The sequence below is a fragment of the Pseudomonas sp. NPDC089408 genome, from assembly GCF_044749445.1.
Classification (GTDB): domain Bacteria; phylum Pseudomonadota; class Gammaproteobacteria; order Pseudomonadales; family Pseudomonadaceae; genus Aquipseudomonas.
In genome coordinates this window covers 57,672-112,405 of record NZ_JBIVHY010000005.1, presented here as the reverse complement: position 1 = coordinate 112,405, position 54,734 = coordinate 57,672, and the positions used below count along the sequence as shown (strand labels likewise).

The following is a 54,734-nucleotide window of genomic DNA, read 5'->3' as shown; positions in this document are numbered from 1 at the left end:
GGCCCGCGGCGATGGCTTGGTGGGGCCTTACCTGAATGACGGCAAGGTGGGTGTAATCGGCTATTCAGCGGGGGGGGAAACCGCGTTGATCCTGTCCGGCGCGCGCCCCGACCTCGACCGCCTGCGCCAGTACTGCCTGGAGCGCCCGAACGACGCCGACGCCTGCAAGACCCACGGCATACTGATTGCCGACCGCAGCGAACTGGCGCCCGAAGCCGACCCGCGCGTGGGTGCAACCATGTTGATGGCACCGCTGAGCCTGCTGTTCGGCCGCCATGCCCTGGCCGGGGTGCGAGTGCCAGTACTGATCTACAGCGGCGACAGCGACCAACTGGTGGCTGTTGACCGCAATGCCGAAGCCTTGGCCCGCAAGCTGCCGGTCACACCAGACTATCGACTGTTGGCAGGTGCCGGGCATTTCGTGTTCATGGCTCACTGCGATGCCGAGCAGTACGTGCGGATGCCGGCGCTGTGCAAGGACGCCGACGGTGTCGACCGCCGGCATATCCACCACTCCCTGCAGCGTGAAACCGCCGCGTTTTTCAGTGAGGCGCTGGGCGCGCCGGAACTGGCCGCACGTTTATCTGCGACGGGCGCGTCGCGCCAGTAGCAGCGTCAGGCCGACACCGGCCAGCGCGAGCAGGGCGGCCACGCAGAAGATCGAGGCATAGCCCAGGTGCACGGCAACAGCCCCCATCACTGGCCCGGCAATGGCCAGCGCCAAGTCGAAGAACACCGCGTAAGCGCCCAGCCCCGCACCGCGGCTGCTGCTAGGCACCTGCTTGATCGCCTCGACACCCAATGCCGGGTACACCAGCGACAATCCGAAACCGGTCAGCCCCGCACCCACCAGTGCCCACGGCGGCGAGGGTGCCAGCCACAGCAGGCCCAGGCCGAGCACTTCGGTGGCCATGCAGGCAACCGCCACGTTGTAGCCACCAAAGCGGTTGACCGCATTGACGAACAACAGCCGCGAAATGATGAAGCACACGCCAAAGGCACTGAGGCACCAGGCCGCGCCGGCCCAGCCGCGCTCAAGGTAATACAGTGTGACAAACGTGGTCAGGGTGCCGTAGCCGATCGAGGCCAGGGTCAAGCCCAGGCCGCACGGCGCCACCCGGCCAAACGCCGACCAGAACGGTAGGCGCTCGCCGCGCACCACCACCACATCGGGGCGTTTGCGCAGCACCAGCAGGGCAACGGTTGCCAGCACCAGCAGCGCCGGCCCCAGCACGCTGAAGCCCAGCCCGTCCACGGCCAGCACACCCAGTGGCGCGCCGATGGCAATTGCGCCGTATGAGGCGATACCGTTCCATGAAATCACCCGGGCGGTGTGCTCAGGGCCGACCTGGCTGATACCCCAGCTGAGGGTTGCCACACCAATCAGCCCTTGAGCGATACCCAGCAGCAAACGGCCGCCGAGCAGCAGTGCAAGGCTGAGCAGCGGTAGGTTCAGGGTCCACGCCGACAGTAGCGTCAACACCCCGCAGCCGGCAATGCCCAGCAGGCCAAAGCGGATGGCCTGCTTGCCTCCCAAAGTGTCTGCCACCTTGCCGGCAAACGGGCGGCTGAGCAGCGTGGCCAAGTACTGCAGGCCAATCGTCACCCCAGCGATCACTGCGCCAAAGCCGAGCTGGTCGTGCACATAGCTGGGCAGCACCGCAATCGGCAGGCCGATGCAGAGGAAGGCAATGAAGGTGTAGAAGACGATCGACAGAATCTGCAGGGTGATGTGCAGGGTGTTGCTGGTGGGGGCGGGTTGTTGCGCGGTCATGGGCTCGTTCGCGGGCAGGCGGTTGGGCGTGGCCCCATCATGGCTGTTGCGCGCAGGAAATGAAAGCAGGCTAACGAATTATTCGTTGGGTAGTGCCAGCCTGTGGGATTGGTGGTGGGTTCTTCGCGGGTGAACCCGCTCCCACAGGAACTGCACAGGCCTTCGAATGTTGTGCAGTCCTTGTAGGAGCGGGTTTACCCGCGAAGAGGCCGGCCCAGCCATACCAGATGGCCAGGCCTTACCTTTCAATCAGACCAACACACCCTGGCTACGCAGGTAGTCATCGTAAGTACCGCTGAAGTCCACCACGCCGTCTGGCGACAGCTCGATGATGCGCGTGGCCAGCGACGACACGAACTCGCGGTCGTGGCTGACGAACAGCAGGGTACCTGGGTAGTTTTCCAGCGCCAGGTTCAGCGCTTCGATCGATTCCATGTCCAGGTGGTTGGTCGGCTCGTCCATCACCAGCACGTTCGGCTTCTGCAGGATCAGCTTGCCGAACAGCATGCGGCCTTGCTCACCACCGGAAATCACCTTCACCGACTTGAGGATCTCGTCGTTGGAGAACAGCATGCGCCCGAGGGTGCCGCGGATCACCTGCTCGCCGGAGGTCCACTGGCCCATCCAGTCGAACAGGCTCACGTCGTCTTCAAAGTCGTGGGCGTGGTCCTGGGCGTAGTAGCCCACCTCAGCGCTGTCGGTCCACTTCACCGAGCCGGCATCCGGGGTCATTTCGCCGACCAGGGTGCGCAGCAGGGTAGTCTTGCCGATACCGTTGGGGCCGATGATCGCCACGCGCTCGCCCGCTTCGACGGTAAGGTCGAAGTTCTTGAACAGCACTTTGTCGTCGAAGGCTTTTGCCATTTTCTCGACGACCACGGCCTGGCGGTGCAGCTTCTTGGTCTGCTCGAAGCGAATGAACGGGCTGACACGGCTGGACGGCTTGACCTCGGCCAGCTGGATCTTGTCGATCTGCTTGGCGCGCGAGGTGGCCTGCTTGGCTTTCGAGGCGTTGGCCGAGAAGCGGCTGACAAAGGTCTGCAGCTCGGCGATCTGGGCTTTCTTCTTGGCGTTGTCCGACAGCAGTTGCTCGCGCGACTGGGTGGCGGCAGTCATGTACTCGTCGTAGTTGCCCGGGAACAGGCGCAGTTCGCCGTAGTCCAGGTCAGCCATGTGGGTGCAGACGCTGTTGAGGAAGTGGCGGTCGTGGGAAATGATGATCATGGTGCTGTTACGCGCCGTGAGGATCGATTCCAGCCAGCGGATGGTGTTGATGTCCAGGTGGTTGGTTGGTTCGTCGAGCAGTAGCACGTCCGGGTCCGAGAACAGCGCCTGGGCCAGCAGCACACGCAGCTTCCAGCCTGGCGCCACTTCGCTCATCGGGCCGAAGTGCTGTTCCAGCGGAATACCCAGGCCCAGCAGCAGTTCGCCAGCGCGGGATTCGGCAGTGTAGCCGTCCATTTCGGCGAATTCGGTTTCCAGCTCGGCGACGGCCATGCCGTCTTCCTCGGTCATTTCCGGCAGCGAGTAGATACGGTCACGCTCGGCCTTGACCTTCCACAGCTGGCCGTGGCCCATGATCACCGTGTCGATCACGGTGAATTCCTCGTAGGCGAACTGGTCCTGGCGCAGTTTACCCAGGCGGGTGTTCGGCTCGAGCATGACCTGGCCGCCAGACGGCTCAAGGTCACCGCCGAGGATTTTCATGAAGGTCGACTTGCCGCAGCCATTGGCGCCGATCAGGCCGTAGCGGTTGCCGTTGTTGAATTTGACGGAAACGTTTTCGAACAGCGGCTTGGAGCCGAACTGCATGGTGATGTTAGCGGTGGAGATCAAAGGGCTTACCTATCAATAACTTACGATGTGCTTTTTCAGCCTGGGACCAATTTGGGACCAATCTGGAGCTTTTCGAGCTCCTGCCAATCCGAGGCCGAGTTGACCCAACGTGCATACGTCGACAGAAGCATCTGCACGCTATGCCCGAGCTGTTGGGCTATAAATGCGGGGTTGAGGCCAGACATTAAGCATATTGTCGCATAGGTGTGACGGCAGTTATATGGGGGGCGGTACCGGATCCCCAGCGCCTTGAGGATCGGACGCCACTGGTGATGCAGGTCCGAGGTCTGTTTGACGTGCTCCCCATTCTTTCCTGGCGGGAGACGAACGGCGTTGGGTTTCGTGCGGGACTCCTCCGTGCTTTGAGCCGATTGCAGTAGATGGCGTCTGGGTGCGTAGCTCGGAAGATGTGCCGGCCCACGTCGTCGCCGTATCGGCCCTCCAAGGCTCGCGGAGCAGAATCGGGCGTTCCTTTGCTTGAGACATAGCTTCGCCTCGCCGCCATTCGGCGGACAATTTGTGATTAAGGGGATAGGAGGGAGCTTAGGCAGGTCCACAGGGCAGAGGCCACCTCGACGTGGCCCCCACCTTGCTGTGCGAAGTTGGAAGGTAGAACGATGCCGGAAAGTGAAAAAAGATACCGCGCGTACAAGTTACTGCGAGAACTCGACACGCTGACCTCGGACACCATGAATCAAGTTGCCTATGGCCGACTTGGCGGGCCTGACTGGAAGGCGACCTGCGATGCACACCGTGCAGCGTTTGAGCAGTGGATCGAATTCGCCGAGTCACTTTCGAATCGAAGCGAGGCGAATGAAGGAAAATAGAGCGCTATCGGCGAAAACTTATACATGGCGTCGATTTCTGTATAAGGCTCAAATGGCCAGTTGTCGCTTCGGTTAGGTTTTTTGATCTACGGCACTTGAAAGTTAATTTGCGGGTCGTACATTCCACCCTCTATGGATAAAGAATCTTGGAGGAGGGGTCATGCGAGTTCGTGGAAATGTGTTCTGGGATTGGGCAGACCCACAACTTCACCACCGCGCCCATGACGAAACACTGGACGACGGCACGCACATTGATGTTCAGGTCAGGCTTTCTCGGACAGGCCAAACGCAGCTGTTCATAGGGGTGTACGCCCCTCAGGGCATGGCGCTGCACGAAGAAGCATTCGATTCACGACCCGGCGAATCGATGACCCGGGCCCTGGCCTGGGGTGTTGGCCGGGCGCGCCGGATAGCCACTGAAGGCGTGCCCGCCGCCATACCCACAGCGTCTGTAGGGTAGACTTGCCGTTCACTCTGGCTGGCTCAGGGTCGGAGACTGAGCCAGCCCCTGTCCGCCGCTATATCGCGGCAGTAAATAGACGGAAGAGGGGTTACCGCTGGATCGAGTAGTTTTGTACTTCAATGCACATGCCTGCCTCAGATTGAGCGCTGATTTACTCCAGCGGCCCAATACCCACAGCTGGTTGGGACAAGTTTCCTGCTGCTCAGAGAGCGCCGATGCGATCCAGCTCGCGTTTGAGTTCGTCGCGGCCAAGGGTGTCGAAGGGAAGAGCGAAGAACGCCCGGCAGCGTAACTCGATGTGGGCCAGCGTGGCGCAGAATGCAGCGTCGACCGGCGCCTGGCCAGCCACGACATCGGACGGATCCTCTAGCCCCCAGTGCGATTTCAATGCCGGGCCGAAATACACCGGGCACGCTTCCCCGGCAGCCTTGTTGCAAACGGTAATGACGATATCCGGAGGGCACCCCTCGAACGCGTCATTGCCCTTGCTGCTCAACCCATCGGTCGAGATGCCAGCATGCGCCAAGGTGGTCAGGCTGCGAGGCAACACTTGGCCCTTCGGAAAACTGCCGGAACTGACGGCTTCAAATCCGTGAGGCGCAAGGTGATTGAACATGGCCTCGGAAAGGATGCTGCGGCAGCTGTTGGCCGTGCACATGAACAGGACTCGCATGGAGGCTCCTCCGCTTCGTAGCGGATCTCAGAGGCTCAGGCGCAATGCCAGGGCCGAAAGGGTGATCAACAGAACTGGCAACGTCAGTAGGATGCCGACCCTGAAGTAGTACCCCCAGGTGATGCGCATGCCTTTGCGCTCGAGCACGTGCAGCCAGAGCAGCGTGGCGAGGCTGCCGATGGGGGTGATTTTCGGGCCGAGGTCGCAGCCGATGACGTTGGCGTAGATCATCGCCTCACGCACTAGCCCTTGCGCCTCGCTGGCCTGGATCGACAAGGCGCCGACCAGCACACTGGGCATGTTGTTCATTACCGAGGACAGCAATGCAGCAATCAACCCGGTGCCGATGGCGGCACTCCACAGCCCTTGTTGAGCAAGGCGATCCAGCAGGTGGGTCAGCATGTCGGTAAGGCCGGCATTCTTTAGTCCGTAGACCACCAGGTACATGCCAACAGAGAAGATCACTACCTGCCAGGGCGCTTCGCGCAGTACCCGGCGGGTCGAGATGCGATGCCCGCGAGCGGCGACGGCAAGGAGGATCGCCGCACAGGCTGCGGCTACCGCACTGATCGGGATACCCAGTGGTTCCAGGGCAAACAGGCCGATCAACAGCACCAGCAGCACCCCGCCACCGACATTGAAGGTCGCGCGGTCGTGAATCGCCTCGCTTGGCACTCTCAAGGCCGTGACCGTGTACCGCCTCGGGATGTCACGGCGGAAGAACAGGAATAGCACCACCAGGGTTGCGGCCACGCTGGCGAAATTGACCGGCACCATCACCGAGGCATACTCGCTGAAACCCAACCTGAAGTAGTCGGCCGAGACGATGTTCACCAGGTTGGAGACTACCAGCGGCAGGCTCGCCGTGTCAGCGATGAAGCCGGCAGCCATGACGAAGGCCAACGTCGCGGCAGGAGAGAAACGCAGCGCGAGAAGCATCGACATGACGATGGGTGTGAGGATCAGTGCCGCACCATCGTTGGCGAACAGCGCCGACACGGCAGCACCGAGCAGCACGCAGAAGGCGAACAGGCGGTAGCCGCTGCCGTTTGCACAGCGCGCCACATGCAACGCGGCCCATTCGAAGAAACCGGCCTCGTCCAGCAGCAGACTGATGATGATGACGGCGATGAAAGTGGCGGTGGCATTCCAGACGATGGCCCACACGGTCGGGATGTCGTGCAGCGAAACGGCACCCGCCGCCAAGGCGATGAAGGCACCGAGCGTGGCACTCCATCCAACGCCGAGCCCCTTCGGCTGCCAGATGACCAGGGTGAGGGTTACAACAAAGACGGCAATTGCGACCAGCACGAAGACCTCGCTTGATAGTGGTCAGCAGCAGGCAGCGTCACGGACGGGGCGGCCGTCCATGTTTTGCAGCCGAAGCGAGTTATCTGCCAACCACTGCGAGCTAGCGTTCAAGGTCACCTGCAGCATTTCGTGCACCCAGGCGGGAAGCTCCGGGTTAAGGCGGTAGTACACCCACTGACCCTGTCGACGGTCCAACAGCACGCCATTGCTGCGCAACTGCGCGAGGTGGCGGCTTATCTTGGGTTGGCTGTCGTTCAGCGCGCACATCAGTTCGCAGACACATAGTTCACCGAGGCTTGCGATCAGCAGGGTGGCGCGAGCACGGGTCTCGTCGGATAGGCTCTTGAACACATCGGGCGGGGTAATCATGGCTGCACCAATACATATGGAAAGTCGAATATACGGATTTCCATATGTTTAATGCAAGCACACAGTGGTTGGGTGCTTTTATCCCACGGTCTTGAAAACCGTTAAGCCCACCTCGTTAGCTTTCGTTTGAAGGGGCGTCGTCAACCTCATGTCGGTCATAGTGGCAATGTGATGCCATTTGAGCTATTGGTTGTAATCCCATCCCAACGAGTTGAGTCCCGATGGACCGCGAGCCAACGAACCACGAAGTCGCAGCCGTTATCGGAATTGGTGAGGACGAGGTCGATAAGTATCGCCAGGAAGCAGTGCTCCTCGGCGACGGATCCTGGCTTGTCCACTTTTCCTACGACATGCCGAGGGAGCTTCGGCACAGCTTCACCGGCAGCTTCACGGCGATCGTCGCGGAGCCAGTCGATGCCGGTGACCTGAGGACTACAGACCACCACTGAACTTCTGATCAACCTGATAGCTCTGATCGATTCCCGCAAAGCAAAGGGCTAGGCGGCTTCTCAGAGATCGGGTCATGTTTTCGGATGAGTTCTATGTGGCATACGTGGTAGCGGAGGTTGTCCTGGTCGTTGTTGCCTTTGCCGTCGGCGTTCATCTGACAGAGCGGTAGCACCCTATCGCGGTGCTGCGAAGGTTCAGGCTGGAGCCTTATCGCCTTGTCCGCCCGCTCGTCGAGCCTTTGGCACTTCATACCAAGCCGGATTTCCCAATCGTATGCGCAGATATCCTGCGCCTCACATGGGAAAACTGTCATGGCGATCGACCACAATGGCCCAGACGCTGCGTACCCAGGACCCGATGAAGGAGCACCGGATAAAGGACACGCTCATGGGGCTGGTTTGGAAGAAACGGCTTCGGAGCCTAAGCAGGGCGTCGGCGAGGCATGGTCAGAAAAGCGGCCTGAGGATTGGAATCCTCCTCCTGGCAACCCAGGCTCCGACCAAGACTCACAAGTTCCACGGGATAACGGCTCTGCTCGTACCGAGGAGGCTGGAGCACCTGATCCTACAGAGACCGGTGGTGAGGTCCCGCTGGAATCGGACGACGATGCTCCGATCGAGGAAGAGATGAAAGATGTGGATGCCAACAACTCGGTGTCCAGTGAGCATCCCGAACCTCGGTGACTTTTCTTTCTTGCCGACCGGCCGGGCGGTCCTGGCTCCGATGAGGATCTACTAATGAACGCAGAGGGCGGAGGTGGCCGCCCTCTGCCATTGTTCTAGACCTTGTATTGAATGGTGTAGGACGCATCGGTTCTTGGTTCAATGGAGATAGGAATGCCGAAAAGCTTCCCTCGACAATCACTGACAATGCAGCGATATATCGTTCCCTGCCGGAGCTGGGCCCACAAGCCTTCGTCATGTATCGCTATGCGCAACACATGGTTGTTCGGATCGTCTCTTACCTGAGCCACGTGGTGGTCCAGGTCGCACCCGAATTCAGCATTGGTTAGCTCTGGATCGTAGCCGATCAGCACGCCGTGCCTTTTCAGGTCATCTCTAATACGCTCAATCACGTCGTCCGCTTCTTGTTTTAGCATGATCGTCATCTCGCGGTGCTTGTACTCATCTGAATACTAGCCGACCTTGATGATTTCCGTTGTGTATCGACGTAAACGTCCGGCAGGCGGTCATCGTTTCGCTGCGGTGGTATCCTGCACTGCTTACCAGGCAAGGAAAGCGGTAATGAGATTGCGGGAAAGGCATAGGGCATTACAGGTGTGGTTAACGCCAAGGCGGCGGCGCCGCACGGGGCTAACGCTGATCGTCGCCTGGATCACTGCGACGTTAATCTGGCCAGGCTCCAACTGGGCCTGGCTAGGTGGGCCTGGCATGTACATGCTGTTCAGCGCTTGGCCGGCCGAGCTTCACGACAAGCGCTGACGCGCTGGCAGCAGAATTTCGTAAATAGGATGCCCCCAAAGCCCGACGCGCTGTTGGTTTTTTATTATTGTTCGGCAGGGCCATTATTCAAGATGTACCGATTGTTGCGAATCACCAAAAAGAAACGCTCCAGAATTATACGGAAGTGGTTTGTCTACTTCGCTATTGCCGGGTTTGCGGGCAATTACAACCGGCTGCTCGAACAGGTGTCTCTCGGTAAGCCCTGGCACTTGATCAAGGGGGTGGCGGCTTACCTTTTGGCTTCCTGATACTCGCCAGGCGGAAGGCGCAAGACTGCACAGTGGCTAACCTGTCGACAACCACGCCAAGGTAAAACTGGAACAGTAATTGCTGTGATCCGGAGACATTGACCCTGCGGAGTACGCAAAAATGACTCAGGATGACCGCTACTACATGATTTTCAGCGTGGTTGCCGTGCTGACACTGGATTTGGCAGCCACCTTCGTGTTCCTCAATTTCATCGGCTGACCCCGGTTGTGGGGCAAGGCCTACGCGGCATCGGGGCAACTGCCAGTGCGTCAGAAATACGGCATTAACGGCATATAGCAAACTAAACTAATGTCCGTTTGTCATTGGGCAGTAACATAGGCCAATGACAACCAGAAAGGGCATGTTACCTGGCACTATTTAACCTGTTTTCCAGGGGGCAGCAGGAGCGTGTCGCGTGAAAAGCTCAAGGTCGCTAGCAGGCGCAATACTGGTGTCAGGGTTTGCCTCTTTGTTCTTGGCAGGTTGTGCACATGACCCCGACGTGCGTGACAGCCATGACGCTACCTCCGGTACTACCGCGAAAAGCCCACCCGCCTATCTGGGGTGTGTCAAAGGCGAACTGCAAGGCACTGTTAAAACCTACGAAGTCGCGGGTGACAACTCGGTCAAGCTGTTCATCGAAAGTACCGACCCCGACAAGGCAGATGGGCTTGTCGAATTACGGGGCACGGGTACCCAGCATCAGTTCACGGCCTATCAACGGGATGCCTGGTATGACCATGGCAGGCTGCTGGATGCCGCACTGATGTGCTCAAAAGCATGATTATCTAACCCCGGACCACAAAAGGCCCGCCGTCGAGAGCGGGCTTTGTGTTCGGGCGGCGAACCGAATTTTGCATTTGCCGGCCTCGCCCGCAATAATCCGCGCATTTGGATGGAGAACAGCGGGTGGAAGCAAGAAGCGTTGTCGCCGAAATGTTTATCGGGATCCCGACGCATTTCTGGGTATTGCCGGTTGCCGGGTTGGTGGCCTATTACGGCCTGAAGTGGTCTGCCAGGCTCAGTCACCGCGCAACGTTGCTGCAAGCCTCGACGAACCTGTTGCTGCTGGCATTGGCTGTGTTGCCCAACGGTATTCATGCCTTGTTCCCGCCGGCGCCCGACCCGGACGTGTTACTGAATCACGCGCCGCTGCCCAACTATGTCGGTCGCTTTTATCTGGATGCGTTTTACGTTTTCACTGGCTGGGCGTTGAGCAAAGTGGTGAAGCTCAAGTTCCGCTGAACCCGCGCGATGGAACGGTAATATCGTCAATTCGCGCAGCGACAATACGCAACTCGTCCGCTACCCCATCAATGGATTTGATGTGCGCCGCCACATCGATATCGCCCTGCGAGCTGCCGCGCGCTTCCATGAACCTGGCGTGGCCGCTCATAGCCTCGCTGAGCTGATCCAGGTGGTCGGCCGTTCTGACCAGGTCTGACTTTATGGTGTGGAGCGTTTCCATGGCGGTGGGGCCTTCCTTGTCTGTTGCTGCTGCGAGCTTGTGAGCATCGCTGCTTGGGCGGCTGGAACGCAACAGATTTGTGGAGGGCGAATTATTGCCCAGGCTCCGAAGAGCCAGGGTGATCACCGTTGAGGGCGAAGATTTCAGTCTTTCTCGTGCACCCGCAGAACGGAACCCATGGCATCCGTTTCCAGCAACTTGTAACCGTCTGCATGCAGTTCGGCTAGCGCCACATCGGCGGTGCGACAGATCCTTGTGGCTTTTTCGTTATCCGTGAGTGTAACGAGCTTACCATTGCAATAGAACATCCGCTGAGTGACAGCTGTCTTTTTCATGTTGTGTATCCCCTTGACGAGTAGTGGTGTAAGGCCATAGGCATTTACACTTTCCCAGTCTCGAGCCGTTCGGGCTACTGGCAGAAATATCAGGTGCGTCTCTCCAATGCCGCTCAGGCCTCATCCAGCAACCGTTCGGGGTTGAAAAAGAACGAAGCCACCATCACAGCCGTGATCACGCCGCATGCATCGGCAATGAACAACAGCAGCGCGCTGGTATCACCAGGCGCCAGGTGCTTGCCCAAGGCGAAGTCCACACCATGAGGCAACGCGGCGATAAACAGCAGCGCGGCGGCCAGCATGCCCGAAAGCAGCTTCAGGTAGGCCCTGCCGAACGCCAGGCTGAAGGCCCAGAACACGAAAATGCAGAGCACGGCCAAGCCGGTTGCGGTTGCGTATTGGGCGAGTAGTTCCAACCACCAGAGCATGGGATCCTCCTGAGCAAAGCGTGCACTGATCGGTGTAAGTGAGTGGGGCAAGCCGCCTGTTGTCACGGCCTGTTGCTCATCAGAAGCAGGGCAGATTGGATTCGTTCCCTGAGTGCTAGCAAATAATTAACGTCGAACTGCTGTAGTAAATTTGTCGGCTTGTCATTTGGCTGTCGGGGGGATGTCGGCGGTGTGTCAATCGCGCCAGGCACCTCCATCAAGACCTTGGTTGATTAGTCACTCGGAATGCGCTTCGCTAGAATGCAGCGTATCCCTACTGGCCAATTGAAAATGCCTACTTTTCGTATTTTGATCGTTTCTGCGTTAGTCACCAGCCTTGCCGGTTGCGCAACCCCCGGCAACCCCACAGCCAGCAAGCTGACCCAAAAAACGCCACAGGAGTACGCGGCCTGCGTCCTGCCCAAATGGCAGGCGGTGGCACCACAGGCTACGCAAAAATCGATTGCTCACGGTTACCGGCTGACAGCGTCCAGTGCCGTGGCCAGTGATGATGTGCTGGACGTGGTCGATTCCCGCGAGGGCAGCCGCGCGACGTTCTACAAGGGCAGCTTCCTGTCTGGCGACAAGCTGCGCCAGGCTGCCAAGGAATGCCTGTAGCGGCTTTAGCCGCGCACACCGGCGCAGCCGGTGCCCTTTGCACCGCGTCGGATTTTCGCGGGCGCGCCCGTTCCCACAGAGGGCACGGAGCGCCTGTCTGCATTAGCCCGCCCGGCTTTTCATCATGCGCCTGTACTGCCTGACCCGCAGTAACGTGCAGCCTTGCTCCAGCAACAATGCGCGCAACGGCGACGCATGCGCCTTGGGTTGGTTGCCCGCCGCCAGCCGACGCATCTGCAGCTTGACCAGCGCCATGTAGGCCAGTGCCGCAAAGGACTTGCGCTTCCAGCGTATTGGTTGCAGCTCGGCTGTGGCAGCCGCCTCGCCGTTGCGCCACCGCTGGGGCAGGGCAGGTTCCACAGCCAGTGCCGTGGCGATCCCTGCCATGGCCACGCCACTGGCGAGTACCTGCTCGACCACCGGTAGGCGACGAATGCCGCCGGTGACCATCACCGGCATTTTCGCGATGGCCGCAATGTCCTGAGCAAACTCCAGGAAGTAGGCCTCACGGGCAAGGGTGCGACCATCGCGGGCATCGCCCTGCATGGCCGGCGCCTCATAGCTGCCACCCGACAGTTCCACCAGGTCTACTGGCAATTCGTTCAGCCACAGCACCACTTGGCGGGCCTGCTCAGGCTCGAAGCCGCCGCGCTGGAAGTCCGCCGAGTTCAGCTTCACTGCCACGGCAAAACCTGGCGAAACCACCTCGCGTACGGCCTTGACCACCTCCAGTAGTAGCCGGGCGCGGTTAGCCAGGCTGCCACCCCAGCGGTCCTGGCGCTGATTGCTCAACGGCGACAGGAACTGGCTCAGCAGGTAGCCGTGCGCGGCGTGGATCTGCACGCCACTGAAGCCCGCTTCTTCGGCGAGCGCCGCCGTGCGCGCGAAGCGCTGGATCAAGGCCGTGATCTCGGCTTCGGTTAGCGCCTTGGGTAGCGCAAACAGCCTGGACAAGCCGCCCATGTCCAGGGCGACGGCCGAAGGGGCGACGGTGGGTTGGCCCAGGTTGGCCTGCATCTGCCGCCCAGGGTGGTTGATCTGCATCCAGAACTGCGCGCCGTGGGCACGGCCGACACGCGCCCAGTCGCGAAAGCGTTGCAGCGGCTGGCTGGCGTCGAGCATTACGCCGCCCGGGCCGGTCATGGCACTGGGGTCGATCATCACATTGCCGGTCAACAACAAGCCGGCGCCACCCTTGGCCCAGGCCTGGTACAGGCGCAGCAACTGGTCGGACGGGGTCTGGTCCGGGTTGGCCAGGTTCTCTTCCATCGCCGCCTTGGCGATGCGGTTGGGAATGACACTGCCATTGGGCAGGGGCAGAGGCTGAAACGGCGTCATGGCGATCTCCGAATAAGGGCTACCACGCATCGGTTGCTGCACGCGTGGGCTAGGTTCGCGAGAAGGCTAAGGTTAAAGTCAACTTGAAGGTCAATAGGGGAATGGCACCGGAATGAAAATTGGTGAACTGGCACAACGTACAGGGCTTAGCGCATCGCGAATCCGCTTTTACGAAGCCAGCGGGCTGATTGCCGCCCGTCGCCTGGGCAATGGTTACCGGGATTACCCGGAGCACGTGGTGCGCGCGCTGGAGATCATTACCTGTGGCCAGCAGGCGGGGTTCAGCCTGGAGGAAATGCGCAACCTTACGGATGCCGCCGGGGCGGCGAAGGGAGGGCACGGTTTGTTGCTGGCGAGCCTCAAGCGCAAGGTCGCGGAGATTGAGGCGATGCAGCAGCGGCTGGCACAGAACCGGGCCCAGTTGCTGGCAGTGATTGCCGGTATTGAAGGCAAACCGCAGGGGATGAATTGCGAGGAAAACGCGCGACGGTTAGTTGCCGGTTGGCAGGAGGGCGAGGTCAACGCCACGAACACATGACGTTGTGGGCGCCTTTGTTGCTCAACTTCAAAGGCGCACGCCGTCCCTGTGGGAGCGGCTTCAGCCGCGAACACCGGCAAAGCCGGTGCCATAAACCACGTCAGCTTCTTCGCGGGTGAACCCGCTCCCACAGCGTGAGCAGCTATTCACCTCGCCTGTTCATCTGCTCACACTGCACCTGCGCATCCGTCCGGCTGGGATAGCTCGGCTTGAGCCGCTCCTTGGCCTGATTGTCGTAAATGTCAAAGCCTCCACAAACCGTAGCGGCGTAATAGCGGCTACCGACGCGGAAGGACTCCTTTTCTATGGGCACTGCGGGAACGATAACGAATCTTGGTTGCATGTTTCGTGCCTCCCCAGGCAGAGACCTAAGTATTAGTCCTGCCTTTGATAGGCATCAAGCAGGCTCATGAATAATTGATGGCTTTTCGCCCTTTGTTGCGACGAATGACGTTGCATATCCAGCGCTTGCCGCAACGATAGGGCGTGCGAATGAAAGTCAGATCTGCAACGCGTTGTGCGCCTTGCGCCCGCAGTGCTTGGGCCAGTTGAGCAAGCGTCTCAGCTACGATGGTCATGATTCACCTCATCAAAATGGCTGCGTTCATAATTCTCGACCCAACCCACAAGGACGGGATTCAGTTCTATTCCGACTAGTCGGAAGGTCATAAGCGCAGTTGTCATCAAATGAAAACCTGCTGTCGTCCGATGCGAAGCACCCCGCAAGGCAAGGGCATACAGTCCAATCACCCAGAACTGACGCCTGGCGTCCAGATCGATGATTGGAGAGACAAGCATGTCCAAAGTCGTACGTTTCCATCAGGCCGGTGGCCCCGAAGTATTGCGCTACGAGGATGCCGAGGTCGGCGAGCCCGGCCCGGGGCAGGTGCGGTTGCGCCAGGTGGCGGTCGGCCTCAACTACGCCGACACCTACTTCCGCAACGGCACCTATGCGATCCCGCTGCCCAATGGCATCGGTGTGGAAGCGGCCGGGGTGGTCGAGGCGGTGGGTGAGGGCGTGACCCAGGTGGTGGTCGGGGACCGGGTGACCTACACCGGCTTTCTCAACACCCTGGGTGCCTATTGCACCGAGCGCCTGATCCCCGCTGCGGCGCTGATCAAACTGCCGGAAACCATTGCCTTCGAGACCGCTGCCGCCATGACCATGCGCGGCCTGACCTCTGCCTACCTGCTGCGCCGCCTGTACGACTTCAAGCCGGGCGACAGCGTGCTGCTGCATGCCGCTGCAGGCGGGGTCGGCCTGATTGTCGCGCAATGGGCGCGGCTGCTGGGGCTGAACGTGATCGGCACCGTGTCCACCGAGGCCAAGGCTGAAGTGGCACGTGCCCATGGCTGCAACCACATCATCAACTACAGCGTCGAGGACGTGGCCACGCGTGTACGTGAGCTGACCGACGGGGTGGGCGTGAACGTGGTGTTCGACAGCGTCGGCAAGACCACCTTCAACGGCTCGCTGGATTCGCTCAAGCGCCGCGGCCTGATGGTTTGCGTTGGCACGGCGTCCGGCACCATCCCGCCGTTCGACCCGCAATTGCTGGCGATAAAGGGCTCGCTGCAGCTGACCCGCCCGGCATTGGCCGACTTTATCGCCGACCCGGCAGAAAAAGCCGACCTGGCCGGGGAACTGTTCGAGCACGTCAGCAGCGGGCGTATCCGTATCGAGATCAACCAGCACTATGCCCTGCAGGATGCCGTCCAGGCCCACCGTGACCTGGAAGCCCGCAGGACCACTGGCTCGTCGATCTTCGTCATCTGAGCAGGGCACCCGCATGCACATCGAACAACTGACCTGCGCGATCGGTGCCGAAGTAAGTGGTATCAACCTGGCCGACGCGATCCATGACGACGAGCTGTTCGCCCAGCTGCGCCAGCAGTTGCTTCAGCACCGTGTGCTGTTCCTGCGCGACCAGCACTTCAGCCGTGCCGAGCACGTAGCGTTTGCCCGGCGCTTCGGCGAACTGGAGGACCACCCGGTGGCCGGTAGCGACCCGGAGCACCCAGGCCTGGTGCAGATCTACAAGCGCCCGGACCAGCCCAACGACCGCTATGAAAATGCCTGGCACACCGATGCCACCTGGCGCGAGGCGCCCCCCATGGGGTGCGTGCTGCGCTGCGTGGAGTGCCCGCCGGTGGGCGGTGACACGATGTGGGCGAACATGGTGCTGGCCTATGAAAACCTGCCAAGTGATGTGAAGGCCAAGATCGAAGGCCTGCGCGCCCGCCACAGCATCGAGGCCAGCTTCGGCGCCGCCATGCCGCTGGAAAAGCGCCTGGCACTGAAAGCGCAATTCCCTGATGCCGAGCACCCGGTGGTGCGCACCCACCCGGAAACGGGCGAGCAGGTTCTGTTCGTCAACGCCTTCACCACCCATTTCAGCAATTACCACACGCCGCAGCGGGTGCGCTTTGGCCAGGACGCCAACCCCGGCGCCAGCGACTTGCTGCGTTACCTGATCAGCCAGGCCTACCTGCCCGAGTACCAGGTGCGCTGGCGCTGGAAGCCCAACAGCGTGGCCATCTGGGACAACCGCAGCACCCAGCACTACGCGGTCATGGACTACCCACCATGCCACCGCAAGATGGAGCGCGCCGGCATCAAGGGCAGCCGCACCTTCTAAGGCCGCCGCCCGTACCGGCGGCAACCGCACAATAACAATAGCGAGGACTACAGCATGCAATTCTTCGACGATTCGTTGCACCCGGAAAACATGGAAAAAGTGGTGATTACTGTGGCCCCCTATGGCCCGGAGTGGATGCCCGAAGACTTCCCGGAAGACATTCCGCTGACCATGGACGAGCAGGTGCAGAAGGCCGTCGACTGCTACGAGGCAGGCGCCACCGTGCTGCACCTGCATGTGCGTGAGCTGGACGGCAAAGGTTCCAAGCGCCTGTCCAAGTTCAACGAGCTGATCGCCGGTGTGCGTGAAGCGGTGCCAGACATGATCATTCAGGTAGGCGGTTCGATTTCCTTCGCCCCGGAAGGCGAAGGCGAGGCAGCCAAATGGCTGTCGGACGACACCCGGCACATGCTTGCCGAGCTGACCCCGCGCCCCGACCAGGTGACGGTGGCAATCAACACCACGCAGATGAACATCATGGAGTTGCTGTACCCCGAGTACCTTGAAGGTACCTCGCTGGCCAGCCCGGCCATCCATGCCGCCTACAGCGAGATGACAGTACCGGCCGGCCCGGCCTGGGTCCGCGAGCACCTGCGCCGCCTGCAGGCCAGCAATATCCAGCCACACTTCCAGCTGACCGGCATGCACGCCCTGGAAACCCTTGAGCGCATCGTCCGCCGTGGTGACTACATGGGCCCGTTGAACCTGACCTGGATCGGCATCGGTGGTGGTTTCGATGGCCCCAACCCGTTCAACTTCTTCAACTTCATCCACCGTGCGCCGGACGGCTGCACGCTGACCGCCGAATCGTTGCTGAAGAATGTGCTGCCGTTCAACACCATGGCCCTGGCCATGGGCCTGCACCCGCGCTGCGGCAACGAGGACACCATCATCGACCAGCACGGCAAGCGCTTTACCTCGGTGCAGCAGATCCAGCAGACCGTGCGCGTGGCCCACGAGCTGGGCCGCGAGATTGCCACTGGCAAAGAGGCCCGCGCCATTTACCGCATCGGCCAGCAGTACGAAAGCATCGAGCAGACCCTTAAGGCCAACGGCATGGCGCCGAACCGCCTGCCGGGTGTGAAGGGTGTGCCGCAGCGCTGATTGAACGGTCCGGCGATGCTCTTTGTAGGAGCGGCCTTGTGTCGCGATCGGGCTGCAAAGCAGCCCCAGCAATATCTGACCTGACGCTACGTACGGGGGCCGCTCTGCGGCCCGATCGCGACACAAGGCCGCTCCTACATCGGTGCGCGCCATTACATAACAACAAGAAAAACCCAAACCACACCCAAGGAGGCAACATGGCCACCTACCTCGCCAGTGCCGCAGATTCCGGCACCGACACCGCCCCCAGCGTCCCCCGGCGCTATGCCTGGGTGGTCTTTGCCCTGACCTTTGGCCTGTTGATTTCCGACTACATGTCGCGCCAGGTCCTCAACGCGGTATTCCCGCTTCTGAAGGGCGAGTGGGCACTCACCGACAGCCAGCTCGGCCTGCTCAGCAGCATTGTCGCGCTGATGGTCGGCCTGCTGACGTTTCCGCTGTCGCTGCTGGCCGACCGCTTCGGCCGGGTACGTAGCCTGGTGCTGATGGCGGTGCTGTGGAGCCTGGCCACACTCGGCTGCGCCCTGGCAGAAAACTACCCGCAAATGTTCATTGCGCGTTTTCTGGTCGGGGTGGGTGAAGCGGCTTATGGCAGCGTCGGCATTGCCGTAGTGGTCGCCGTGTTCCCGCGCGACATGCGCTCGACCCTGGCCGGTGCGTTCATGGCCGGTGGCATGTTCGGCTCGGTGCTGGGCATGGCCCTGGGTGGCGTGTTGGCCCAGCACCTGGGCTGGCGCTGGGCGTTCGCCGGCATGGCATTGTTCGGCTTGGTGCTGGCCATGCTGTACCCGCTGATTGTCAAGGAGGCGCGCATTACGCCGAAGTGCGCGCACCAGGCATTGGGTAAGGGCACCCGCCCGCTGCGCAGCCTGTACAGCAGCCGTTCGGTGATCGCCGCCTATGTCGGCAGCGGCCTGCAGCTGTTCGTCGGCGGCACCCTGATCGTGTGGATGCCCAGCTACCTGAACCGCTACTACGCCATGGGCACCGACCGCGCCGGGGCGATTGCTGCGGTCATCGTGCTGTGCAGTGGTATTGGCATGATCCTCTGCGCCATGCTCTGCGACCGCCTGGGGCGGCAACGCCCGGACCGCAAGATCAGCCTGGCCATCGGCTATTGCCTGGGCAGTTGCGTGTTGCTGAGCCTTGCCTTTGCCTTGCCCGTCGGCACCGCACAACTGGTGCTGATTTGCCTGGGCATGATGATCGCCGCCGGCACCAATGGCCCATCCAGCGCCATGGTCGCCAACCTGACCCATGCCTCGGTACACGGTACGGCATTCGCTACCCTGACCCTGGCCAACAACCTGCTGGGCCTGGCTACCGGGCCGCTGATCACCGGCCGGGTATCCGACCTTGTCGGGCTGCAGGCCGCGCTGCAGTTGGTACCGCTGATAAGCATCGCGGCGGCCGCTGTGTTCTTCCTTGCCAAACGTCATTACCACCGCGACATGGACAGTCTGCATTCAAGGAGTTGAAACCGTGAAACAGCTGTTGTCCGTTGAGGTGTTCTTTGATTTCGTCTGCCCTTGGTGCCTGATCGGCCAGCGGCATCTGCAGGCGGCCCTGTTGCTGTTACAGCGTGAGCAGCCGCACGTGCAGGTGCACGTGCAATGGCGGGGCGTGCAGTTGTTGCCTGGCTTGCCCGTCCACGGTGTACCTTTCAATACCTTTTACCTGCAACGCCTGGGCAGCGAGCAAGCGGTGCGCGAGCGCCAGGCCCAGGTGCGCGCTGCTGCCAGCGTGGTCGGCGAGGATATCGACTTCTCGCGCATTCGCCGCATGCCCAACACCGGCAATGCCCACCGCTTGATGCAACGGGCCGGCAGCCTGCTTGATGCAGCGCAACAGGAAGCGTTGCTGGCGCGGTTGTTCATTGCCTATTTCCACCAGGGCCGTGACCTGGGTGACAGCCGCACCTTGCTTGGCATCGTCCAGGGTTGCGGGCTGGAGGCCGCCCAGGTGATCGACTGCTTGCGTGACGACGGCAGCCCGTTCCTCGACGGAGCCGGGCGTGCAGGCAGTGCCGTGCCACGTTACCGCTTCAACCAAGGCCCGCTGCTTGCCGGGGTACGCCCAGCCGAAGAACTGTTTGCAGCCATGACCGACGCCTTGCACACGGTGGAACAGGCATGAGCCGACGGTTTGCATTAAGCCCCGGCCAGGTGCCGGAACGCGATGGCCGAGTATTGCTGGCCTTTGAGGGCCGTAGCGTGGCCTTATTCAATGTGGCGGACGCGCTGTATGCCATTGACGACAGCTGCCCGCACCAGGGTGCGTCGCTGTGTGGCGGGCGCCTGGAAGGCAGGGTGATCCAATGCTGCGCCCACGGCCTGCGCTTCGATCTGGCCAGCGGTTACCTGCTTAATTCGAAAGCCCTCAAGGTGGCCAGCTACCCGGTCGAGCAGCAAGGCGGGCAGGTCTACATCGTGCTGGACAGCGAAGAGGCAGGGCAGTGAACAGTTCCTTGTGCTGCTGGTGCTGGCGCTGATGCACTCGGGCCTTTGACACGGTCAGTTGTAGGAGCGGCCTTGTGTCGCGATAGGGCTGCGAAGCAGCCCCAGGATTTCAGCGCAAACGCACAGATCGCCGGGGCTGCTTCGCAGCCCTATCGCGACACAAGGCCGCTCCTACAAAGAAAATGCACGGGGGTTGAGGTTGAGGTAATTACTCGCCGTGCTTCGCCCGCCAACTGGCCGGTGGCATGCCGAACTGGGCGATGAACCAGCGGGTGAACGAACTGGGCATCGAATAACCGAGCATGTCGGCAATGCGCCCCAGCGAATAGCTGGGGTTTTCCAGGTAGCGCATCACCAGGTCGCGGCGCACGCTGTTGATCAGGTCCTTGAACGTGAGCCCGTTTTCTTCCAGCCGCCGCTGCAATGTACGCACGTTCATGCCCTGGGTCTGCGCTACCTGCTCAATGGTTGCGCGGCCCATGGGCAGCAGCAGGTAGATGGTCTTGCGCAGCTCCAGCTCCAGTGACGGCACGCCGCTGGCCGGCAAGGTGTCCAGGTAGCGCCGGGCCAGGCGGGCCATGGCTTCGTTGGCCTGCGGGCTGGCGCTGTCGAGGTCGGCAGCCGGGCAGACGATACCGTTGAATTCACTGCCGAACACCAGTGTACAGCCGAAGATTCGCCGGTGAATGGCCGGGTCGGCGGGGGCCGCGTGGGTGAAGTTGGCGCTGATCGGGTGCCAGTGCGCGCCCAGCAGCGCCGCGCACAGGCGCATCATCACACCGATGGCCAGCTCGGTGGCCTGGCGGCTGCAAGGCGCGCGCTCGTTGATCACTTCTTCGCGAATGACCACGGTCTTGCCGGCTTCCTCGATGTGAATGGCCAGCGCGTCGTTGAGCAGGTGGCGGTATTGCACGATCACCTGCAGGGCGTCGCGCAGGTTGCGCTGGTGGCTGAGCAGCAGGCTGATTTCGCCAAAGTCCGACAACTGGCGCAGCTCGGCCATGCGCAAGCCAAAGCTCTCGCACTGGCTGGCACTGGCGGACGCTTCGAGCAAGGTGATCACGCTGGCCACCGGGATACGCCGGTTAGGGTCGTCGAGCAAGGCGGCGCTAAGGCCAACCTGTGCCAGCAGCGCATGCGGGTTGAGGCCCAGGTGGCGGGACACTTCCAGGTAATTGGTCAAACTGGCGGCACGGACGAGAGCAGGCATTTTTTATTGTTATCCCTAAAACACGCGGTTTGCAGGTGCACCGTTTTTATAACCTGCGTGTCATCAATTGAAAAGCAAAGCGCTGTTTGTGTCCTTGTCATCAAATGAAAAGCGACTGACGCCCAATGTGAAGCACCCTGGGGGACGGCTGTTTACTGTGAACCTCAAGCGCTACACCGCACACGAGGTTCACCGTGGAAAAACTGCAAACCACCGCCACCGTACTGATCGTTCCCGGCCTGCGCGACCACGTTGCCGAGCACTGGCAAACCCTGCTTGCCGGCCGTTTGGCCAAGGTGCGCAGCGTACCGCCGCTGCACGAGGACGGCCTGTGCTGCAGCGCCCGGGTCGAGGCGATCCAGCGTGAACTGGAGCAGATCGAGGGTGACGTGATCCTGGTGGCGCACAGCGCTGGCGTGCTGATGGTTGCCCACTGGGCTGCACGCTACCGGCGGCCGATCAAGGGCGCCTTGCTGGCCGCACCGCCAGACCTCAACGCCCGCTGGCCGGCGCATTACCCAAGCCCGGCCAGCCTGGCCGAAAAGGGCTGGTCGCCGCTGCCACACACGCCACTGCCATTCCCGAGCGTGGTGGCAGCCAGCAGCAACGATCACCTGGCCAGCTACGCCGCTGCCGCCGAACTGGCCCGCCGTTGGGGCAGTGAACTGGTCAGCCTGGGCGCCGTCGGTCACCTCAATCCGGCATCCGGCTTTGGCCCCTGGCCATTGGCCGAGGCGCTGATCCGCCGACTGGACAGCCCGACCCTGTAACAGCGCATGGACGCCCCTAGCCACGCCCGCACAAGACGGGCGGCGTAGAAAACAATAACAATACGTGGAGCCATCGTAATGCCAGAACACCGCATTCACCGTGCTGTGAAACCACAGCGCTGCCTGCTCGCCTGCGCCATCGGCCTGCTCACGCTGCCCGGCGCACAGGCCTTCGAAGTCGATACCGGCAACGAAGACTGGGCCGTACGCTTCGACAACACCGTCAAGTACAACTATGGCGTACGCACCGAAAGCGCCGACAAGCGTTTGCTGGGCACGCCCAACAGCAACGATGGCGACTACAACTTCCGCAAGGCCGGCACCAATATCACCAACCGTGTCGACCTGCTGACCGAGCTGGATGTGGTGTACCAAGGCAATACCGGTTTCCGCGTCAGCACCGCCAGCTGGTACGACAAGGCGTACGACAACACCGGCTCGAACAGCAACCCGTTCGTCAATGGCAACGGTGACCAGTCCGGCATCAACCCCAGCCTCAATGGCCTGCCGGGCACCGGCATTGCGCTGGGCAGCCCACACCTGAGCAACTACGCCCAGCGCTATTACAGCGGCCCCTCGGGTGAAGTGCTGGATGCCTTCGTGTTCATGAGCCGTGACGTAGGCGAAGAATCGCAGGTCAGCGCCAAGCTGGGCCAGCACAACCTGTTCTGGGGTGAAACCCTGCTCAACCCGGTGCACTCGCTGAGCTACGGGCAGTCCGGCCTGGACCTGGCCAAGCTGGCTGCATCGCCAGGTACCGAGGCCAAGGAACTGTTCGTGCCGCGTAACCAACTGTCGACCTCGTTCCTGGTCAACTCCGAGCTGACCCTTGGCGCGCAGTACTTCTTCGACTGGGATGCCGCCCGCCTGCCCGAGGCTGGTACCTACTACGGTGGCGCGGATGTGGTAGGCGAGGGCGCGCAAAGCTTCCTGCTCGGCCACACCGGCACCCCGGGGCTGATCCCGGTGCGCGGTGCGCTGACCAGCATCCGCCGTGGCCATGACCTGACCCCGGGCAAAAGCGGCGACTGGGGCATCATGGCCAAGTGGTCGCCGCAATGGCTGGGCGGTACCCTCGGCTTCTACTACCGCAAAACCTCCGAGATCCTGCCCCAGGCCTGGCTCGACGCGCGCGGCATGACCGTGGCCAACGGCCCGTTCGGCAACCCGCCGGGCAGCCGCCAGGGCGCGGTCGGCAACCTGTACAACTCGCTGCAGAGCACCACCTACCAGTTTGCCTACGCCGACAACATCGACATCTATGGCCTGAGCCTGTCCAAGGATGTCGGCGGCATCAGCGTCGGTAGCGACCTGAACATCCGCCACAACATGCCGCTGGCGAGCATCCCGGCCATCGTCAGCGCTCCCGGCCAGGGCGGCCTGGGTGGCGGCTTTGGTCTGCTGCCGGCGCGCCTGCCCAGCAGCGGGGTGATCTACGACGTGCCCAAGGATGGCGACAGCCTGAGTGCCACCGGCGACACCCTGCACTTCACCGTCAACGGCTTGATGACCATAGGCGACACCCCGCTGTTCGACGCCGCAACCCTGCTCGGCGAACTGTTCTACAGCAACCTGCTCAAGCTCGATGGCCACAACGAGGCCTTGTACAAGGGCAAGAGCAGCTACCGCGGCATCGACAAGGCCACCCGCGATAACTGGGGCATCGCCGTCAACTTCACCCCCACCTGGTACCAGGTGCTGCCAGGCATGGACCTGAGCATGCCGCTGTCGGTCAACGTCGGCATCGACGGCGTTTCGCCGGTGCAGGGGGGCGGTGCCGAGAACACCGGCAACTACGCGGTGGGCTTCAGCGCCGCGATCTACAACCAGTATTTCGTCGACCTCAAGTACGTCGACAGCTTCGGTGAGACCAAGGCCTGCCGGGATGGCCAGACCGACGGCAGCACCCCCAATGCCCTGGACGGCGAACAGGATTACACCTGCTACGGCGGCGGTTACGCCTCCTTCTCTGGTGGCGGAGCCACCACCGAGGACCGTGGCGCCCTGTACCTGACCGTCAAGACGACCTTCTGAGTCATGTTTCCTACCGCCTACACAGGAAGACAACCATCATGAATTTCGTACGTACCCTGCTGGCCTCGTGCCTGTCACTGGCCGCGCTCAACGCCGCCCAGGCTGCCGTTTCCCCTGATCAGGCTGCCCGCTTGGGCAACAACCTGACCGCCATCGGCGCGGAAAAAGCCGGCAATGCCGACGGCTCGATCCCGGCTTACCAGGGCGGCCTGCAAACGCCGCCGGCCAGCTACCAGAGCGGCGCCAGCATGCGCCCCGACCCGTTCGCCAGCGAAAAGCCGCTGCTGGTCATCGATGGCAAGAACGCTGACCAGTACAAGGGCCAGCTGACCGCCACCACCCTGGAACTGCTCAAGCGTTACCCCAGCTACCGTGTCGAGGTGTACCCGACCCACCGCAGCGTGGCGCTGCCGCAAGCCGTGCTCGACAACACCCGCAAGAACGCGACCGGTGCCAAAAGCCAGGAGGGCGGCACGGCGGTAGAGAACGTGCTGCCGGGCATCCCGTTCCCGATTCCGCAGAACGGCGCCGAGGCCATGTGGAACTTCCTGCTGCGCTACCAGGGCGTCAGCATGACCGCCAAGTACGATTCGTGGAACGTCGATGCGGCCGGCAAACCGTCGCTGTCCACTACCGGCCAGGCCAACATCAGCTACCCGATCTACGAGGACATGGCCAAGCCGATCGGCGCCAAGGACACCTACTACCAGATGAAGCTGGTGTACACCGGGCCGGCACGCCGTGCCGGTGAAGCGATGATGCTGCGCGATGCCGCCAACCCGCTGGTGCAGCCGCGCAATGCCTGGCAGTACCTGCCGGGCCAGCGCCGGGTCAAGCTGGCGCCGAACCTGGCCTATGACACGCCAAACCCCGGCACCTCCGGCTCGGGCACCTACGATGATGTGTTCGTCTTCAACGGTGCGCTGGACCGCTACGACTGGACCCTGGTCGGTAAACAGGAAATGTACGTGCCGTACAACACCTACCAGCTCACCTACAACACCGACGTCAAGCAGGTGATCACCCCCAACCACCTGGCCCCGCAGTTCGTGCGCTGGGAAAAACACCGTGTCTGGGTCGTGGAAGGCAAGCTCAAGGAGGGCGCACGGCACATCTACCATAAGCGCCGCTTCTACCTCGACGAAGACAGCTGGATCGCTCTGGCCTCGGACCAGTACGACGCCCGTGGCCAGCTGTACCGCGGCTCGTTCGCCTTCCTCACCCAGAGCTACGACAAACAGACCCCGGACGCCACGCCGTTCATGATCTACGACCTGATCGGTGGCACCTACAACCTCAACGGCGTGGTCGGCGCTTACGGCGGCATTCGCTACATCGACCCGCTGTCGAAAACCCAGTGGTCGCCTGAGTCCCTGGCCGGCAATGGTATTCGCTGAACCCATGGAGCCGAGGTTGCCAATGTCTGTCTTCAAACGCTACGGCAGGGTGATGCTGGCCCTGGCCGCGCTGCAGGGCGCGGCCCAGGCGGCGCCCTTCACCGATGTGCTGGAAATGCCCGCCATGCCCAGCGCCCTGGCCAGCAGCAGCGCCCTGCGCGATGTGGCCTTGGCCGGGCAGCGCCTGGTCGCGGTCGGCCCACGGGGGCACATCCTGTACTCCGATGACCATGGCGTGCACTGGCAACAAGCCCAGGTGCCGGTCAGCGCCGACTTGAACGCGGTGAGCTTCGCCACGCCCGAGCTGGGCTGGGCGGTTGGCCATGATGGCGTGGTGCTGCACAGCCGCGATGGCGGCGTGCACTGGCAGAAGCAGCTGGATGGCCGCGCACTGGCCGAGCAGTTGCCCGCGGCCACCACCGACAACGCCTTGCTCGACGTGTGGTTCAACGATGCCCACACTGGCTATGCGGTGGGCGTGTTCAACCTGCTGTTACGTACCACCGATGGTGGCGAGCATTGGCAGCCCTGGCTTGACCACAGCGACAACCCGCAGGGCCTGCACCTGACCAGCTTGGCGGCAGTGGCGGGCGACCTGTACATCACCGGTGAGCAAGGCTTGCTGCTGAAGTGGGATGGCGCGCGCTTCAGCCGCATCGATACCCCCTACGCCGGCACCCTGTTCGGCGCTGCCGGGAAGCCCGGCGTGTTGCTGATCTACGGCTTGCGCGGCCACGCCTACCGCAGCAGCGATGGCGGCCAGCAGTGGCAAGCCGTCGACACCGGCATCAACACCAGCCTGACCGCTGCCGGTTTCGACCGTGACGGCCAACTGTGGTTGGCCAGCCAGGCCGGTGACCTGCTGCTCAGCCGCGATGACGGTGCCAGCTTCAGCCCGGTGCCCCAGCGCGCGCGCGGCCCGGTCACCGCGCTTGCCAACGATGCCGGCAGTGGCCTGGTGCTGGTGGGCGAGCGGGGCGTACGCAACCAGGCCGGCAACCCCAGCCTGCACCCATAACAAGAGAAGACCCTGATGGCCGCTACCCGCCAAGATACCCTTCCGGTAATCGGCAATCTTGCCGATTTCGACCCGCGCTCGGGCAACTGCCTGGAACGCCTGGTGTTCAACCACCGCCTGCCATTTCTGCTGTGCATGTTGCTGGCGAGCCTGGTGCTGGGCTTCATGGCGCTGACCCGCCTGGAGCTGCGCCCCAGTTTCGACAAGATGCTGCCGCAGAGCCACCCCTACATCCAGAACTACCAGGAAAACCGCGCTTCGTTACGTGGCCTGGGTAATGCGGTGCGGGTGGTGGTGGAGAACACCCAGGGCGATATCTTCGACCCCGGCTACCTGCAGACCCTACGCCACATCAACGACGAGCTGTTCCTTAGCCAGGGCGTGGACCGTGCCTGGGTCAAATCGCTGTGGAGCCCGGCAGTGCGCTGGACCGAAGTGACCGAAGAAGGTTTCCAGGGTGGCCCGGTGATGCCGGACGGCTACCAGGGGGCGCCGGGTGACATCGAACAGCTACGGCAGAACATCGAGCGCGCCAACATCGTCGGCAGCCTGGTGGCACGCGACTTCAAGTCGAGCATGCTGGTGGTGCCGTTGCTCGACCAGGATTCGGCCACCGGTAAAGGCCTGGACTATCACGCCTTTTCGCAAAAGCTCGAACAATTGCGCAGCCAGTACCAGGCCAGCGGCCAGTACCGCATCCATGTAATAGGCTTTGCCAAACTGATGGGCGACCTGATCGACGGGCTGATCCAGGTAATGGCGTTCTTTGCCCTGGCAGTGCTGACCAGCCTGGTGATCATCTACTGCTACACCCGCTGCGTGCGCAGTACCTTGCTGGTGGTGCTGTGTTCGCTGACAGCGGTGGTGTGGCAGCTGGGCATCGTCGCCTGGCTGGGCTATGCCATCGACCCGTATTCGATCCTGGTGCCGTTCCTGATCTTTGCCATCGGCGTGTCGCACGCGGCGCAGAAGATGAACGGCATCCTCCAGGACATCGGCCGAGGTACCCACCGGCTGGTTGCCGCGCGTTATACCTTCCGCCGCCTGTTCGTCGCCGGGGTCACCGCACTGCTGGCCGATGCCGTCGGTTTTGCCGTACTGATGCTCATCGACATTCCGGTGATCCAAGACTTGGCCATTACTGCCAGCATTGGCGTGGCGGTGCTGATCTTCACCTCGCTGCTGCTGATGCCGGTGGCACTGTCCTATGTCGGCGTAGGCCGCAAGGCTGCCGAGCGGGCCCTGCATATCGATGCCCGCGCCGCTCAGCATCGTGGCTTCGGTCGGCTGTGGGACCTGCTCGACCGCTTCACCGAGCGCAAATGGGCCAGCGCCGCACTGCTGGCAGCTCTGGCCCTGGCCGCCCTCGGCATCTGGGGCAGCCTGCAGCTGAAAATCGGCGACCTCGACAGCGGCGCCCCCGAGCTACGCGCCGACTCGCGCTACAACCTCGACAACGCCTACATCACCCAGCACTACGCCCTGTCCAGCGACACCTTCGCAGTGATGGTCAAGACTGCCCCGGAAGGCTGCCTGCAATACCAGACGCTGATTCTCGCCGATCGCCTGGCCTGGCAACTGCAACAGCTACCGGGTGTGCAGACCACCGTGTCACTGGCCAACGCCGTGCGCCAGATCACCGCCGGCACCTACGAAGGCAACCCGCGCCTGAACAGCCTGCAACGCAACCAGGACGTGCTCAACTACGCCGCCCAGCAGGCCTCGGTCAACGCCCCGGAGCTGTTCAACAACGACTGCTCGCTGATGCCGGTGATCGCCTACCTGAAGGACCACCGCGCCGATACCCTGGCCCAGGTGGCCGCGGCAGCCGAGCGTTTCGCCGCAGACAACAGCAGCGCCAAACACCAATTCTTGCTGGCCGCCGGCAGCGCCGGCATCGAAGCGGCTACCAACGAGGTGGTACGCGAGGCCAACCACCGCATGCTGTTGCTGGTGTACCTGGCGGTGACGTTGTTCTGTCTGGTCACCTTCCGCAGCTGGCGGGCAACGCTGGTGGCGATCCTGCCGCTGATGCTCACCTCGGTACTGTGCGAAGCGCTGATGGTGGCCATGGGCATTGGCGTCAAAGTGGCCACGTTGCCGGTCATCGCCCTGGGCGTGGGCATTGGCGTGGACTACGCGCTGTACCTGCTCAGCGTGCAGCTGCATTACCAGCGCGCCGGGTTGAGTCTGGCCCAGGCTTACCAGAAGGCCGTGGCCTTCACCGGCCGGGTAGTGGGGCTGGTCGGCATAACCCTGGCGGCCGGCGTGGTCGGCTGGGCCTGGTCACCGATCAAGTTCCAGGCCGACATGGGCCTGCTGCTGACCTTCATGTTCCTGTGGAACATGCTCGGCGCGCTGGTGCTGATACCGGCGTTGTCGCACTTCCTCCTGCGTGGCCAGGGCACCTCGGCAGCCGCCGACACCCAGGCCGCCGCGCGTTCGCAAACCCAAGAAACCGAGTGCTCGCCTCATGTCTGATTACCTTCCGCCACTGCGCGACATGGATTTTCTGTTCAACGAAGTGTTCGACATTCCGGCCTGGTGGGCGCAAACCCCCGCCCTGGCCGACGTGGTCGACGGCGACACCGCCCGGGCCGTGCTCGAGCAGGCCGGCAAGCTGATTGCCGAGGTGGTGGCGCCGCTCAACCGCAGTGGCGACGAACAGGGCTGCCGATGGCACGCTGGCCAGGTACAAACCCCCGATGGCTTCGTTGACGCCTACCGGGCATTCGCCGCTGACGGTTGGGTGGGCGTGGCCGGCGCCTCGGAGTACGGTGGCATGGGCATGCCGAAGGTGATCAGTGCCCAGCTCGAAGAAATGCTCAACGCTGCCAACCTGTCGTTCGGCTTGTACCCGATGCTGACCGCAGGTGCCTGCCTGTCGCTGCTCAACCATGCCAGCGAAGCCTTGAAAGCACTGTACCTGCCGCCGATGTACCAAGGCCGCTGGGCCGGTTCGATGTGCCTGACCGAGCCGCATGCCGGCACCGACCTGGGGCTGATCCGCACCCGCGCCGAACCACACGCCAATGGCGGCTACCGCATCAGCGGCACCAAGATTTTCATTACCGGTGGCGAGCAGGACCTGACCGAAAACATTATTCACCTGGTGCTGGCGCGGCTACCGGATGCGCCGGCCGGGCCCAAGGGCATCTCGCTGTTCCTGGTGCCCAAGGTGCTGGTCGACACCGACGGCAGGCTGGGCGCGGTCAATGCGATGAGCTGCGGCTCGATCGAACACAAGATGGGCATCAAGGGTTCGGCCACTTGCGTGATGAACTTCGACGGCGCCACCGGTTACCTGATCGGTGAGCCGAACAAGGGCCTCAATGCCATGTTCACCATGATGAACTACGAGCGCCTGGGTGTCGGCATTCAAGGCCTGGCGCTGGGCGAGCGCTCCTACCAGGGCGCCATTGCCTATGCCCGTGACCGCCTGCAAGGCCGCGCTGCAACCGGCGCCGAAGCCCCGGAGCAAAGTGCCGACCCGATCATTGTCCACCCGGACGTACGCCGCATGCTGCTGACCATGAAAGCGCTCAACGAAGGCGGGCGGGCGTTTTCTACCTATGTGGCGTTGCAACTGGACTTGGCCAAGTACAGCGACGACCCGGTCATGCGTGCCCAGGCCGAGGCCAAGGTGGCGCTGCTCACGCCGGTCGCCAAGGCGTTTCTCACCGACATGGGCCTGGAGACCACCGTGCACGGCCAACAGGTGTTGGGCGGCCATGGCTATATCCGTGAGTGGGGCCAGGAGCAGCTGATTCGTGACTGCCGCATTACCCAGATCTACGAGGGCACCAACGGTATTCAGGCCCTCGACCTGGTCGGGCGCAAGCTGTTGGGTGATGGTGGCAAGGCCTACCTTGCCGTGTCTGACGAAATCACCGCCTTTGCCGAGGCGCTGCCGGCGGAGCAGGCCGAGTTCGCTGCGCCGCTGCTGGCGGCGGTGCGTCACCTTGACGAACTGAGTGCCTGGTTGCTCGACCGTGGCCAAGGCAACCCGCGTGAGCTTGGCGCCGCGGCAGTCGAATACCTGCACGTATTCGGCTACACCTTTTACGCCTACCTGTGGGCGCGCATGGCCGCGGTCTGCCAGGGCCATGCCGCACCTGAGCCGTTGCACCTCGCCAAGCTGGGCACCGCGCGCTTCTACTTCGCGCGCCTGCTGCCCCGCATCCATTCGCTTGGCGCCAGTGTCAGGGCCGGCAGCGACAGCCTGTACCTGCTGGAGGCCGGGCTACTGTGAGTGCCAATATGACCAACACCCGCATCATGCCTGCGGCCGCGCAGGCCTACGGCTACCCGCTGCTGATCAAGCGCCTGCTGCTGTCGGGCGTGCGCTACCAGCCCAACCAGGAAATCGTCTACGCCGACAAGCTGCGCTACAGCTACACCACCTTGCTCGAACGTATCCAGCGCTTGGCCAACGTGCTGACCGCCGCCGGGGTCGGGCCGGGCGACACCGTGGCTTTGCTCGACTGGGACAGCCACCGGGCGCTGGAGTGTTTCTTTGCCGTGCCGATGCTGGGCGCGGTGCTGCACACGGTAAACGTGCGGCTGTCCAGCGAGCAGGTGCGCTACACCATGAACCATGCCGAGGACCGGTTAGTACTGGTGCATGACGACTTCCTGCCATTGCTGCAGCAGCTGCGCGAAGACTTGCCGAGCGTCGAGGGTTTCATCCGCCTGAGTGATGGCGCGCCCGCCGTGCTGGGGGTGCCGTTGCTGGGTGAATACGAAGCCATGCTGGCGGCCGCCGAGCCGCAGTTCGAGTTCGCCGACTTCGACGAAAACTCGCTGGCCACGCTGTTCTACACCAGCGGTACCACCGGCAACCCCAAGGGCGTGTATTTCAGCCATCGGCAACTGGTGCTGCATACCCTGGTCGAGCAGGGCACGCTGGCGGCATGTGGCGAGCTACCGTTGCTGCGCACCGGCGATGTGTACATGCCGATCACGCCGATGTTTCACGTGCACGCCTGGGGTGTGCCCTATGTGGCCACGGCGCTCGGTATCAAGCAGGTTTACCCGGGGCGCTACGAGCCCAATCGGCTGGTTGGCCTTTATCGCGATGAGGGGGTGACCTTTTCCCATTGCGTGCCTACGGTGCTGCAGATGATCCTTGACAGCGAGCAAGGGCGCAGCACCGACCTGAGTGGCTGGAAGATGCTGCTGGGCGGCAGCGCATTGACGCTGGGCCTGGCCCAGCGTGCCAGCGAGCGTGGCATCAGCGTGCATTGTGGCTACGGCATGTCGGAAAGCTGCCCGCTGCTGAGCATCACCCACCTGAGTGCCGACCTGCTGGCGCAGCCCATGGCGCAACAGCTGCCGCTGCGGATCGATGCCGGCGTGCCGATTGCCCTGGTGGACTTGCGCATCGTCGACGACGCGGGCCGGGAGGTCGCACACGACGGCGAAAGCCTGGGGGAAGTCGTGGTGCGTGCGCCATGGCTGACTCAGGGCTACCTGCACGAACCGGAGCAGGGCGCCGCCTTGTGGTTGGGCGGCTGGATGCACACCGGTGACCTGGCCTGCATTGATCGCTCGGGCGTGGTGCGCATCCGTGACCGGATCAAGGATGTGATCAAGACCGGTGGCGAGTGGGTCAGCTCGGTGGCGCTGGAAAACCTGATCAGCCAGCACCCGTCCGTCGCCTCGGTGGCAGTGATCGGTATACCGGACCCCCAGTGGGGGGAACAACCTCTCGCCCTGGTGGTCTGCTGTGAGGGCATGCTACTGGACCAGCCGGCCTTGGCCAGGCACCTGCAGCCGTATGTCGACAGCGGGCACTTGAACAAATGGGCGATACCACGGCAGCTGCGCTGCGTGGACGAGATCCCCAGGACCAGTGTCGGCAAGCTCGACAAGAAGCGCATTCGCCAGGCACAGCCCTAGGTGTTAAGCCCTGCGCTGAACCTTCTAGGAGCGGCCTTGCCGGGGCGCCGGACCGGTCGGATGGGCTGCGAAGCAGCCCCGGCAATTTGTGTAGCGGTGCCGAAACCTGGAGCTGCTCTGCAGCTCATCGCGACACAAGGCCGCTCCTACACGTCAGGTGTATGTTTTGAGGCTGTGACCAAACCCGCCAAACAAAGGACTGGCGATTGACTAAAGTTCAGATGAGTAAAGTTAGGTAAAAGCGGCCGCGAGGTATACACGGATCAGTATTGTGGCTTGAACTGTCCAGTCCAAAGAAGCCATTGATGAACACACTTTCGTCGCAGCCGAGTGCTGAACGCGGGGCGTTCTCCAGTTTCGAGGCGTGTCGCAACACCCAGCAGGGCCCGGTGGTGATTCTTGCCTCCGGCGCCTCTGCCAGGCATTTCCCCTTGGCAGAGTTTGCCCATCTGCCCGTCATCGCCATGAACGGCTCGGTCGCCATGACCGCCGAACACGGCATCAAACCGTTCTTCTACGTGTGTACCGACAAAAGCTTCCGCCAGCAACAGCCGGGCTTTTTCGCCACCGCCGTGCGCGACAGCGAACGCCTGGCATTGTGGCCCGAGCAGTATGCCGGTGCCGATGTGCCGGCCGGCACCGAGCGTTATGCCTTGCACAAGGCCGACACACCGGGCCTGCTCGACGGTTTGCGCGGCCATAGTGACAGTTGCGTGTGCAACCGCGCGTTGTGGAGCAAGCGCAGCCGCTCGATTGCCTTCAGCAAAGACCTGGCCCACGGCTTTTTCGATGCCCGCACGGTCGCGTATGTGGCGTTGCAGCTGGCCTATCACCTGGGTTTTGAAGAAGTGCTGCTGGTCGGGGTAGACCTCGACCAGAGCGTCGGGCGGTTCTATGAGAATGGTCAGGGCCAGTGCTCGCCTTGCGGGCTCGACCAGCACTGGGACAGCCGCATCCTGCCGTCGCTGACGCTGATGGCCCGCGAAGTGGTCAATGAGCATTTCCATGTCTACAACCTGTCGGCGACCTCGCGCATCCCGGTCGAGCTGATTCCCAAGGTCAACCTCAACCAGGCACGACGCATTGCTGGCTGCGCAATTAACTGAGCAAGAAAGCGGATGCAGGCAAGACTGTGGATGCGTACAGTGGCTTTATCGCAAACTGCAGGAGCCCGCTGATGTCCAGCGCATTCACTTTCATGCAATCACCCGTCGGCACGCTGACCCTGGTGGCCCGTGGCGATTGCCTGGCCGCCGTGCTGTGGGAAGAGGAACGAGAGAACCGTGTACGCCTGGGCGCGCTGCACCGCGACGACCAGTGCCCGGTATTGTTGGAAACCGCTCGCCAATTGGGTGAGTACTTCGTCGGCAAGCGCCAGCGTTTCGAGTTGGCGCTGGACTTTGTCGGCACTGGGTTCCAGCGCCAGGTGTGGGCCGCGCTGCTGGCGATACCGTTTGGCGAAACCCGCAGCTACGGCGACATCGCCCGGCAGATCGGCAACCCCAGTGCGGTGCGTGCGGTGGGCGCCGCCAATGGCCGCAACCCGATCTCGATCATCGCCCCCTGCCACCGGGTCATCGGCGCTTCGGGCAGCCTGACCGGGTTCGCCGGCGGGCTGGCGGCCAAACAGTATCTGCTGGCGCTGGAAGGCCGGCAGAGTCTGGCGCTGGACTTGTAAGGCGTCAGCCGAACCCGCTGACGACCAGGCAAGCCACAACCGCCAACACAGAGCCGGCCATCAGGGTGTAGTGCCGCTGAGCCCGTCGTGCAGCCTGGCTGACCTCGCGCAGGTACTCGCCGGGCGTCGGCGCATCGGGTCGGTGACGCAGGCCTTCGGCCACCTCTGCCAACTGGCCACGGATGAGCAGGCCAACCACGTAGTAGGTGCAGGCATAACTGAGCAGCGCGAGGAACAGATAAGTCATGCCGTGGCCAGGGGGAGGGCCTTGGCGCTGGCATTGCCAGTGTCCAGCAAGATCAGCCCCTCGCTGTGGTCATCCAGGCTGGCCAGCAAGTGGCCCTGGCTGTCCCAGGCAGCAGAGCCACCAGCGCCGATGAACGTGTCGGCCGGCCCCACACAGTTGGCCAGCAGTACCGGCATGCCCAGCTCGCGGGCTACCTCGGGGTAGTGCGTGTAGCCTTCACGAATGCCTTTGGCGGTTTTCGCTACGCTGACCAGGTACAGGTCGGCGCCATGCTCACGGGCTGCAGCGGCATGCGCCATGAACATCGACTCAAAGCAGATGGCGGGTGCTATGCGGTGCTCGCCCAGCGGCAAAAGCAAGGCGTGGTCACCGGGGGTGAACCATGGCAGCTCATCTACGTGCAGGCGCCGCTTGGCATAGGCCTGGCGCGGTGCCCCAGGGCTGAAGATCGGCATGCCGATGCGTATGCCGTCAGGCGTTGGCAGTGGCAGGCCTGCGGCCACGGTAATACCCAGCCGGTCACAGGCAGCCTGCAGCGGGTCCAGCCGTATGGAGGTGACGGGCAGGGCCGCCTGGCGTGCCACGCTGGGTTCATAACCGGTCAGCGACAACTCGGGGAATACCACCAGTTCGGCGCCAAGGGCAGCCGCCTGTTCGATACAGGCCAAGTGGCGCTGCAGGTTGCCTGGCACATCGCCCTTGAGCGACGCCAGTTGTACGGCGCAAAGCTTCATGTGGACCATTCCCTGGTACAGGTTGAAGGGCCGAGCATACTATCGGCACCAACACCCGTACCAGTGAAGGTTTTTTCAGGATGCGGGCTGGGTGGCGAAGCGTTGGCGGAACCAGTCGTCGAGCATGGCTTTTTCTGCATGCAGGCGGTCACTGCTGCTGGCGACCCGGCCCGGGCGGCTCAGGTACATCTTGTCGCTAACCCGTTCCTGTGCCTGTTGCTCGGGCTTGCCGGGTTGGTTGAGGGTATAGCTGAGGTCAATCGTTGGCCAGGTAATCTCACGCATGAAGCGCACATCGTAGGCCTGGCTATGCCACGGCTCGAAGCGCCCGGCCAGGTCGATGTCGCGAATGACGATGATCAGTTGCTCGTCGGCTGGCAAGTAGCGCTGGCCGAGTTTCTGCAAGTACTGGGTGAGGGTTTTCATCACATAGGCGTCTGCGCCGCGTTCATAGCCGTGGTTGTCGAGGCTGGCATCGCGGAATTTTTCCGGGTGGTCGAAACGCACCTCGACCTGCGCGGGTGGGGTAGCTTGTGCCATGCTGTCCATTGACAGCGCCATAAGCACGGCACACACGAGGGCGGTACGCATGATGCACCTCCGGGGCGGATTGCGGGTGCCTTCATTTTACCCCTGGCAAGGCGCTACCAGCAGAGGAAGATTGTAATGGGACGGTTTCGGCGGCTGATGGCCAACCTGCGGGGGCGGGACCTGGCCGTTGGCGATATCCATGGGCACTTCCAGCGCCTGCAGCAATGCCTGGATGCGGTGGGGTTCGACCCGGCCGTGGACCGCCTGTTCAGCGTGGGTGACCTGGTCGACCGTGGGCCGGACAACGAGGCGGCGCTGCAATGGCTGGCGCAGCCTTGGTTCCATGCCGTGCAAGGCAATCATGAAGCGCTGGCAATTACTCGCGTACGTGGCGGGCGGCTTGATCTGGAGATGTACCGCGCCGCCGGTGGCAGCTGGTTTCTCGACCTGCCACGGGCCGAGCAATTGCGCTATGTGGAGCGCTTCGAGCAGTTGCCGATTGCGATAGAAGTTGAAAGTGCAGCGGGGCTGGTTGGCCTGCTGCATGCCGACAGCCCGTTTGCCGATTGGGCGGTACTGCGGGACTGGCTGGAGCTGGAACTGGACCACGACCCCAAGGTACGGGAAGTGTGCCAGTGGTCGCGGCGACGGCTGAAAGTGGGCGATACCGAGCCGGTGCAAGGCCTGCGTGCCTTGCTGGTGGGCCACACCCCCGTGCTGGAGGCCAAGCTGCTGGGCAATGTCTGGCACCTGGACACCGGGGGCTGGGCCAGCGGCCACTTTACCTTGATGGACATGCGCAGCCTGACGCTACTCAGCCCCGGGCCAGGTGAAACAGCAATGCCGCGGCCAGCAGCACCAGCATGAGCCCGGAGGCCCGTTCCAGCCAGGGCAGGCTGCGGGCGAAACGCCGCAATACCCGTTGGTTGCCGATGGCCATGGCCACCAGCAGGTCCCACAACAGCACGGCACTGAACATCCACAGCGCGTAGGTGGCTTTCCAGCCGACGCTGGCACTGGCGACCATGCTGGCCAGGCTGGCGTAGAACAGCGCGTTCTTGGGGTTCAGGATGCCGGACAAAAAGCCCATGGCCAAGCATCGCCACCAGCCGTCAACGGCCTGCTCGCCAGCGACGACCCCCAGGCGGGTTTGCCCGGCATGGCGCAGGAACAGCGTGCCGATGTACAGCAGGTAGCCGGCGCCGGCCAGTTGCAGGCCAGTGAACAGCGGGCTGCCTTCCTGCAGCACTGAAAGCCCGGTGAAGGCCATGGCGATGAACGCACCATTGGCCAGCGCAATGCCCAGGCACGCGCCGCTGGCGATGCGCCAGCCGCTGTTGACCGAAGTGCGCGCGACCAGAAAAAAGTCCGGGCCGGGCGAGAGCAGGGCAAGAAAGTGGGCGAGGGCGATGATCAGGAATTGTTGCATGGTGCGGGCGGCTCTGGGGGGGAAAACCGCAGTCTGCTGGCGGGCGGGTTGGGCGTATTGAACAATATTGCAAATGCCAGAAGCTGACGTGGTCCCGTGTAGGAGCGGCCTTGCGTCGCGATGGGCTGCGAAGCAGCCCCGACGATCTCCGCTGCGAAGCTGAGAATTTGGGGCTGCTTCGCAGCCCATCGCGACGCAAGGCCGCTCCTACAAGGGACCGCGCAAATCTTCAATCGCCCCGATACTGCCCCGGCGTCACCCCCACATGCGCCTTGAACACCCGCTGAAAATGGCTCTGGTCGGCAAACCCGAGCCGGTACGCCACCTCTGCCAGCGCCTGCCCTTCACTCAGCAACTGTCGCCCTCGGTTGACCCGCGCGTTCAGCAGGTAAGCATGCGGGGTAAACCCGGTAGCCGCGCGAAACGCCCGGATCAACTGATAGCGGCCAAGCCCGGCTTCCCGCGCCAGTACCTCAAGGCTCAACTGCGCCGGGTCCTGGCCTTCGACCTGTGCGATCAGCCCGCTCAGGGCTGTCGCCGGCAAACCCGGTGCTGGCGCAAGCGGCGGCTGCGCGCAAACGTCCAGGTCGCCGAGAAAGGTAATCAGCGCTGCATCTTTTTCACGGGTGCTGGCGCTGGAAAACAACACGCGGTTCAGCTCGCAGAATTGCGCATACACCTGCGGCGCCCGGCAGATACGCGCCGGCTCCCCAGCCCCCGCACCGCCCAGCCCCGACTCCTGCCGCACGTGCATCAGCCAGTCGGCATCCACATGCAGCATCTGGTAGCTCCAGGCTTGCCCGGGGGCGGGGTTGCAGGCATGCAGGCGATGGGCCGGGACCATCACCAGCGTGCCGGGTGTCAACCGCGCCTGACCGTCGGCAGCACCGCTGAAAAGGCTGAAGCCGGCATCCACTGCACCAATGGAAAACGTCGGGTGGCTGTGGGCCTTGTAGCAAGCGCGGCTGTGGCAGGCGCGGCGGCTTTCGACATGCGGCAGCGCCGGGTCGCGCCACAGCACGGCATGAGAAGAAGGCATCAGGGTGGTCCTCGGTATCCTCGGCAGGGTAACAGTTGTCACGCACCCGTACAGTTTTTATCGTTGGCTGTAACTTGACCGCAAGGCCCTGCACGCGCCGAAATAGACGCTTGTTGCCCGAGGAAAACAATAATGGACCTTACCAGCCTGCTGCTCTTTATCCCTGCCTGCTTCGCCCTGAACATGGCACCGGGGCCAAACAACCTGCTGTCGCTGCACAACGCCAGCCGCTACGGCCTGCGCACCGCCTGTGTGGCCGGCGGCGGGCGCATCCTGGCCTTCAGCGGCATGATCGCCCTGGCCGCCATGGGCCTGGCTGTGGTGCTGCACACCAGCGAATACCTGTTCCTGGCGATCAAGGTGGTGGGCGCCGCGTACCTGTTCTACATCGCCTGGCAACTGTGGCGTGCCCCAGTGGGCGAGGCCGTGGTGGCCAGCGACCACCCGCGCGGCACCTGGCGGCTGGCACGCCAGGAGTTTTGGGTGGCAGCCGGCAACCCCAAGGCCATCCTTATCTTCACCGCCTTCCTGCCGCAGTTCGTCTCGGTGGGCAGCGCTACGCCGGTGAGCGAGCAGTTCCTTTGGCTGGGCGGGTTGTTCCTGCTGCTGGAGTGGGCGGCCATTGCCATCTATTCGGGCCTGGGTGCCTACATGCAGCGCTGGTTCAGCCAGCCCGGCCCGCGGCGCCTGTTCAACCGGGCCAGCGCCTCCCTGCTGGGCTGCGCTGGCCTTGGTCTGCTGGCTGCGCGCCGCTAGAACTGCCAGCGCACGCCCAGGTTCACGCCGCTGGCTTCCTGCTGGCGGCTGTCCAGGTTGGTGGTGTACTGCACGCCGCCATGCAGGCTTAAAGCTTCGCTGACCTGCGCCACCAGGCCGCTTTCCAGTTGCACCGAGGTGTAGCGGTAGTCGGCCTTGATCTTGTCGACGCCGTCGAAGGTCAAGGTGTCGCGGCCACCGTCGCCGTGCCACAGGTTGACCTGCGCATAGGGCTGTAACAGGCGGTTGCTGCTGCCTTTGAACGCACCCTCCAAGCGTACCCCCAAGCGGCCGGTCAGTTCGACCTGAGCGTCGTAGCTGACGTGCGAGACACTGTCGCTGGCGCTGTCCAGCGAGACTTTCTGCGCGATCAGTTGAGCTTGTGGCTCCAGGGTCCAGCGCTCGGACAGGGCGATCAGGTAACCGGACTCCAGCGAAGCGGTCCAGGCGTGGCCGTCGATGTTCAGTTTGTCGCCACGGTCGGAGCGCGCCCGGCCATCGAGGCTGGTGTACTGCAGTACGGCATCCAGGTAGGCGCCTTGAGGGCCGACCAGCGTCCAGTAGGTACCGACGCTGTCGCCATCAAGTTTCAGGTCACCGACGCTGCGGTTTTGCACGGCCAGGGCGAAGCCTTTGACGTCGGCGTCCAGGCGGCTATGGCTGACGTAGAAGCCGACATGCTGGCGATAACCGTTGTCGCCAACCTCGGCGTACAGGTCCTGGCCGACCTTGAAGCCATACAGGTCGCCATCCAGGCTCGGGCTGACCGTGCCGCTCCATTGCTGGCGCAGCGCGCCGCCGTAGGCCTGGCCCCAACTGGCAGGCAGGCCACCTTCACCCTGGAGCAATTGCTGGTCGCCATGGCGCTGGTGGAACGTGCCCAGTGCCTGGCGGGCGATGATTGCGGCGCCCCGCGGTGCTGCGGCATAAACCGGCACTTCTGGGCGATACAGCGGCAGGCTTTTGCCTTGCACCGGTGCTGGTAGGTCAACCTGGCCGGGTGCAGGGGCGGCGACCGGTGGGGTGACGGCTGGTGCGACCACGACTGGCTCGCCCGGTTGAGTTGGCTGAGTTGGCTCACCCGGTTCCGGTAGAGGGGCTGGGGCAGGTGGCGCGACCAAGGTCGAGCGCAGATACCAGCTGTTCTCACTGCCTGCCGTCACGCCACCTTTGAACAGCCGGTAGTCGTAGGCCCCGGCCGAAAGCGTCTGGGTCTGGACGAAGGCCGTGGCTGTGCTGGTGGCGCCGTCACGCGCTTCGACCACTTGAATGCCGTTGCGTGACGTTACTGCACCTGCGCCCCCCAGGTTATTGACTTGCAAGCGAGTACTGCCGTTGATCGAACCCCGGCTGACGACAAGTCGGTCAGACGCTGCATCGTCACCGGCGAGCACGCTGTTCACACGTAGCAGGCCGTTATCGCCCTCGTAATTGCCGTTTATAGCCAGTCGGCCTTGGGCGTCATTGCCCGTACTGAGGTCGATTGACCCAGCATTGAACACTGAGGCGCTTTGCCCGTTGTCTTTGGCGGTGATCGTTCCTTGCCGGGATAGCAGTGCGCTGCTGTCATCGATGAGCAGGTCACCGGTGCCGGTGTCGTCATCGCCGAGGGTTAATGTGTCGTCGAGCGTGAGGCGGCTGTTATCGAAGACGCCTATGGCCTCCCAGTTCACATACCGCGCACCACCGTCGATCTGGCTTTTTTCGAACAACAGGCTATCGCTGCCAGCGCCCCCATCCAGGACAGTGACCAATGTCTTCGAGTCGAGCCCCGTGATATTGGCCTGGTCGTCACCTGGCCCCATTGTGATTGGGCCGCCGATGCGCCCGCCTGACCAGTTAAAAATGTCGTTATCGTTGCCGGCACGTATCTCACCTTTGAGCGTACCGCCACTGATGGTGATCTTGTCCACGCCGCTACTGGTGCTGATATTACCGCCGATGGTGCCGCCGGTGAGGATGATCGTGTCATTGCCAAGGCCGCTGACCACGTTACCAATAACGGTTGTTTGGGTACCCGTTGTCTTGGTGTCCTCGGACATTTCAAAGAAGTTATCGGCAAGCTTGAGGTCTACCCGGCCAATGCTGCCACCTTTGAACCACGCTGTATCACCATCTTCGAAGGCGCCCGTGATGGTACCCCCTGTCATAGTGAATGTGTCCATGTGGCCGCCTTGGTTCAATGACCCTAGCGTGCCGCCAGACATGGTGAACGTGTCCTCACCATCGCCTTGTTGTAATGACTGCACCGCACCCCCGTTGAGAGTGAAGGTGTCAGCAGCCGACGTTTGCACGAGGGCACCCAGGTTCTCACCCGTTGAAACGGTCAGGGATTGGCCATGGGTTAGCAAAGGCAGGGTCAGCAGGGGGAGTGCAACAGGCAGCAGCAAGCGGGGGCAACGCATAGGCAGGTCTCCGTGTCCATTGAAAGGACCACTACCTGAAGCAACGCCGTCTGGCGGCTACGGCCCTGCCTGATTTGTATGCATTGTGCGGTGAAGGGACAACTGGCAAAAATGCTAGGTGGCCCGGGGCTATCAGTCGCGATAGAAGGTTTGCACCAGGTGGTAACCGAACTTGCTCTTGATCGGCCCATGCACCACGCGCAGGGGCTTCTTGAAGATCACCTGGTCAATGGCGCCAACCATCTGCCCGGGGCGGATTTCGCCCAGGTCGCCGCCGCGCTTGCCCGAAGGGCAGGTGGAGAACTTTTTCGCCAGTACGTCGAAAGCCTCGCCGTTGGCGATGCGCTGCTTGAGCTTTTCGGCTTCGTCAGCGGTTTTTACCAGGATGTGGCGGGCTTGGGCTTTCATGGGGCGTACCTGTGCTTCGTGGGCAAAAAGGCGCGCATTATGCCTGAATTCATTGGCTCAAGGCGATGGTGCGGTCCCTGTAGGAGCGGCCTTGCGTCGCGATGGGCCGCAAAGCGGCCCCAAATTTTCAGCTTCGCAGCCGAGATTGCCGGGGCCGCTGCACGGCCCATCGCGACGCAAGGCCGCTCCTACAGGGACCGCGCCAAGCTTCAGGCAGCAGGGGGGCGCACGTTACTCTACTTTAGCCTTTTGCACGTCCTGCGATGCCGACCACACGCGGTAGCGCACCTCGACATCCTTGGGCACATACACCACCACAGGCAGCTTGCTGTTGTAACGCAGCATGAAGCCTTCACCCACCACCGGCACGAAGGCCTTGGTCTTCTTGCCGTCCGGGCAGGCCATCAGGGTGCTCGCCGGGCCGCTGACCTTGTCCAGGCGGTAGTAGTTATAACCCCAGCCTTCCAAGGTACGTTCCTCGAGTTTGCCGCCCAGGCGTTGGCGGTTGCAGTCCACTTGCAGGGTCTTGCCGGCGAGTATTTCCAGTTGATAGGCCGATTCGTCAGCCTGGGCCGGCAGGTGAATAACCTGCCGGGTGAAGCCTTTTTCGGCCTCGGGGTAGGGCGCGACGTCCTTCAGGCTGGCAGCTGATGCCTGCGCAGCGGCAGCCAGGGTCAGGGCCAGAATCGCGGTCATCGGGGTAGGGCGCATAAGGCCTCCTTGCAGATAAACGAATGCGAGACCACCACCAGGCCCAGGCCGCCCGTCACTGGGCCAACCATCCACCATCAACGTTCCAGGCGGCGCCACGAACCTGGCTACCGGCCTCGCTACACAGGAATAGTACCAGCTCACCGAGGTGCTCGGGGGTAACGAAGGCCAGCGAGGGTTGTTTCTCTGCCAGCAGATCGTGCTGCGCTTGCAGCGGGTCGCCACCGTTGGCCGCACGATCGTCGATCTGTTTCTGCACCAGCGGGGTCAGCACCCAGCCCGGGCAGATGGCATTGCAGGTGACTTGGCTGGTGGCCGTTTCCAGGCCAACCACCTTGGTCAGGCCGACCACGCCATGCTTGGCTGCCACATAGGCCGCCTTGCCGGTAGAGCCGACCAGGCCATGCACCGAAGCGATGTTGATGATCCGCCCCCAGTTGCGCGCACGCATGCCCGGCAGCGCCAAGCGCGTGCCATGGAACACCGCCGACAGGTTGAGGGCGATGATCTTGTCCCAGCTCTCGACCGGGAACTGCTCGACCGGCGCCACATGCTGGATACCGGCGTTGTTGACCAGAATGTCGACGCCATCGAACTCGCGATCAGCCAGGGCGAACAGCGCTTCGATCTGGGCTACGTCCGACAGGTCGGCCGGGTGATGGACTACCTTCACCCCGTGCCGGGCAATCTCGACCAGCGCTGGTGCGGGGTCGCCAAAGCCGTTGAGCACGATGTTAGCGCCCGCGCGGGCCAGTACCTGGGCAATGCCCAGGCCGATGCCGCTGGTGGAGCCGGTGACGAGTGCAGTCTTACCGTTGAGGGTCATGTAATGCTCCTAAGGATTCACTTAACCTAGCCTCTGGGGTCAAACGCCTCGCGCAAGGCATCCCCGATAAACACCAGCAACGACAGGATCACCGCCAGTGCAAAAAACGCGGTAAAGCCCAGCCACGGCGCCTCCAGGTGCTGCTTGCCCTGGGTCACCAATTCACCCAGCGAGGCGCTGCCGGCCGGCATGCCGAAACCCAGGAAATCCAGCGCCGTAAGCGTGGTAATTGCCCCGGTCAGCATGAACGGCACATAGGTCAGGGTGGCATTCATGGCATTGGGCAGGATATGCCGCAGCATCACCTGGCTGTCTGGCAAGCCCAGCGCCCGGGCGGCTTTCACATATTCCAGGTTACGCCCACGCAGGAACTCGGCGCGCACCACGTCGACCAGGGTCAGCCAGGAAAACAGCGCCATGATCCCCAGCAGCCACCAGAAGTCCGGTTCGACAAAACCGCTGAGGATGATCAGCAGGTACAACACCGGCAGCCCCGACCACACCTCCAGCAAGCGTTGGCCGAGCAGGTCGACCCAGCCGCCGTGGTAGCCCTGCAGGGCACCCGCGACGACGCCGATGAGCACACTGACCACGGTGAGGGCGAAGGCGAACAGCAATGATACCCGCGTGCCGTACAACACCCGCGCCAGCACGTCGCGGCCCTGGTCATCGGTGCCCAGCCAGTTGCTTGCGCTCGGCGGGCTGGGCGTAGGCACTTGCAGGTCATAGTTGGGGGTATCGGCGCTGAACGGGATGGGCGCGAACAGCATCCAGCCGCCCTGGTTTTCGATCAATTGGCGCACATAAGCGCTGCGGTAGTCGGGCTGGAACGGCAGTTGGCCGCCAAATTCCTGCTCGGTGTAGCGCTTGAGCGCCGGCACGTACAACTCGCCTTTGTAACCCAGCAGCAAGGGCTTGTCGTTGGCCACCAGCTCGGCGCCCAGGCTCAGCAACAGCAGGCCGGCAAACAGCCACAGCGAAACCCAGCCAAGGCGGTTGCGGCGAAAACGGTGCAGGCGGCGACGCGATACCGGCGACAGCATCAGTGCGCCCTCGTGTCGAAGTCGATGCGCGGGTCAAGCAGGGTGTACGACAGGTCACCGATCAGGCGGATCAGCAGGCCCGCCAAGGTAAAGATGAACAGCGTGCCGAACACCACCGGGTAATCCCGCGACACGGCGGCCTCGTAGCTCATGCGGCCCAGGCCATCGAGCGAGAAGATCACCTCGATCAGCAACGAGCCGGCAAAGAACACTGTGATCAGCGCCTGCGGCAGGCCGGCTACGACCAGCAGCATGGCATTGCGCAGTACATGGCCGTACAGCACCCGTCGCTCGCTGAGGCCCTTGGCCCGGGCGGTGACCACGTACTGGCGGGAGATCTCGTCGAGGAAGGCATTCTTGGTCAGTAAGGTGAGGGTGGCGAAGCCGCCAATCACCAACGCCCCGACCGGCAGCACCAGGTGCCAGAAGTAGTCGGCAACCTTGCCCAGCAGGCTCAGCTCGTCGAAGTTGTCCGAAACCAGGCCGCGCACCGGGAACCAGTTCAGCGACGTGCCACCGGCGAACAGCACGATCAGCAGCAGGGCGAACAGGAACGAGGGCAAGGCGTAACCGATCACGATCAGCGCGCTGCTCCAGGCATCGAAGCGGCTGCCGTGGCGCACGGCCTTGCGGATGCCCAGCGGGATCGACACCAGGTAGGTGATCAGGGTTGCCCAGAAACCCAGCGACAGCGTCACCGGCAATTTGTCGAGGATCAGGTCGGTCACCTTGGCGCCACGGAAGAAGCTGTTGCCGAAGTCCAGCCGGGCGTACTGGCTGAGCATCAGCCACAGCCGCTGCGGGGCGGTTTTGTCAAAACCGTACTGGCGTTTTATTTCTTCGATCAGTTTCGGGTCCAGGCCACGGGTGGCACGCGACTCACCGTGGACCACCTCGGCCCGTGCGCCGGGTGCGCCACCACCAATGCCCTGCAGGCGCGCCACGGCCTGTTCCACCGGGCCACCCGGCGCGGCCTGGACGATGACGAAGTTGACCAGCAGGATCGCCAACAGGGTCGGGATGATCAGCAGCAGGCGGCGCAGCACGTAGCTGGTCATGGGGCTGGCTTCCGTCGTTCGGCCATTTGCTCATTGGTCAGTGCAGTCGGGCTGACTTCCCACCAGGTGTCCAGGCCTTCGTCATAGGTGGCCGGGACCTTGGGCAGGCCAAAGCGGTTCCACCACACGGTAGAGCTGCCCGGCGGGTAGTAGTTGGGGATCCAGTAGTAGTTCCATTGCAGTACCCGGTCCAGGGCATGGGCGTGGTGCAGCATGTCGGCTTGGCTGCTGGCGCGAACCAGGCCATCGATCAGGCGGTCCACGGCCGGGTCCTGCAGCACCATCAGGTTGTTCGAACCAGGGTCATGGGCGGCTGCCGCGCCAAAGTAGTTGTACAGTTCGGCACCGGGCGACAACGTGACCGGGTAGCCGGTGACGATCATGTCGTAATCGCGGGCCATCAGCCGGTTGACGTACTGGGCCGAGTCGACGTTGCGGATGTTAAGGGTCACGCCGATCTGCGCCAGGTTGCGCTTCCACGGTAGCAGCAGGCGCTCCAGGCCTGCCTGGCCATTGAGGAAGGTGAACGCCAGCGGTGTGCCTTCGCTGTTCACCAGGCGGTCACCCTCGGGGTGCCAGCCGGCTTGCTCGAGCAGGGCCAGGGCCTGCAACTGCTGCTTGCGAATGATGCCCGAGCCATCGGTGACCGGGGCCGTGAACACGGTGGTGAAGACTTCGTCCGGTACTTTGCCGCGCAGCGGTTCGAGCAGCTTCAGCTCACCGGCATCCGGCAGCTGGCGGGCGGCCAACGGGGTGTTGGAGAACAGGCTTTGCTGGCGAATGTACAGATTGCGCATCATCTGCCGGTTGCTCCACTCGAAGTCCCACAGCATGCCCAGCGCCTGGCGCACGCGGCGGTCCTTGAACCGTGGCTGGTCGAGGTTGAACACGAACCCCTGGGCCACTTGCGGCTTGGCCGGGCCCAGGTGGGCGCGTTGCAGGCGGCCGTCGTCCAGTTGCGCACCGTTGTAGCCCAGGGTATAGGCGGTGGCGGAAAACTCGCGGTTATAGTCGTAGCCACCGCCCTTGAGGATCTGGCGCGCCACTTCGGTGTCGCCGAAGTACTCGATGCGCAGCTTGGCAAAATTGTAGCGCCCACGGCTGGCTGGCAGGTCACGCGCCCACCAGTTGGGGTCGCGGTCGAAGGTGATGCTGCGACCGTTGTCGATTTGGCCGATGCGGTAAGGCCCGCTGCCGACTGGTTTATCGAAGCCGGCACCGTTGGCAAAATCGCGCCGCTGCCAGTCGTGCTCGGGCAGTACCGGCAGGCTGGCCAGGTCCAGCGCCAAGGTGCGGCCGTGGCCGGGTTTGAAGTCGAAGCGCACGCTGTGCGGGCCTTCCACGGTCACCCCGGTAACATCAGCGAACTGGGTGCGGTACTTGAGGCTGCCCTTGCTCATCAGCAGTTCGTAGGTAAAGCGCACGTCCTCGGCGCGTACCGGTTTGCCATCGGCGAACGTAGCGCGCGGGTCGATGTCGAAGCGCAGCCAGGCGTCGTCCGGCCCACGCTCCATGCGCCGGGCGATCAGGCCGTAGACGGTATAGGGTTCGTCGAATGAGCGCACGGCAAGCGGCGCGTACAGCAGGCCATCGACTTCACTGACGCCGATGCCTTTGTCGATATAGGGCAGGATATGGTCGAACTGGCCGATTTCCATGGCCGAGCGGCGCAGGATGCCGCCTTTGGGGGCGTCGGGGTTGACGTAGTCGAAGTGCTGGAAAGTGGTGGTGTAGCGAGGGGCTTCGCCGTAGACAGTGAGGGCGTGGGTGGGGGCAGCCGGGCTATTGAAGGCAAAACAAAGCAGGAACAGGTAACACAGGACCTGTAGGAGCGGTTTTACCCGCGAATGCGCCAGATCAGGCAACGACGTTGCGTGAACGGACGCATTCGCGGGTAAACCCGCTCCTACAGGGGACATGAGCAGCTACTGGCTACTTAGTCCTGGCGGCTGGTCACTTCCAGCAGGTGGTAACCGAACTGGGTTTTCACCGGGCCTTGCACGGTGTTGACCGGGGCGCTGAACACCACGGTGTCGAATTCCTTGACCATCTGGCCTGGGCCGAACGAGCCCAGGTCACCGCCTTGGCGGCTGGACGGGCAGGTGGAGTTGGCTTTGGCGATTTCTGCGAAGTCGGCGCCTGCTTCGATCTGGGCTTTCAGTTCGTTGCACTTGTCTTCGCTGGCAACGAGGATGTGGCGGGCGGTTGCACGGGCCATGGGTACTGCTCCTTGGGGTAAAAACGCAAGCCTAGCGCACTTGTCCGGGGTATGTCTCGCCAGGCTTGCAGCCATGGGCCTAGAGTTTTTGTGCCGCCTCGCGCAACAGCGCTTCGGTCGAGGCCCAGCCCAGGCAGCCATCGGTGATCGACACGCCGTATTTCAGTACGCCCTTGCCCAGCGCCTGGCAACCGTCGAACAGGTGCCCCTCGATCATCACGCCAACCAGTGAGCGGTCGCCGGCCAGGCGCTGCTCCAGCACGTCGTTGAAGACCGCAGGCTGACGCGCCGGGTCCTTGCCACTGTTGGCGTGGCTGCAATCCACCATGATCCGTGCCTGCAAGCCGACCTTGGCCAGTGCCTGGCGGGCCATGGCGATGCTATCGGCATCGTAGTTCGGGCCTTTGTGGCCGCCGCGCAGCACCAGGTGAGTGTCCGGGTTGCCCAGGGTCTCGATGATTGCCGGGTGGCCCTGCGCATCCATGCCGAAGTGGCGGTGCGGGTGGGCGGCGCTGCGCATGGCGTCGCTGGCGATGGCAATGCCGCCGTCGGTGCCGTTCTTGAAACCGACTGGCAGCTCCAGGCCGCTGACCATTTCCCGGTGGACCTGCGATTCGGTGGTGCGTGCGCCAATGGCAGCCCAGGCCAGCAGGTCGTCGAAGTAGCCGGCGGCCATCGGTTGCAGCAATTCGGTGGCAACTGGCAGGCCGCGTTCGATCATGCTCAGCATCAGCCCGCGGGACAAGGCAATACCCGAGTGCATGTCGTCGCTGCCATCCAGATGCGGGTCGTAGGCCAGGCCTTTCCAGCCCACGGTGGTACGCGGTTTTTCGACGTAGGCGCGCATCACCAGCAGTAGCTTGTCGTCGACTTCGCGGCTGAGGGCGGCCAGGCGGTCGGCGTATTCCAGGGCCGAGCGAGGGTCGTGGATCGAGCACGGGCCAACGATGACCAGCAAGCGCGGATCACGGCCTTCGAGGATGTTGCGGATGGCCTGGCGGTGGGCCTGGACTTGCTGGGCCAGTTCGCTGGACAGCGGCATTTGCTGTTTGAGCAGGTGCGGGCTGGGCAGGCGCTTGCTGACGGTGGTGTTGGCCGCTTGCGGCTGGGTCAGGGGCAGGGCGAGGCTGGAAGCTTGCATGGCGTTATTCCCTGGGCGGACGGCGGGTTCTGGCCCGCGCGGTCGGCCCTATCGAGGTGTTCGACAGATCGTTGAATTCGTATTGGCTACTGCATTGCCACCTGTGCAGGACCGATCGGAGGCGGCAGGCTGGCCCGAACGGGATTGGCTAAATCGCCAGGCATAGGTGTTTGCGCAGTAATAAGTGGCGTAGTTCATGAATCTGTCCTCAATGTGAATCGGTGTTGTTCAAGGCCTGAAAAGCAAAACCCCCGGTCGGGAAGCCGACCGGGGGTTTGAGTATTCTCATGTTCGGCGGCCCCTCGAAGGTGGGCGCCGTGTGGGTATCGGCGCCTAGTGGCTAAACCAATACCCAAAGTAATAGCTGGCAGGTGCCACGCAGCCGGCAACGGCCAGCACTGGGCGCAGGCTGCGACCGGTGTGGTTGGCGTGGTTGCGGGTGTGTGTTGGCATGTTGCTCTCCAGTGAATGAGCCCGAGCTTACTTCACTTCGCCCGGGCCATTCAATGGATAAATACTATGACGTTGATCATTTATTTATGTACTGGTTGGTTCAATGCCCATAGCGCCCGATCAGGCTCTGTGCACCCAATGCATGGCCCTGCAGCAGTTCCAGCAGCCCGTTGCGGTCCAGGCCTTCGGGCAGGGTGCCCAGCGGCAGGTCGGTGGCGACCAGGGTCAACGCGTAATGGTGCGGGTTATCACCGGCGGGTGGGCAAGGGCCGCGGTAACTGAGGGTACCGCGGGAGTTGCGGCCGACGGTGACATATTGCCCGCTCAGCCCGGCCATGCCTTCTTGGAGCCCATCCTGCTCGGGGTCGATGTTATAGGCGAGCCAGTGCACCACGCCAATGCCCTTGCCACCGTCCGGATCGAACATGATCAGGGCCAGCGACCGGGTACCCTCGGGCAGGTTTTTCCAGCTCAGCTGCGGGGTGCGCTCTTCGCCTGCGCCGCAGGCCGGATCCAGGCCAACCTGCTGCAACGCGATAGTGCCGCCGTCGGTGAATGATGACGAACTGATCGACAGCGCGCCCTGGTTGCTGCCGGCGGCCAGGGCGGTGCACGGCAACAGGGCTGCGAACAGCCAGCATTTAAAGTGCATGTGGGGGACCTTGGCAGAGCGTTGGGCTCAGTCTAGACCAAGCCTGCGTCAGTGGCTGTCCTGGTCCTCGGCGCTGCCCCCGCTGGCGCCGGCACCGGAGCCGGTGGCCTCGCCAGTGCTGTTGGAACCACCGGCGGCACCGTCATGGGTGGAGTCGGTGCCGGTATTGCTGCTGTCATTGTCCCGGGCACCGCCAGGTGTATTGACGCTGCTGCCTTCGCCGGGTGTCTTGCCGCCGGTTTGGTCAGTTTGCGGGTGGCTGTCGGTGTTGGTGCTTTCGGTGGCCGCGAAGCTGGTGCCGCTCAGCATGGCCAGTGCCAGCGCGAAGGACAGCGAAAGAGGGCGAATGCGGATCATGGGAAGTCTCCTTGGCGGATGATCTGTCATTCGTTTGGCTGGGCGGTGAGGATGGGGTGCCTTCCGGGCGACGAGTGGTCATTGAACCAGCACATCTCGCCGACCTTCGCGCACTCTGTAGGAGCGGCCTTGTGTCGCGATAGGGCTGCGAAGCAGCCCCAGCAATTTGTGCATTTTTGCTGAAATCCTGGGACTGCTTCGCAGCCCTATCGCGACACAAGGCCGCTCCTACAGGGGGCCGGCGTTAACCGGCCAGGCTGAGCAGTTATTCGGGGCGCTGCGCTTGCGCCGGCGCCGGGCTTTCCACCGGTTCCAGCGGCGGATGCTCCTGCGCCGCATGCATCAGGTCTTCAGTCACGCGCAACTCGGCACCGGTTGGCGAGAAGGTGGTCGAAGCGGCGAACGGTGCCGGGTGCTCTGCCGCCGGGCGCTTGCCACGGCGCCACATGAAGAAGCACACCATGGCCAGGTTGACCACGGCAAACGCCCAGAACAGCCCTGCCTCGCCAAATTCGGTCATCATCGGCGAAATGGCCAGCGGCGCCATGGCCGAACCCAGCGAGTTGATCAACAGCAGGCCCTGGATCATCGGCACCAGCGCATCGGACGGCGCCCGGTCGGCCGCATGGCTGACCGCTACCGGGTACAGGGTGAACACGCCACCTCCGAGCAGGAACAGCATGGCCGGCAGCAGGAACGAGTCCGACGGCAGAAACACGGTAACCAGCGACAGCACCACGCACAGCGCAGCCAGGGCAATCAGTACATCCTGGCGGTCCTTGCGGTCGGACCAGCGCCCGACCGGGTATTGCAGCAGCATGGCGCCGAGGATAACCCAGGCCATCATGTTGCCGACTTCGCCTACCGCCAGGCCAATGCGCTGCAAGTACAACGGCAGCAGGGCATAGATGCCGGCAATTGCCACGCCCGAGCCGAAGCAGCCAACCAGGCCCGAAGGTGCCACCCCCAGCAGTTGGCGGGGTTTGAGGGGTTCGACCTGGTCCAGCAGCGGCGACACCCGTGGCAGGATCACGATGGGCAGCACCGACAGCGCGGCCAGCACGCCGGCCAGCATGAACGGTGCCGTTTCGCCCAACTGGGTGATTTCGCCGAGACCGGCCTGGGCAATGACCCCGGCGCCATAGAAGGCGATCATGTACAGCGCCAGCAGGCGGCCGCGGATTTTTGCGTCACCGGCCAGCAGCAGCCAGCTTTCGATCACCAGGAACACGCCCACCGCGGCCCAGCCGTTGATCAGGCGCAGCACCGACCACCAGGTCACGTCGTAGAACAGCCCCTGCAACAGGATGGTCACGGCGATCAGCGAGGCGAAGCTGGTGTAGGCGCGGATGTGGCCGATGCGCAGGATCAGCCGGTCGTTAAAGATGGCACCCAGGGTCAGGCCGATGAAATAGGTTGACGAGACGACACCAATGGTGGTGGCAGACTCACCGGCAGCGCCCAGGCGCAGGGTGGTCAGGGAAGACATGAAGCCGTTGCCCAGGGCGATGATGAACAGCCCGAGCAGGGGCGCCAGCGCCATGGCCAGCAAACGCGGAGACATACGTACCTCTAGTTGGATGAGCGGAATGAGCGCCTTCTCGGACGCGCACACCGGCTCGACCCGACAAGGGGCGAGTGGTCATACGGATGCGACCTGGGCAAGACTCAACCGCTGGGCCCTTTGGGAAATGGGCCGGGCGGGGAGGGTTGAGCCTATTTCACATGTGCGTTCATGTGTTCAGGCACGGACTCTGTCATTGCTGCCGGTTGCCACCGTTCAAGGCGACGGGCGAAAAGGAAGCGCGATTCTACGGGGTTGCAAGGATTTGCCCAAGGGGCTTGGGTGTGCGACGAGACGCCGCAGTCTGGGGGCGACATGCAGGTGTCTTGGGCAGACATCTTGGGGCTGCAATCAACTACCTGTCGTTTGCCTGGTTGCCGGTGGTGCTGGCCTGGTGGATGTAAGCCTGTACCGGCCTCTTCGCGGCGGTTCGACGCCTCGATAAACCCGCTCCTACAACGATAGCGAACCTGTGTAGGAGCGGGTTTATCGAGGCGTCGAACCGCCGCGAAGGGGCCAGCAGCAACACCCTCAATGCTGACTACGGGTATCGATACTGACCACCACCGACATCCCTGGCCGCAGTTGCCTGGCTTGCGGCTGGTCGGCATCCACGGTGATGCGCACCGGTATCCGCTGGGCAATCTTGACGAAGTTGCCGGTGGCGTTGTCTGCCTGCAACAAGGCAAATTCCGAGCCGGTGGCCGGCGAAATCTGTTGTACATGGCCCTGTAGCTTCAGGTGGTTCAGCGCATCCACGGTAAAGCTCACGGGTTGGCCGATGCGCACTTGGGCCATTTGCGTTTCCTTCATGTTGGCGATCACCCACAGTGTGTCGGGTACCAGTGCCATCAACTGCGCGCCGGAATTGACATAAGCGCCCAGGCGCGTGCCGATCTGCCCAAGCTGGCCATCGCGTGGGGCGGTGACGCGGGTGTTATCGAGGTCGATACGGGCCAGCTCGACGGCTGCCTTGGCGTTTTCCACCGACGCCTTCAGTGCGGCCCGGTTGACCACCACGGTCTCACGGTCCTGACGGGCGATTTCCAGTGCTGCCCTGGCCTGGGCCAGGTTGGCGATGGCGGCCGCGTTGCTGGCGCGGGCCAGGTCCAGTTCGCGGCGTGATACCGAGCCATCGTCGACCAGCGCCTGATTGCGGCCGAGGTCGGCTTTGGCCTTGGCTGCCTGCGCCTGGGCATCGCCAATGGCTGCCTGGCGCTGGGCAATGGTGGCTTCGGCACTGTTGCGCTGCTGCAGGTTGTTGGCCAGGGCTGCCTGTTGCTGCTGCAGTTGGGCAATGGCCTGGGCCAGGCGCTGCTTGTAAATGCGGTCGTCCAGTTGCACCAGCAGGTCGCCCGCCTTGACGAACTGGAAGTCGTGCACCGGCACATCGACGATGTAACCACTGAGTTGCGGGCCGATGATGGTTACCTGGCCACGGACCAGGGCGTTTTCGGTGCTCTCGATGGCACTGCTGAACGGTGGCAGGCGCCAGGCATACAGCACCAGCAGGATGCCGGCCAGGGCCACGGCAGCGAAGCTTATCGAGGACAAGATGCGCACCCGCCGCGTGCGAACCGGGCTGCCCGGTTCGCTGGGTGGCGTGGCGCCTTCCGGGGTTTCGGCGATGGCGGTGGTGGTCGTGGTACGGGTGTCGTCGGTCATCGGGTGGGCGCGCCGGGGGTGGAGTCGGTGGAGGTGGCCTGGCGTTTCGCGTACCAGAGCCAGGTGCTACGGATGCAGATCCAGATCATGGTCAGGATAGCGATGCTGCCGATCAGCACGAACACATCGTTGTAGGCCATGACATTCGCTTCGCGGGTGGCCGCGCTGGCCAGCAGGCGCATGCCGGCTTCGCTGCGCAGGGCCGGGTCGGCGATGATACCGCCATAACCGGCGCCGCCGCTTTGCACGCGGGCATTGACCAGTGGCTCCAGGTAGCTGAGGCGGTCCATCAGGTGGCTGGAGTGAAACTTCTCCCGCCAGGTCTGGAAGGTGCCCAGCAGCGCGGCGCCAATCAGGCCGCCGAGGTTGTTGCAGATGCCGAACAGCACCGAAAAGCTCACCAGGTTGCGCGGGTTGGCGCGCACATGGCTGATGCCCAGGGCCATTGATGGGCCAAGGAAGAAGGTGCTGCCAAAGGCCAGCAGAAACTGGCTGAAGTACATCTGTGCCGGGCGCGTGAGGTTGCTGGAGCTGCTGTCCATGAACGCACCGGCGGCCATGGCCAGCAATGAGACGAACAGCGGAATCACCAGATGGTTGGGGTTGATGGTGAGCGCGCTGCTGGCCAAACCCGCCACCGCGCCCAGCAGCATGATCGCGTAGAGCGTGCGCATCTGCTCGCTGCCCATGTTCAGCGCTTGCAGAAAACCGACTGCGCCGGTGGACTGTTCCGAGGTGACCATACGGATCAATACCACGCACAAGGCCAGGCGAATGATGGCGCCGCTGCCCAGCCAATGGGTCATCAGCAATGGGTTGCGGCGGTTGTGTTCGATCGCCAGGCCGCTGAAGATCAGTGCGATCGAGGCCGCCAGTGCCATGCCGATCCACGGCGCCTCCAGCCACCAGTCGATGCGCCCCAGCGACAACACGGCGCAGAGCAGGGCAGTACCGCTGGCCATCAGCGTGAAGGTCAGGAAGTCCAGTGGTTCGAAGGTCTTGAAACGGTCGCCGGGCGGTAGCTTGAGCATCAGCACAGACCCTAGCGCCGCCAGCGCCAGGCCGAGCTCGAACAGGTACAGCCCGCGCCATTCGGCGATCTGCAGCAAGTCTTCGGAAAAGATCCGCGCCAGCGGCAATGCCAGCT

The 54,734-nt window shown here is 62.9% G+C and carries 57 protein-coding genes and 1 pseudogene (2 of these 58 cut by a window edge); 25 read left to right on the top strand and 33 right to left on the bottom strand.

The window, feature by feature from the left end:
* Positions 1–610, top strand: partial view of an alpha/beta hydrolase family protein gene (locus tag ACIP02_RS10470; protein WP_400615949.1) — the 3' portion only. 428 nt of this gene lie to the left of the window's left edge; the window shows 610 of its 1,038 coding nt (coding positions 429–1,038); its start codon lies beyond the left edge, outside the window; it ends in the stop codon at positions 608–610.
* On the opposite strand, the gene ACIP02_RS10465 is transcribed toward ACIP02_RS10470, so the two are convergent.
* The 3 genes and pseudogenes from ACIP02_RS10465 to ACIP02_RS10455 all read right to left on the bottom strand — a co-directional run.
* The gene (locus ACIP02_RS10465; RefSeq protein ID WP_400615947.1) at positions 581–1,774 is read right to left on the bottom strand and encodes an MFS transporter; all 1,194 of its coding nucleotides are present in this window, start codon (positions 1,772–1,774) and stop codon (positions 581–583) included. The two genes, ACIP02_RS10470 and ACIP02_RS10465, sit on opposite strands and share 30 nt — an antisense overlap.
* A gap of 249 nt (positions 1,775–2,023) precedes the next feature.
* Positions 2,024–3,610 (bottom strand): ABC-F family ATPase, encoded by a 1,587-nt coding sequence (locus tag ACIP02_RS10460; RefSeq protein ID WP_400615944.1) that lies wholly within the window; start codon positions 3,608–3,610, stop codon positions 2,024–2,026.
* A gap of 35 nt (positions 3,611–3,645) precedes the next feature.
* Positions 3,646–3,930: pseudogene (locus ACIP02_RS10455) on the bottom strand (site-specific integrase); the annotation flags it as partial.
* Positions 3,931–4,227: 297 nt separating this feature from the next.
* Here ACIP02_RS10455 and ACIP02_RS10450 point away from each other — a divergent pair.
* Together ACIP02_RS10450 and ACIP02_RS10445 are read left to right on the top strand one after the other, a co-directional pair.
* Entirely contained in the window at positions 4,228–4,437 is a 210-nt protein-coding gene (locus ACIP02_RS10450) for a hypothetical protein (RefSeq protein ID WP_400615941.1), read from the top strand.
* A 160-nt stretch (positions 4,438–4,597) separates the two neighbouring features.
* Positions 4,598–4,897: a hypothetical protein gene (locus ACIP02_RS10445; protein WP_400615939.1), complete on the top strand. Its 300-nt coding sequence runs from the start codon at positions 4,598–4,600 to the stop codon at positions 4,895–4,897.
* Between the two features lie 205 nt (positions 4,898–5,102).
* Here the strand turns inward: ACIP02_RS10445 and ACIP02_RS10440 are convergent, their stop codons facing one another.
* The 3 genes from ACIP02_RS10440 to ACIP02_RS10430 are packed head-to-tail and all read right to left on the bottom strand — an operon-like array spanning position 5,103 to position 7,253.
* Complete coding sequence (locus ACIP02_RS10440; RefSeq protein WP_400615937.1) at positions 5,103–5,573, bottom strand: arsenate reductase ArsC; 471 nt, start codon at positions 5,571–5,573, stop codon at positions 5,103–5,105.
* Between the two features lie 27 nt (positions 5,574–5,600).
* The gene (locus tag ACIP02_RS10435) at positions 5,601–6,884 is read right to left on the bottom strand and encodes an arsenic transporter (RefSeq protein ID WP_400615935.1); all 1,284 of its coding nucleotides are present in this window, start codon (positions 6,882–6,884) and stop codon (positions 5,601–5,603) included.
* A gap of 21 nt (positions 6,885–6,905) precedes the next feature.
* On the bottom strand, positions 6,906–7,253 hold the full coding sequence (locus tag ACIP02_RS10430; protein WP_400615933.1) for a metalloregulator ArsR/SmtB family transcription factor: 348 nt from the start codon (positions 7,251–7,253) through the stop codon (positions 6,906–6,908).
* 221 nt (positions 7,254–7,474) lie between these two features.
* Here ACIP02_RS10430 and ACIP02_RS10425 point away from each other — a divergent pair, with 221 nt between their 5' ends.
* A complete protein-coding gene (locus ACIP02_RS10425) occupies positions 7,475–7,702 on the top strand; it encodes a hypothetical protein (protein ID WP_400615930.1) in 228 nt (75 codons plus the stop codon).
* A gap of 779 nt (positions 7,703–8,481) precedes the next feature.
* Here ACIP02_RS10425 and ACIP02_RS10420 read toward each other — a convergent pair.
* Entirely contained in the window at positions 8,482–8,811 is a 330-nt protein-coding gene (locus ACIP02_RS10420) for a hypothetical protein (protein ID WP_400615928.1), read from the bottom strand.
* A 1,019-nt stretch (positions 8,812–9,830) separates the two neighbouring features.
* On the opposite strand from ACIP02_RS10420, the gene ACIP02_RS10415 reads away from it, so the two are divergent.
* The gene (locus tag ACIP02_RS10415; RefSeq protein ID WP_400615926.1) at positions 9,831–10,199 is read left to right on the top strand and encodes a hypothetical protein; all 369 of its coding nucleotides are present in this window, start codon (positions 9,831–9,833) and stop codon (positions 10,197–10,199) included.
* Positions 10,200–10,351: 152 nt separating this feature from the next.
* Positions 10,352–10,660, top strand: coding sequence for a hypothetical protein (locus tag ACIP02_RS10410; protein WP_400616432.1), 309 nt, complete (start codon positions 10,352–10,354; stop codon positions 10,658–10,660).
* Here the strand turns inward: ACIP02_RS10410 and ACIP02_RS10405 are convergent.
* From ACIP02_RS10405 to ACIP02_RS10395, 3 genes are all read right to left on the bottom strand, one after another.
* The gene (locus tag ACIP02_RS10405; protein ID WP_400615923.1) at positions 10,647–10,883 is read right to left on the bottom strand and encodes a hypothetical protein; all 237 of its coding nucleotides are present in this window, start codon (positions 10,881–10,883) and stop codon (positions 10,647–10,649) included. The genes ACIP02_RS10410 and ACIP02_RS10405 overlap by 14 nt on opposite strands.
* Positions 10,884–11,026: 143 nt before the next feature.
* Positions 11,027–11,218, bottom strand: a complete 192-nt coding sequence (locus tag ACIP02_RS10400) for a hypothetical protein (protein ID WP_400615921.1) — start codon at positions 11,216–11,218, stop codon at positions 11,027–11,029.
* 113 nt (positions 11,219–11,331) lie between these two features.
* The gene (locus tag ACIP02_RS10395; RefSeq protein WP_400615919.1) at positions 11,332–11,646 is read right to left on the bottom strand and encodes a hypothetical protein; all 315 of its coding nucleotides are present in this window, start codon (positions 11,644–11,646) and stop codon (positions 11,332–11,334) included.
* A gap of 261 nt (positions 11,647–11,907) precedes the next feature.
* Between ACIP02_RS10395 and ACIP02_RS10390 the strand changes: the two genes are divergently transcribed.
* Entirely contained in the window at positions 11,908–12,264 is a 357-nt protein-coding gene (locus tag ACIP02_RS10390) for a hypothetical protein (RefSeq protein ID WP_400615917.1), read from the top strand.
* Between the two features lie 102 nt (positions 12,265–12,366).
* On the opposite strand, the gene ACIP02_RS10385 is transcribed toward ACIP02_RS10390, so the two are convergent.
* The gene (locus ACIP02_RS10385; RefSeq protein WP_400615915.1) at positions 12,367–13,602 is read right to left on the bottom strand and encodes an NADH:flavin oxidoreductase/NADH oxidase family protein; all 1,236 of its coding nucleotides are present in this window, start codon (positions 13,600–13,602) and stop codon (positions 12,367–12,369) included.
* 112 nt (positions 13,603–13,714) lie between these two features.
* Between ACIP02_RS10385 and ACIP02_RS10380 the strand changes: the two genes are divergently transcribed.
* Positions 13,715–14,140 carry a MerR family transcriptional regulator gene (locus tag ACIP02_RS10380; RefSeq protein ID WP_400615913.1) on the top strand — a complete coding sequence of 142 codons (426 nt, stop codon included), beginning with the start codon at positions 13,715–13,717 and terminating at the stop codon, positions 14,138–14,140.
* A gap of 142 nt (positions 14,141–14,282) precedes the next feature.
* On the opposite strand, the gene ACIP02_RS10375 is transcribed toward ACIP02_RS10380, so the two are convergent.
* Together ACIP02_RS10375 and ACIP02_RS10370 are read right to left on the bottom strand one after the other, a co-directional pair.
* Positions 14,283–14,483 (bottom strand): hypothetical protein, encoded by a 201-nt coding sequence (locus ACIP02_RS10375; protein WP_400615910.1) that lies wholly within the window; start codon positions 14,481–14,483, stop codon positions 14,283–14,285.
* A gap of 64 nt (positions 14,484–14,547) precedes the next feature.
* Positions 14,548–14,718, bottom strand: coding sequence for a hypothetical protein (locus ACIP02_RS10370; protein WP_400615907.1), 171 nt, complete (start codon positions 14,716–14,718; stop codon positions 14,548–14,550).
* A gap of 218 nt (positions 14,719–14,936) precedes the next feature.
* Here ACIP02_RS10370 and ACIP02_RS10365 point away from each other — a divergent pair, with 218 nt between their 5' ends.
* From ACIP02_RS10365 to ACIP02_RS10340, 6 genes are all read left to right on the top strand, one after another.
* Complete coding sequence (locus ACIP02_RS10365) at positions 14,937–15,917, top strand: quinone oxidoreductase family protein (RefSeq protein WP_400615905.1); 981 nt, start codon at positions 14,937–14,939, stop codon at positions 15,915–15,917.
* A gap of 13 nt (positions 15,918–15,930) precedes the next feature.
* Positions 15,931–16,779: a TauD/TfdA dioxygenase family protein gene (locus ACIP02_RS10360; RefSeq protein ID WP_400615903.1), complete on the top strand. Its 849-nt coding sequence runs from the start codon at positions 15,931–15,933 to the stop codon at positions 16,777–16,779.
* A 54-nt stretch (positions 16,780–16,833) separates the two neighbouring features.
* A complete protein-coding gene (locus tag ACIP02_RS10355; protein WP_400615900.1) occupies positions 16,834–17,883 on the top strand; it encodes a 3-keto-5-aminohexanoate cleavage protein in 1,050 nt (349 codons plus the stop codon).
* A 197-nt stretch (positions 17,884–18,080) separates the two neighbouring features.
* Positions 18,081–19,361, top strand: a complete 1,281-nt coding sequence (locus tag ACIP02_RS10350; protein ID WP_400615898.1) for an MFS transporter — start codon at positions 18,081–18,083, stop codon at positions 19,359–19,361.
* Between the two features lie 4 nt (positions 19,362–19,365).
* On the top strand, positions 19,366–20,019 hold the full coding sequence (locus tag ACIP02_RS10345; RefSeq protein ID WP_400615896.1) for a DsbA family protein: 654 nt from the start codon (positions 19,366–19,368) through the stop codon (positions 20,017–20,019).
* Positions 20,016–20,342, top strand: a complete 327-nt coding sequence (locus ACIP02_RS10340) for a Rieske (2Fe-2S) protein (protein ID WP_400615894.1) — start codon at positions 20,016–20,018, stop codon at positions 20,340–20,342. Before ACIP02_RS10345 ends, ACIP02_RS10340 begins: the two co-directional genes overlap by 4 nt.
* A gap of 208 nt (positions 20,343–20,550) precedes the next feature.
* Here ACIP02_RS10340 and ACIP02_RS10335 read toward each other — a convergent pair whose 3' ends face one another.
* Positions 20,551–21,552 carry an AraC family transcriptional regulator gene (locus tag ACIP02_RS10335; protein ID WP_400615892.1) on the bottom strand — a complete coding sequence of 334 codons (1,002 nt, stop codon included), beginning with the start codon at positions 21,550–21,552 and terminating at the stop codon, positions 20,551–20,553.
* A gap of 194 nt (positions 21,553–21,746) precedes the next feature.
* On the opposite strand from ACIP02_RS10335, the gene ACIP02_RS10330 reads away from it, so the two are divergent.
* The 9 genes from ACIP02_RS10330 (at position 21,747) to ACIP02_RS10290 (ending at position 34,350) form a co-directional block, all read left to right on the top strand.
* Positions 21,747–22,322, top strand: a complete 576-nt coding sequence (locus ACIP02_RS10330; RefSeq protein WP_400615889.1) for an RBBP9/YdeN family alpha/beta hydrolase — start codon at positions 21,747–21,749, stop codon at positions 22,320–22,322.
* 78 nt (positions 22,323–22,400) lie between these two features.
* Positions 22,401–24,356 (top strand): DUF1302 domain-containing protein, encoded by a 1,956-nt coding sequence (locus ACIP02_RS10325; RefSeq protein WP_400615887.1) that lies wholly within the window; start codon positions 22,401–22,403, stop codon positions 24,354–24,356.
* Between the two features lie 38 nt (positions 24,357–24,394).
* Positions 24,395–25,753, top strand: a complete 1,359-nt coding sequence (locus ACIP02_RS10320; RefSeq protein WP_400615885.1) for a DUF1329 domain-containing protein — start codon at positions 24,395–24,397, stop codon at positions 25,751–25,753.
* 22 nt (positions 25,754–25,775) lie between these two features.
* On the top strand, positions 25,776–26,771 hold the full coding sequence (locus ACIP02_RS10315) for a WD40/YVTN/BNR-like repeat-containing protein (protein ID WP_400615882.1): 996 nt from the start codon (positions 25,776–25,778) through the stop codon (positions 26,769–26,771).
* A 15-nt stretch (positions 26,772–26,786) separates the two neighbouring features.
* On the top strand, positions 26,787–29,252 hold the full coding sequence (locus ACIP02_RS10310; protein ID WP_400615880.1) for an RND family transporter: 2,466 nt from the start codon (positions 26,787–26,789) through the stop codon (positions 29,250–29,252).
* On the top strand, positions 29,245–31,023 hold the full coding sequence (locus ACIP02_RS10305) for an acyl-CoA dehydrogenase C-terminal domain-containing protein (protein WP_400615878.1): 1,779 nt from the start codon (positions 29,245–29,247) through the stop codon (positions 31,021–31,023). The genes ACIP02_RS10310 and ACIP02_RS10305 overlap by 8 nt, the downstream gene beginning before the upstream one ends.
* Before the next feature lie 8 nt (positions 31,024–31,031).
* Positions 31,032–32,672, top strand: a complete 1,641-nt coding sequence (locus ACIP02_RS10300; RefSeq protein WP_400615876.1) for a fatty acid--CoA ligase — start codon at positions 31,032–31,034, stop codon at positions 32,670–32,672.
* 305 nt (positions 32,673–32,977) lie between these two features.
* Positions 32,978–33,778 (top strand): lipopolysaccharide biosynthesis protein, encoded by an 801-nt coding sequence (locus tag ACIP02_RS10295; RefSeq protein WP_400615874.1) that lies wholly within the window; start codon positions 32,978–32,980, stop codon positions 33,776–33,778.
* A 71-nt stretch (positions 33,779–33,849) separates the two neighbouring features.
* A complete protein-coding gene (locus ACIP02_RS10290; protein WP_400615872.1) occupies positions 33,850–34,350 on the top strand; it encodes a methylated-DNA--[protein]-cysteine S-methyltransferase in 501 nt (166 codons plus the stop codon).
* A 4-nt stretch (positions 34,351–34,354) separates the two neighbouring features.
* On the opposite strand, the gene ACIP02_RS10285 is transcribed toward ACIP02_RS10290, so the two are convergent.
* From ACIP02_RS10285 to ACIP02_RS10275, 3 genes are all read right to left on the bottom strand, one after another.
* Positions 34,355–34,597 (bottom strand): hypothetical protein, encoded by a 243-nt coding sequence (locus tag ACIP02_RS10285; RefSeq protein ID WP_400615870.1) that lies wholly within the window; start codon positions 34,595–34,597, stop codon positions 34,355–34,357.
* Entirely contained in the window at positions 34,594–35,331 is a 738-nt protein-coding gene (locus ACIP02_RS10280) for a carbon-nitrogen hydrolase family protein (RefSeq protein WP_400615867.1), read from the bottom strand. The genes ACIP02_RS10285 and ACIP02_RS10280 overlap by 4 nt, the downstream gene beginning before the upstream one ends.
* A 75-nt stretch (positions 35,332–35,406) precedes the next feature.
* On the bottom strand, positions 35,407–35,922 hold the full coding sequence (locus tag ACIP02_RS10275) for a DUF3016 domain-containing protein (protein ID WP_400615864.1): 516 nt from the start codon (positions 35,920–35,922) through the stop codon (positions 35,407–35,409).
* A 75-nt stretch (positions 35,923–35,997) separates the two neighbouring features.
* On the opposite strand from ACIP02_RS10275, the gene ACIP02_RS10270 reads away from it, so the two are divergent.
* Entirely contained in the window at positions 35,998–36,729 is a 732-nt protein-coding gene (locus tag ACIP02_RS10270; RefSeq protein WP_400615861.1) for a metallophosphoesterase, read from the top strand.
* Here the strand turns inward: ACIP02_RS10270 and ACIP02_RS10265 are convergent.
* Both ACIP02_RS10265 and ACIP02_RS10260 read right to left on the bottom strand, forming a co-directional pair.
* On the bottom strand, positions 36,677–37,291 hold the full coding sequence (locus tag ACIP02_RS10265; protein WP_400615859.1) for a LysE family translocator: 615 nt from the start codon (positions 37,289–37,291) through the stop codon (positions 36,677–36,679). The two genes, ACIP02_RS10270 and ACIP02_RS10265, sit on opposite strands and share 53 nt — an antisense overlap.
* Before the next feature lie 229 nt (positions 37,292–37,520).
* Positions 37,521–38,330, bottom strand: a complete 810-nt coding sequence (locus ACIP02_RS10260; protein WP_400615856.1) for an AraC family transcriptional regulator — start codon at positions 38,328–38,330, stop codon at positions 37,521–37,523.
* Between the two features lie 132 nt (positions 38,331–38,462).
* Between ACIP02_RS10260 and ACIP02_RS10255 the strand changes: the two genes are divergently transcribed.
* The gene (locus ACIP02_RS10255) at positions 38,463–39,086 is read left to right on the top strand and encodes a LysE family translocator (RefSeq protein WP_400615854.1); all 624 of its coding nucleotides are present in this window, start codon (positions 38,463–38,465) and stop codon (positions 39,084–39,086) included.
* Here the strand turns inward: ACIP02_RS10255 and ACIP02_RS10250 are convergent.
* The 14 genes from ACIP02_RS10250 to ACIP02_RS10185 form a co-directional block, all read right to left on the bottom strand.
* Positions 39,083–41,491: an autotransporter outer membrane beta-barrel domain-containing protein gene (locus ACIP02_RS10250; protein ID WP_400615852.1), complete on the bottom strand. Its 2,409-nt coding sequence runs from the start codon at positions 41,489–41,491 to the stop codon at positions 39,083–39,085. The genes ACIP02_RS10255 and ACIP02_RS10250 overlap by 4 nt on opposite strands.
* Before the next feature lie 132 nt (positions 41,492–41,623).
* Positions 41,624–41,899: a peptidylprolyl isomerase gene (locus tag ACIP02_RS10245; protein WP_013972552.1), complete on the bottom strand. Its 276-nt coding sequence runs from the start codon at positions 41,897–41,899 to the stop codon at positions 41,624–41,626.
* Positions 41,900–42,130: 231 nt separating this feature from the next.
* Positions 42,131–42,610 carry a serine protease inhibitor ecotin gene (gene eco, locus ACIP02_RS10240; protein WP_201207465.1) on the bottom strand — a complete coding sequence of 160 codons (480 nt, stop codon included), beginning with the start codon at positions 42,608–42,610 and terminating at the stop codon, positions 42,131–42,133.
* 55 nt (positions 42,611–42,665) lie between these two features.
* Positions 42,666–43,436, bottom strand: coding sequence for a 3-hydroxybutyrate dehydrogenase (gene hbdH, locus ACIP02_RS10235; RefSeq protein ID WP_400615849.1), 771 nt, complete (start codon positions 43,434–43,436; stop codon positions 42,666–42,668).
* Between the two features lie 26 nt (positions 43,437–43,462).
* Positions 43,463–44,479 carry an ABC transporter permease gene (locus ACIP02_RS10230; protein WP_400615847.1) on the bottom strand — a complete coding sequence of 339 codons (1,017 nt, stop codon included), beginning with the start codon at positions 44,477–44,479 and terminating at the stop codon, positions 43,463–43,465.
* Positions 44,479–45,537 carry a microcin C ABC transporter permease YejB gene (locus ACIP02_RS10225; protein ID WP_400615844.1) on the bottom strand — a complete coding sequence of 353 codons (1,059 nt, stop codon included), beginning with the start codon at positions 45,535–45,537 and terminating at the stop codon, positions 44,479–44,481. Before ACIP02_RS10225 ends, ACIP02_RS10230 begins: the two co-directional genes overlap by 1 nt.
* A complete protein-coding gene (locus ACIP02_RS10220) occupies positions 45,534–47,462 on the bottom strand; it encodes an extracellular solute-binding protein (protein WP_400616429.1) in 1,929 nt (642 codons plus the stop codon). Before ACIP02_RS10220 ends, ACIP02_RS10225 begins: the two co-directional genes overlap by 4 nt.
* Before the next feature lie 11 nt (positions 47,463–47,473).
* Positions 47,474–47,755, bottom strand: a complete 282-nt coding sequence (locus tag ACIP02_RS10215; RefSeq protein ID WP_009686645.1) for a peptidylprolyl isomerase — start codon at positions 47,753–47,755, stop codon at positions 47,474–47,476.
* 79 nt (positions 47,756–47,834) lie between these two features.
* Positions 47,835–48,896: a 3-deoxy-7-phosphoheptulonate synthase gene (locus ACIP02_RS10210; RefSeq protein ID WP_400615841.1), complete on the bottom strand. Its 1,062-nt coding sequence runs from the start codon at positions 48,894–48,896 to the stop codon at positions 47,835–47,837.
* Positions 48,897–49,449: 553 nt separating this feature from the next.
* Positions 49,450–50,001, bottom strand: coding sequence for a YbhB/YbcL family Raf kinase inhibitor-like protein (locus ACIP02_RS10205; RefSeq protein WP_400615839.1), 552 nt, complete (start codon positions 49,999–50,001; stop codon positions 49,450–49,452).
* Positions 50,002–50,049: 48 nt separating this feature from the next.
* A complete protein-coding gene (locus ACIP02_RS10200; RefSeq protein WP_400615836.1) occupies positions 50,050–50,358 on the bottom strand; it encodes a hypothetical protein in 309 nt (102 codons plus the stop codon).
* Between the two features lie 265 nt (positions 50,359–50,623).
* Positions 50,624–51,922, bottom strand: a complete 1,299-nt coding sequence (locus tag ACIP02_RS10195; protein WP_400615834.1) for an MFS transporter — start codon at positions 51,920–51,922, stop codon at positions 50,624–50,626.
* Between the two features lie 531 nt (positions 51,923–52,453).
* A complete protein-coding gene (locus ACIP02_RS10190; RefSeq protein ID WP_400615832.1) occupies positions 52,454–53,587 on the bottom strand; it encodes an HlyD family secretion protein in 1,134 nt (377 codons plus the stop codon).
* Positions 53,584–54,734 carry the 3' portion of an MFS transporter gene (locus ACIP02_RS10185; RefSeq protein WP_400615830.1) on the bottom strand. Its footprint extends 499 nt past the window's final position, so only the last 1,151 of its 1,650 coding nucleotides appear in the window; its start codon lies beyond the right edge, outside the window; its stop codon occupies positions 53,584–53,586. The genes ACIP02_RS10190 and ACIP02_RS10185 overlap by 4 nt, the downstream gene beginning before the upstream one ends.

Bases quoted from the DNA above. Each gene is read 5' to 3' on its own strand.
- ACIP02_RS10420 (WP_400615928.1), bottom strand. From the start codon at position 8,811: ATGACGATCATGCTAAAACAAGAAGCGGACGACGTGATTGAGCGTATT.
- ACIP02_RS10410 (WP_400616432.1), top strand. From the start codon at position 10,352: ATGTTTATCGGGATCCCGACGCATTTCTGGGTATTGCCGGTTGCCGGG.
- ACIP02_RS10430 (WP_400615933.1), bottom strand. From the start codon at position 7,253: ATGATTACCCCGCCCGATGTGTTCAAGAGCCTATCCGACGAGACCCGT.
- ACIP02_RS10365 (WP_400615905.1), top strand. From the start codon at position 14,937: ATGTCCAAAGTCGTACGTTTCCATCAGGCCGGTGGCCCCGAAGTATTG.
- ACIP02_RS10210 (WP_400615841.1), bottom strand. From the start codon at position 48,896: ATGCAAGCTTCCAGCCTCGCCCTGCCCCTGACCCAGCCGCAAGCGGCC.
- ACIP02_RS10350 (WP_400615898.1), top strand. From the start codon at position 18,081: ATGGCCACCTACCTCGCCAGTGCCGCAGATTCCGGCACCGACACCGCC.
- ACIP02_RS10295 (WP_400615874.1), top strand. From the start codon at position 32,978: ATGAACACACTTTCGTCGCAGCCGAGTGCTGAACGCGGGGCGTTCTCC.
- ACIP02_RS10250 (WP_400615852.1), bottom strand. From the start codon at position 41,491: ATGCGTTGCCCCCGCTTGCTGCTGCCTGTTGCACTCCCCCTGCTGACC.
- ACIP02_RS10265 (WP_400615859.1), bottom strand. From the start codon at position 37,291: ATGCAACAATTCCTGATCATCGCCCTCGCCCACTTTCTTGCCCTGCTC.
- ACIP02_RS10380 (WP_400615913.1), top strand. From the start codon at position 13,715: ATGAAAATTGGTGAACTGGCACAACGTACAGGGCTTAGCGCATCGCGA.
- ACIP02_RS10215 (WP_009686645.1), bottom strand. From the start codon at position 47,755: ATGGCCCGTGCAACCGCCCGCCACATCCTCGTTGCCAGCGAAGACAAG.
- ACIP02_RS10280 (WP_400615867.1), bottom strand. From the start codon at position 35,331: ATGAAGCTTTGCGCCGTACAACTGGCGTCGCTCAAGGGCGATGTGCCA.
- ACIP02_RS10300 (WP_400615876.1), top strand. From the start codon at position 31,032: ATGACCAACACCCGCATCATGCCTGCGGCCGCGCAGGCCTACGGCTAC.
- ACIP02_RS10395 (WP_400615919.1), bottom strand. From the start codon at position 11,646: ATGCTCTGGTGGTTGGAACTACTCGCCCAATACGCAACCGCAACCGGC.
- ACIP02_RS10390 (WP_400615917.1), top strand. From the start codon at position 11,908: ATGCAGCGTATCCCTACTGGCCAATTGAAAATGCCTACTTTTCGTATT.
- ACIP02_RS10200 (WP_400615836.1), bottom strand. From the start codon at position 50,358: ATGATCCGCATTCGCCCTCTTTCGCTGTCCTTCGCGCTGGCACTGGCC.
- ACIP02_RS10405 (WP_400615923.1), bottom strand. From the start codon at position 10,883: ATGGAAACGCTCCACACCATAAAGTCAGACCTGGTCAGAACGGCCGAC.
- ACIP02_RS10270 (WP_400615861.1), top strand. From the start codon at position 35,998: ATGGGACGGTTTCGGCGGCTGATGGCCAACCTGCGGGGGCGGGACCTG.
- ACIP02_RS10400 (WP_400615921.1), bottom strand. From the start codon at position 11,218: ATGAAAAAGACAGCTGTCACTCAGCGGATGTTCTATTGCAATGGTAAG.
- ACIP02_RS10245 (WP_013972552.1), bottom strand. From the start codon at position 41,899: ATGAAAGCCCAAGCCCGCCACATCCTGGTAAAAACCGCTGACGAAGCC.
- ACIP02_RS10315 (WP_400615882.1), top strand. From the start codon at position 25,776: ATGTCTGTCTTCAAACGCTACGGCAGGGTGATGCTGGCCCTGGCCGCG.
- ACIP02_RS10360 (WP_400615903.1), top strand. From the start codon at position 15,931: ATGCACATCGAACAACTGACCTGCGCGATCGGTGCCGAAGTAAGTGGT.
- ACIP02_RS10385 (WP_400615915.1), bottom strand. From the start codon at position 13,602: ATGACGCCGTTTCAGCCTCTGCCCCTGCCCAATGGCAGTGTCATTCCC.
- ACIP02_RS10335 (WP_400615892.1), bottom strand. From the start codon at position 21,552: ATGCCTGCTCTCGTCCGTGCCGCCAGTTTGACCAATTACCTGGAAGTG.
- ACIP02_RS10450 (WP_400615941.1), top strand. From the start codon at position 4,228: ATGCCGGAAAGTGAAAAAAGATACCGCGCGTACAAGTTACTGCGAGAA.
- ACIP02_RS10370 (WP_400615907.1), bottom strand. From the start codon at position 14,718: ATGACCATCGTAGCTGAGACGCTTGCTCAACTGGCCCAAGCACTGCGG.
- ACIP02_RS10285 (WP_400615870.1), bottom strand. From the start codon at position 34,597: ATGACTTATCTGTTCCTCGCGCTGCTCAGTTATGCCTGCACCTACTAC.
- ACIP02_RS10275 (WP_400615864.1), bottom strand. From the start codon at position 35,922: ATGCGTACCGCCCTCGTGTGTGCCGTGCTTATGGCGCTGTCAATGGAC.
- eco (WP_201207465.1), bottom strand. From the start codon at position 42,610: ATGCGCCCTACCCCGATGACCGCGATTCTGGCCCTGACCCTGGCTGCC.
- ACIP02_RS10465 (WP_400615947.1), bottom strand. From the start codon at position 1,774: ATGACCGCGCAACAACCCGCCCCCACCAGCAACACCCTGCACATCACC.
- hbdH (WP_400615849.1), bottom strand. From the start codon at position 43,436: ATGACCCTCAACGGTAAGACTGCACTCGTCACCGGCTCCACCAGCGGC.
- ACIP02_RS10340 (WP_400615894.1), top strand. From the start codon at position 20,016: ATGAGCCGACGGTTTGCATTAAGCCCCGGCCAGGTGCCGGAACGCGAT.
- ACIP02_RS10260 (WP_400615856.1), bottom strand. From the start codon at position 38,330: ATGCCTTCTTCTCATGCCGTGCTGTGGCGCGACCCGGCGCTGCCGCAT.
- ACIP02_RS10195 (WP_400615834.1), bottom strand. From the start codon at position 51,922: ATGTCTCCGCGTTTGCTGGCCATGGCGCTGGCGCCCCTGCTCGGGCTG.
- ACIP02_RS10325 (WP_400615887.1), top strand. From the start codon at position 22,401: ATGCCAGAACACCGCATTCACCGTGCTGTGAAACCACAGCGCTGCCTG.
- ACIP02_RS10310 (WP_400615880.1), top strand. From the start codon at position 26,787: ATGGCCGCTACCCGCCAAGATACCCTTCCGGTAATCGGCAATCTTGCC.
- ACIP02_RS10445 (WP_400615939.1), top strand. From the start codon at position 4,598: ATGCGAGTTCGTGGAAATGTGTTCTGGGATTGGGCAGACCCACAACTT.
- ACIP02_RS10305 (WP_400615878.1), top strand. From the start codon at position 29,245: ATGTCTGATTACCTTCCGCCACTGCGCGACATGGATTTTCTGTTCAAC.
- ACIP02_RS10255 (WP_400615854.1), top strand. From the start codon at position 38,463: ATGGACCTTACCAGCCTGCTGCTCTTTATCCCTGCCTGCTTCGCCCTG.
- ACIP02_RS10425 (WP_400615930.1), top strand. From the start codon at position 7,475: ATGGACCGCGAGCCAACGAACCACGAAGTCGCAGCCGTTATCGGAATT.
- ACIP02_RS10375 (WP_400615910.1), bottom strand. From the start codon at position 14,483: ATGCAACCAAGATTCGTTATCGTTCCCGCAGTGCCCATAGAAAAGGAG.
- ACIP02_RS10230 (WP_400615847.1), bottom strand. From the start codon at position 44,479: ATGCTGTCGCCGGTATCGCGTCGCCGCCTGCACCGTTTTCGCCGCAAC.
- ACIP02_RS10355 (WP_400615900.1), top strand. From the start codon at position 16,834: ATGCAATTCTTCGACGATTCGTTGCACCCGGAAAACATGGAAAAAGTG.
- ACIP02_RS10440 (WP_400615937.1), bottom strand. From the start codon at position 5,573: ATGCGAGTCCTGTTCATGTGCACGGCCAACAGCTGCCGCAGCATCCTT.
- ACIP02_RS10190 (WP_400615832.1), bottom strand. From the start codon at position 53,587: ATGACCGACGACACCCGTACCACGACCACCACCGCCATCGCCGAAACC.
- ACIP02_RS10320 (WP_400615885.1), top strand. From the start codon at position 24,395: ATGAATTTCGTACGTACCCTGCTGGCCTCGTGCCTGTCACTGGCCGCG.
- ACIP02_RS10290 (WP_400615872.1), top strand. From the start codon at position 33,850: ATGTCCAGCGCATTCACTTTCATGCAATCACCCGTCGGCACGCTGACC.
- ACIP02_RS10205 (WP_400615839.1), bottom strand. From the start codon at position 50,001: ATGCACTTTAAATGCTGGCTGTTCGCAGCCCTGTTGCCGTGCACCGCC.
- ACIP02_RS10225 (WP_400615844.1), bottom strand. From the start codon at position 45,537: ATGACCAGCTACGTGCTGCGCCGCCTGCTGCTGATCATCCCGACCCTG.